Annotated in this window: 55 protein-coding genes and 3 pseudogenes (2 of these 58 running past the window's edge); 34 read left to right on the top strand and 24 right to left on the bottom strand. The window is 66.5% G+C overall.

Annotated elements, in window-relative coordinates; translation table 11 throughout:
• The 3 genes from JOF43_RS12335 to JOF43_RS23350 form a co-directional block, all read left to right on the top strand.
• Positions 1–275: the 3' portion of a hypothetical protein gene (locus JOF43_RS12335; RefSeq protein WP_209902411.1), read on the top strand. Its footprint begins 64 nt before the window's first position; 275 of the gene's 339 nt are visible here — the last part of the coding sequence; its start codon lies beyond the left edge, outside the window; the stop codon is at positions 273–275.
• Between the two features lie 531 nt (positions 276–806).
• Entirely contained in the window at positions 807–1,133 is a 327-nt protein-coding gene (locus JOF43_RS12330) for a helix-turn-helix domain-containing protein (RefSeq protein WP_245354100.1), read from the top strand.
• A 14-nt stretch (positions 1,134–1,147) separates the two neighbouring features.
• On the top strand, positions 1,148–1,345 hold the full coding sequence (locus JOF43_RS23350) for a hypothetical protein (RefSeq protein WP_209903345.1): 198 nt from the start codon (positions 1,148–1,150) through the stop codon (positions 1,343–1,345).
• Between the two features lie 195 nt (positions 1,346–1,540).
• On the opposite strand, the gene JOF43_RS12320 is transcribed toward JOF43_RS23350, so the two are convergent.
• A complete protein-coding gene (locus JOF43_RS12320; protein WP_377783859.1) occupies positions 1,541–1,885 on the bottom strand; it encodes an LmrA/YxaF family transcription factor in 345 nt (114 codons plus the stop codon).
• 42 nt (positions 1,886–1,927) lie between these two features.
• Here JOF43_RS12320 and JOF43_RS12315 point away from each other — a divergent pair, with 42 nt between their 5' ends.
• The gene (locus JOF43_RS12315; RefSeq protein ID WP_209902385.1) at positions 1,928–2,218 is read left to right on the top strand and encodes a transposase; all 291 of its coding nucleotides are present in this window, start codon (positions 1,928–1,930) and stop codon (positions 2,216–2,218) included.
• Positions 2,215–2,850: an IS3 family transposase gene (locus JOF43_RS12310; protein ID WP_209902406.1), complete on the top strand. Its 636-nt coding sequence runs from the start codon at positions 2,215–2,217 to the stop codon at positions 2,848–2,850. The genes JOF43_RS12315 and JOF43_RS12310 overlap by 4 nt, the downstream gene beginning before the upstream one ends.
• On the opposite strand, the gene JOF43_RS12305 is transcribed toward JOF43_RS12310, so the two are convergent.
• Entirely contained in the window at positions 2,819–4,216 is a 1,398-nt protein-coding gene (locus tag JOF43_RS12305; protein ID WP_417281628.1) for an IS30 family transposase, read from the bottom strand. The genes JOF43_RS12310 and JOF43_RS12305 overlap by 32 nt on opposite strands.
• Before the next feature lie 43 nt (positions 4,217–4,259).
• On the opposite strand from JOF43_RS12305, the pseudogene JOF43_RS12300 reads away from it, so the two are divergent.
• The 3 genes and pseudogenes from JOF43_RS12300 to JOF43_RS12290 form a co-directional block, all read left to right on the top strand.
• Positions 4,260–4,568, top strand: a pseudogene (locus JOF43_RS12300) (integrase core domain-containing protein); the annotation flags it as partial.
• Between the two features lie 415 nt (positions 4,569–4,983).
• Positions 4,984–6,024 carry a formate/nitrite transporter family protein gene (locus tag JOF43_RS12295; protein WP_209902403.1) on the top strand — a complete coding sequence of 347 codons (1,041 nt, stop codon included), beginning with the start codon at positions 4,984–4,986 and terminating at the stop codon, positions 6,022–6,024.
• Positions 6,025–6,428: 404 nt separating this feature from the next.
• Positions 6,429–7,406 carry a hypothetical protein gene (locus JOF43_RS12290; protein ID WP_209902401.1) on the top strand — a complete coding sequence of 326 codons (978 nt, stop codon included), beginning with the start codon at positions 6,429–6,431 and terminating at the stop codon, positions 7,404–7,406.
• Positions 7,407–8,118: 712 nt separating this feature from the next.
• On the opposite strand, the gene JOF43_RS12285 is transcribed toward JOF43_RS12290, so the two are convergent.
• Complete coding sequence (locus JOF43_RS12285) at positions 8,119–8,730, bottom strand: TetR/AcrR family transcriptional regulator (RefSeq protein ID WP_377782866.1); 612 nt, start codon at positions 8,728–8,730, stop codon at positions 8,119–8,121.
• A 36-nt stretch (positions 8,731–8,766) separates the two neighbouring features.
• Here JOF43_RS12285 and JOF43_RS12280 point away from each other — a divergent pair, with 36 nt between their 5' ends.
• Together JOF43_RS12280 and JOF43_RS12275 are read left to right on the top strand one after the other, a co-directional pair.
• A complete protein-coding gene (locus JOF43_RS12280) occupies positions 8,767–9,237 on the top strand; it encodes a nuclear transport factor 2 family protein (protein WP_209902399.1) in 471 nt (156 codons plus the stop codon).
• Between the two features lie 83 nt (positions 9,238–9,320).
• Positions 9,321–9,802: pseudogene (locus JOF43_RS12275) on the top strand (helix-turn-helix domain-containing protein); the annotation flags it as partial.
• Between the two features lie 315 nt (positions 9,803–10,117).
• Here JOF43_RS12275 and JOF43_RS12270 read toward each other — a convergent pair.
• Positions 10,118–10,615, bottom strand: a complete 498-nt coding sequence (locus JOF43_RS12270) for a MarR family winged helix-turn-helix transcriptional regulator (RefSeq protein WP_209902396.1) — start codon at positions 10,613–10,615, stop codon at positions 10,118–10,120.
• Between the two features lie 78 nt (positions 10,616–10,693).
• On the opposite strand from JOF43_RS12270, the gene JOF43_RS12265 reads away from it, so the two are divergent.
• The 3 genes from JOF43_RS12265 to JOF43_RS12255 all read left to right on the top strand — a co-directional run bounded on the left by JOF43_RS12265 (position 10,694) and on the right by JOF43_RS12255 (position 13,280).
• A complete protein-coding gene (locus JOF43_RS12265; protein WP_209902394.1) occupies positions 10,694–11,155 on the top strand; it encodes a GlcG/HbpS family heme-binding protein in 462 nt (153 codons plus the stop codon).
• Positions 11,155–12,345, top strand: a complete 1,191-nt coding sequence (locus JOF43_RS12260; RefSeq protein ID WP_209902393.1) for a Cmx/CmrA family chloramphenicol efflux MFS transporter — start codon at positions 11,155–11,157, stop codon at positions 12,343–12,345. Before JOF43_RS12265 ends, JOF43_RS12260 begins: the two co-directional genes overlap by 1 nt.
• Before the next feature lie 566 nt (positions 12,346–12,911).
• Positions 12,912–13,280, top strand: coding sequence for a sulfate permease (locus JOF43_RS12255; protein ID WP_209902391.1), 369 nt, complete (start codon positions 12,912–12,914; stop codon positions 13,278–13,280).
• A 485-nt stretch (positions 13,281–13,765) separates the two neighbouring features.
• On the opposite strand, the gene JOF43_RS12250 is transcribed toward JOF43_RS12255, so the two are convergent.
• The 3 genes from JOF43_RS12250 to JOF43_RS12240 all read right to left on the bottom strand — a co-directional run bounded on the left by JOF43_RS12250 (position 13,766) and on the right by JOF43_RS12240 (position 16,790).
• On the bottom strand, positions 13,766–14,326 hold the full coding sequence (locus JOF43_RS12250; RefSeq protein ID WP_209902389.1) for an AAA family ATPase: 561 nt from the start codon (positions 14,324–14,326) through the stop codon (positions 13,766–13,768).
• A gap of 221 nt (positions 14,327–14,547) precedes the next feature.
• Complete coding sequence (locus tag JOF43_RS12245; RefSeq protein ID WP_209903292.1) at positions 14,548–15,417, bottom strand: helix-turn-helix transcriptional regulator; 870 nt, start codon at positions 15,415–15,417, stop codon at positions 14,548–14,550.
• 86 nt (positions 15,418–15,503) lie between these two features.
• Complete coding sequence (locus JOF43_RS12240; protein WP_209902375.1) at positions 15,504–16,790, bottom strand: MFS transporter; 1,287 nt, start codon at positions 16,788–16,790, stop codon at positions 15,504–15,506.
• Between the two features lie 102 nt (positions 16,791–16,892).
• Between JOF43_RS12240 and JOF43_RS12235 the strand changes: the two genes are divergently transcribed.
• A complete protein-coding gene (locus JOF43_RS12235; RefSeq protein ID WP_209902387.1) occupies positions 16,893–17,465 on the top strand; it encodes a TetR/AcrR family transcriptional regulator in 573 nt (190 codons plus the stop codon).
• 407 nt (positions 17,466–17,872) lie between these two features.
• On the opposite strand, the gene JOF43_RS22635 is transcribed toward JOF43_RS12235, so the two are convergent.
• Positions 17,873–19,129: a recombinase zinc beta ribbon domain-containing protein gene (locus JOF43_RS22635; protein ID WP_342592167.1), complete on the bottom strand. Its 1,257-nt coding sequence runs from the start codon at positions 19,127–19,129 to the stop codon at positions 17,873–17,875.
• A gap of 135 nt (positions 19,130–19,264) precedes the next feature.
• Here JOF43_RS22635 and JOF43_RS12220 point away from each other — a divergent pair, with 135 nt between their 5' ends.
• The 4 genes and pseudogenes from JOF43_RS12220 to JOF43_RS23275 all read left to right on the top strand — a co-directional run bounded on the left by JOF43_RS12220 (position 19,265) and on the right by JOF43_RS23275 (position 21,890).
• Positions 19,265–19,555, top strand: coding sequence for a transposase (locus JOF43_RS12220; RefSeq protein ID WP_209902385.1), 291 nt, complete (start codon positions 19,265–19,267; stop codon positions 19,553–19,555).
• Positions 19,552–20,142, top strand: a pseudogene (locus JOF43_RS22630) (IS3 family transposase); the annotation flags it as partial. The gene JOF43_RS12220 and the pseudogene JOF43_RS22630, both read left to right, overlap by 4 nt.
• A gap of 52 nt (positions 20,143–20,194) precedes the next feature.
• Positions 20,195–21,592: an IS30 family transposase gene (locus JOF43_RS12210; protein WP_417281629.1), complete on the top strand. Its 1,398-nt coding sequence runs from the start codon at positions 20,195–20,197 to the stop codon at positions 21,590–21,592.
• A complete protein-coding gene (locus JOF43_RS23275) occupies positions 21,573–21,890 on the top strand; it encodes an integrase core domain-containing protein (RefSeq protein ID WP_209902379.1) in 318 nt (105 codons plus the stop codon). The genes JOF43_RS12210 and JOF43_RS23275 overlap by 20 nt, the downstream gene beginning before the upstream one ends.
• Here the strand turns inward: JOF43_RS23275 and JOF43_RS12200 are convergent.
• Positions 21,855–22,172 (bottom strand): TetR/AcrR family transcriptional regulator, encoded by a 318-nt coding sequence (locus JOF43_RS12200; RefSeq protein WP_209902377.1) that lies wholly within the window; start codon positions 22,170–22,172, stop codon positions 21,855–21,857. The two genes, JOF43_RS23275 and JOF43_RS12200, sit on opposite strands and share 36 nt — an antisense overlap.
• Positions 22,173–22,274: 102 nt before the next feature.
• On the opposite strand from JOF43_RS12200, the gene JOF43_RS12195 reads away from it, so the two are divergent.
• Entirely contained in the window at positions 22,275–23,561 is a 1,287-nt protein-coding gene (locus JOF43_RS12195; RefSeq protein WP_209902375.1) for an MFS transporter, read from the top strand.
• Between the two features lie 86 nt (positions 23,562–23,647).
• Positions 23,648–24,517 carry a helix-turn-helix transcriptional regulator gene (locus JOF43_RS12190; RefSeq protein ID WP_209903292.1) on the top strand — a complete coding sequence of 290 codons (870 nt, stop codon included), beginning with the start codon at positions 23,648–23,650 and terminating at the stop codon, positions 24,515–24,517.
• 251 nt (positions 24,518–24,768) lie between these two features.
• Here JOF43_RS12190 and JOF43_RS12185 read toward each other — a convergent pair whose 3' ends face one another.
• The 13 genes from JOF43_RS12185 to JOF43_RS12125 all read right to left on the bottom strand — a co-directional run bounded on the left by JOF43_RS12185 (position 24,769) and on the right by JOF43_RS12125 (position 40,916).
• The gene (locus JOF43_RS12185; protein ID WP_209902374.1) at positions 24,769–25,155 is read right to left on the bottom strand and encodes a sulfate permease; all 387 of its coding nucleotides are present in this window, start codon (positions 25,153–25,155) and stop codon (positions 24,769–24,771) included.
• A 154-nt stretch (positions 25,156–25,309) separates the two neighbouring features.
• A complete protein-coding gene (locus tag JOF43_RS12180) occupies positions 25,310–27,064 on the bottom strand; it encodes a ThiF family adenylyltransferase (RefSeq protein WP_209902372.1) in 1,755 nt (584 codons plus the stop codon).
• The gene (locus JOF43_RS12175) at positions 27,061–28,074 is read right to left on the bottom strand and encodes an SMODS domain-containing nucleotidyltransferase (RefSeq protein ID WP_209902370.1); all 1,014 of its coding nucleotides are present in this window, start codon (positions 28,072–28,074) and stop codon (positions 27,061–27,063) included. Before JOF43_RS12175 ends, JOF43_RS12180 begins: the two co-directional genes overlap by 4 nt.
• Complete coding sequence (locus tag JOF43_RS12170; RefSeq protein ID WP_209902369.1) at positions 28,061–29,176, bottom strand: CBASS cGAMP-activated phospholipase; 1,116 nt, start codon at positions 29,174–29,176, stop codon at positions 28,061–28,063. Before JOF43_RS12170 ends, JOF43_RS12175 begins: the two co-directional genes overlap by 14 nt.
• A gap of 44 nt (positions 29,177–29,220) precedes the next feature.
• The gene (gene mobF / locus JOF43_RS12165) at positions 29,221–32,772 is read right to left on the bottom strand and encodes a MobF family relaxase (RefSeq protein ID WP_209902367.1); all 3,552 of its coding nucleotides are present in this window, start codon (positions 32,770–32,772) and stop codon (positions 29,221–29,223) included.
• Positions 32,773–32,808: 36 nt separating this feature from the next.
• Positions 32,809–33,642, bottom strand: coding sequence for a helix-turn-helix transcriptional regulator (locus tag JOF43_RS12160; protein WP_342592166.1), 834 nt, complete (start codon positions 33,640–33,642; stop codon positions 32,809–32,811).
• A 257-nt stretch (positions 33,643–33,899) separates the two neighbouring features.
• Complete coding sequence (locus JOF43_RS12155; RefSeq protein ID WP_209902362.1) at positions 33,900–35,315, bottom strand: MFS transporter; 1,416 nt, start codon at positions 35,313–35,315, stop codon at positions 33,900–33,902.
• Between the two features lie 91 nt (positions 35,316–35,406).
• Entirely contained in the window at positions 35,407–35,853 is a 447-nt protein-coding gene (locus JOF43_RS12150) for an Rrf2 family transcriptional regulator (protein ID WP_209902360.1), read from the bottom strand.
• Complete coding sequence (locus JOF43_RS12145; RefSeq protein WP_209902358.1) at positions 35,853–36,740, bottom strand: SDR family NAD(P)-dependent oxidoreductase; 888 nt, start codon at positions 36,738–36,740, stop codon at positions 35,853–35,855. The genes JOF43_RS12150 and JOF43_RS12145 overlap by 1 nt, the downstream gene beginning before the upstream one ends.
• Positions 36,741–37,046: 306 nt before the next feature.
• Positions 37,047–37,952: a helix-turn-helix domain-containing protein gene (locus tag JOF43_RS12140; RefSeq protein ID WP_342592165.1), complete on the bottom strand. Its 906-nt coding sequence runs from the start codon at positions 37,950–37,952 to the stop codon at positions 37,047–37,049.
• A gap of 96 nt (positions 37,953–38,048) precedes the next feature.
• The gene (locus JOF43_RS12135; protein ID WP_209902354.1) at positions 38,049–39,248 is read right to left on the bottom strand and encodes an MFS transporter; all 1,200 of its coding nucleotides are present in this window, start codon (positions 39,246–39,248) and stop codon (positions 38,049–38,051) included.
• Between the two features lie 162 nt (positions 39,249–39,410).
• Entirely contained in the window at positions 39,411–39,809 is a 399-nt protein-coding gene (locus tag JOF43_RS12130; protein ID WP_209902352.1) for a MerR family transcriptional regulator, read from the bottom strand.
• Between the two features lie 510 nt (positions 39,810–40,319).
• Positions 40,320–40,916: a TetR/AcrR family transcriptional regulator gene (locus JOF43_RS12125; RefSeq protein ID WP_209902350.1), complete on the bottom strand. Its 597-nt coding sequence runs from the start codon at positions 40,914–40,916 to the stop codon at positions 40,320–40,322.
• A 111-nt stretch (positions 40,917–41,027) separates the two neighbouring features.
• Between JOF43_RS12125 and JOF43_RS12120 the strand changes: the two genes are divergently transcribed.
• Both JOF43_RS12120 and JOF43_RS12115 read left to right on the top strand, forming a co-directional pair.
• Positions 41,028–41,981, top strand: a complete 954-nt coding sequence (locus JOF43_RS12120) for an SDR family NAD(P)-dependent oxidoreductase (RefSeq protein WP_209902348.1) — start codon at positions 41,028–41,030, stop codon at positions 41,979–41,981.
• Positions 41,982–42,137: 156 nt separating this feature from the next.
• A complete protein-coding gene (locus JOF43_RS12115; protein WP_209903291.1) occupies positions 42,138–43,073 on the top strand; it encodes a helix-turn-helix domain-containing protein in 936 nt (311 codons plus the stop codon).
• Positions 43,074–43,242: 169 nt separating this feature from the next.
• Here JOF43_RS12115 and JOF43_RS12110 read toward each other — a convergent pair whose 3' ends face one another.
• Together JOF43_RS12110 and JOF43_RS12105 are read right to left on the bottom strand one after the other, a co-directional pair.
• Positions 43,243–43,812, bottom strand: a complete 570-nt coding sequence (locus JOF43_RS12110; RefSeq protein WP_209902346.1) for a TetR/AcrR family transcriptional regulator — start codon at positions 43,810–43,812, stop codon at positions 43,243–43,245.
• Between the two features lie 35 nt (positions 43,813–43,847).
• On the bottom strand, positions 43,848–45,320 hold the full coding sequence (locus JOF43_RS12105; protein WP_245354095.1) for an MFS transporter: 1,473 nt from the start codon (positions 45,318–45,320) through the stop codon (positions 43,848–43,850).
• 254 nt (positions 45,321–45,574) lie between these two features.
• Here JOF43_RS12105 and JOF43_RS12100 point away from each other — a divergent pair, with 254 nt between their 5' ends.
• The 12 genes from JOF43_RS12100 to JOF43_RS12045 all read left to right on the top strand — a co-directional run.
• Entirely contained in the window at positions 45,575–46,438 is an 864-nt protein-coding gene (locus JOF43_RS12100) for a helix-turn-helix domain-containing protein (RefSeq protein WP_377783865.1), read from the top strand.
• Positions 46,439–46,674: 236 nt separating this feature from the next.
• Complete coding sequence (locus JOF43_RS12095; RefSeq protein ID WP_209902342.1) at positions 46,675–47,799, top strand: ArdC-like ssDNA-binding domain-containing protein; 1,125 nt, start codon at positions 46,675–46,677, stop codon at positions 47,797–47,799.
• Between the two features lie 38 nt (positions 47,800–47,837).
• On the top strand, positions 47,838–48,758 hold the full coding sequence (locus tag JOF43_RS12090) for a bifunctional DNA primase/polymerase (protein ID WP_245354094.1): 921 nt from the start codon (positions 47,838–47,840) through the stop codon (positions 48,756–48,758).
• A complete protein-coding gene (locus JOF43_RS12085) occupies positions 48,758–49,522 on the top strand; it encodes a DUF2637 domain-containing protein (RefSeq protein ID WP_209902339.1) in 765 nt (254 codons plus the stop codon). Before JOF43_RS12090 ends, JOF43_RS12085 begins: the two co-directional genes overlap by 1 nt.
• Positions 49,519–49,926 (top strand): hypothetical protein, encoded by a 408-nt coding sequence (locus tag JOF43_RS12080; RefSeq protein ID WP_209902337.1) that lies wholly within the window; start codon positions 49,519–49,521, stop codon positions 49,924–49,926. The genes JOF43_RS12085 and JOF43_RS12080 overlap by 4 nt, the downstream gene beginning before the upstream one ends.
• Positions 49,927–50,021: 95 nt before the next feature.
• Positions 50,022–50,909: a hypothetical protein gene (locus JOF43_RS12075; protein WP_209902336.1), complete on the top strand. Its 888-nt coding sequence runs from the start codon at positions 50,022–50,024 to the stop codon at positions 50,907–50,909.
• Positions 50,906–51,919 (top strand): ParB N-terminal domain-containing protein, encoded by a 1,014-nt coding sequence (locus tag JOF43_RS12070; protein WP_209902334.1) that lies wholly within the window; start codon positions 50,906–50,908, stop codon positions 51,917–51,919. Before JOF43_RS12075 ends, JOF43_RS12070 begins: the two co-directional genes overlap by 4 nt.
• Before the next feature lie 47 nt (positions 51,920–51,966).
• Entirely contained in the window at positions 51,967–52,659 is a 693-nt protein-coding gene (locus JOF43_RS12065; protein WP_209902332.1) for a hypothetical protein, read from the top strand.
• A 20-nt stretch (positions 52,660–52,679) separates the two neighbouring features.
• Positions 52,680–54,317 (top strand): M23 family metallopeptidase, encoded by a 1,638-nt coding sequence (locus JOF43_RS12060; protein ID WP_209903289.1) that lies wholly within the window; start codon positions 52,680–52,682, stop codon positions 54,315–54,317.
• A gap of 5 nt (positions 54,318–54,322) precedes the next feature.
• Positions 54,323–54,589 (top strand): DUF6112 family protein, encoded by a 267-nt coding sequence (locus JOF43_RS12055; RefSeq protein WP_209902330.1) that lies wholly within the window; start codon positions 54,323–54,325, stop codon positions 54,587–54,589.
• A 118-nt stretch (positions 54,590–54,707) separates the two neighbouring features.
• Positions 54,708–55,019, top strand: a complete 312-nt coding sequence (locus JOF43_RS12050) for a DUF6112 family protein (protein ID WP_209902329.1) — start codon at positions 54,708–54,710, stop codon at positions 55,017–55,019.
• Positions 55,020–55,059: 40 nt separating this feature from the next.
• Positions 55,060–56,511, top strand: partial view of a conjugal transfer protein TrbL gene (locus JOF43_RS12045; RefSeq protein ID WP_209903288.1) — the 5' portion only. It continues 54 nt past the right edge of the window; the window shows 1,452 of its 1,506 coding nt (coding positions 1–1,452); it begins with the start codon at positions 55,060–55,062; its stop codon lies off the right edge, out of view.

The following is a 56,511-nucleotide window of genomic DNA, read 5'->3' as shown; positions in this document are numbered from 1 at the left end:
TCGAGGAGCAGGCGGTGCTCGCGCTGGGCAGTCGCCACCACGTCGAGCGCACCGACCTCGAGGCGCCGGTGCTCGGCGCCCGTCGCGTCGGTCGCCTGGTGCTTCGCTTCCAGGTCGAGGAGACCTCGCGCAGCGCCGAGGACGAGCAGGCACGGGCGGCGCTCGCCGCGGTGATCGAGCACGTCGAGTCCTCGTGGGCGAGCATCGCCCCGGACGAGTCGCTGCTGCTGACTTGCGGCACCGGCGGGAGGTTCCGGCCGATCCCGCTGGGATGAGGTCGTTCGCCGGGCCGCGGCTGCGGCGGTCAGGGGCCGGCTCGCCTCCATCCCGGTCCGGGCCCGCCTCCTGACCGTTCGACACCTGTCTGTCACACCAGGTCAGCAACGTTATGCACCCGTGACTGACTCTCTGACCGCAATGTCCGACTCGCCGGATAAGATCTCTTTCATCGGAGAGGAGCCCCCCATGCTTGAGACACTTGTTGAGGATGACCCCCTGGCGGGAGAGGACTTGGACTGCGACTGCGGAGTCTGCGTCATGGACGAGGCCGCGGCACGGAATTGATCAGCCTGCAAGCCTGCAGATGACCCACTCACGGGGCATCAGAAAACCCCCTCCCGACCGAGTTCTCGACTGGCGGGAGGGGGTTTCTCTCTGTGGTGGACCTCCGTAGAGAGTTTGAGAACCCTTCCTCGGCCCTGGTAACCGTGGCGTCACGCAGGTCGCGTAGCGTCTACAAGGCGGATCGGCGGCCGTTGGAGCCGACTGTGGTGGACTCGCGAGGTCGGATGGTCCGTGCAGTTGGGATGACTCAAACTTTTCTGATCCCGGCTCAAGTAGACGAGCTGGTGGCCCGGTACCAGGCGGGTGCGACGCTTGTTGAGCTGGGTGAGCGGTTCAGTGTTCACCGCCGCACGGTGGCGGCGCATCTTGTCCGCCGGTCTGTCCCTATCCGCGGGCGCGGCCTCGATGAGTCCCATCTCGCCAAGGCGGTCGAACTCTACGCGGATGGTTTGACGCTCATGGAGGTCGGCTCGCGGTTCGGGGTCAGCCAACAGACGGTCAGGCGCGCACTCGCCGCGGAAGGTGTCGTGATCCGACCGGGCGGGCGCCGCGCGCGGGTCAGCGCTTGATGTGTCTGTCGCAAATGGACGAGCGGATCGCGGCGGTCAGAATGTCCGGCAGCATTGCCGTGTCGGCGAGGAGCGCGCTCGCGGTCGGCGGCGTAGACGGTCACGCCTGCGTCGTCGAGGTCTGCAACGACTTGCGAGGAGGCGGGGACGGTGCGGACGAGCCGGTCCAGGCTGGCGACGACCAGCACGCAGACCTCCCTGCCGAGACGTAGGAGAGCGGCCATACCAGCTCCGACCAGGCACCCGTATGGAAACAAGAGAAGCGGCGTGGGGAGGCCGGTCATGTCCTGTGCTGCGCGGCCTCGTTCTGGTGGTCGAGGTGGGCTTGGAGGTGTGGCCTGGCCTCGAAAGCGCCTGGACAGCTGAGCTTGCGCGTCCAAGCGGCTCATCGCAGGTGCAGCGTGGCGTCACCGGAGTGATGTGACGGGCTTCGGTGGCTGCGTGACGAGATCGGGACTGGCGATTGACTTGGCTTCGGCGAAGGCTTGGACATCCTGCCGATAACTGGCGGTCACGACGGCACCATCGAGAAGCAGCATCCACCGGCGTGCGAGGCGGTCGGCAGGTTCGACGCCTGCCGCGGTCAATAGCTCTGCGAGGTAGCCGGTGACGGCCGCTTTGTGCGCGGCGGCGCGGGCGTGGATCGGGTCAGCGGGGTCGGCGATCTCGGCCATGGTGTTGACGAAGGCGCACCCCCTGAAACGGGTGAGTTCCGCACGCTCGGCGACCGCATTGGACCGTCCCCGCTTCAGTGGACACGGGTGTGACTTTCATCTGATCTGGGAGGCATTCTCGTGGGATCGACACGCCGGCGTTTTACCGACGAGTACAAGCAGGAAGCAGTTAGTTTCGTCATCGATGGCGATCGGAGTATCGCCGAGGTTGCACGCAATATCGGCGTGCACGAGATGACGTTAGGGAAATGGGTGAAGAAGGCAAGGGAGCAGGGAGTCGACCGGCAGCAGCCGCTGACTGTGGATGAGCGTGAGGAGTTGGAACGGCTTCGGGAGGAGAATGCCCAGCTGCGGATGCAGGCCGAGTTCGCAAAAAAAGTAGCGACCTGGTTCGCGAACGACCAGCGGTGAAGTTTGCCGCGATCGCGGACTGGGCGGAGCAGAAGCAGTTCAAGATCGAGTTCATGTGTGAGCAGCTCGGGGTGTCCACGTCGGGCTACTACGCCTGGCGGGGCCGGGGCGAGTCCGACCGGGACCGCGCCGACCGGCGGCTGACCCGGCTGATCACCGGGCTGTATGAGGGGCTGCGGGGCAATCCCGGGGTGCGTCGGATCCATGCCGAGCTGGTGGCTGTGGGGCACCGGATCTCGCGGAAGCGGGTGTGGCGGCTGATGCGGGCCGCCGGCCTGCAGGGCAGGCACCCGAAGCCGTGGAAGCGCACCACGGTGCCCGGTGAGCAGCCGGTGCCGGCGCCGGACCTGATCGGCCGGGACTTCAGCGCCACCGGGCCGGACCGCAAGTGGTGCGGCGACATCAGTTACGTCAAGACCTGGGACGGCTGGGCCTACCTGGCCACGGTGATCGATCTGTACTCGCGGCGGGTGGTCGGCTGGGCCGTGGCCGACCATATGCGCACCGAGCTGGTCACCGACGCGCTCACGATGGCGCTGACCCACCGCCGGCCCACCGGTGGAGTGATCTTCCATTCCGACCGGGGCAGCCAAGGCGAATTCAACCGGTGGACGCAACACCATCGTGTTTGAGTAACTGTAGCTGCTCGGTGAACACTTCCGCGGGAGTCTTCCAATCGAGTGCTTTCCGGGGCCGGCTGTTGAGCGCGAGAGCGACGGCGTCGAGGTCTTCGGCGCTCCATCGGGATAGGTCGGTGCCCTTCGGGAAATACCGGCGCAGCAGGCCGTTGGTGTTCTCGTTCGTCGGTCGCTGCCAGGGCGAGTGCGGATCCGCGAAGAACACCTTCGTGCCCGTGTCGAGTGTGAACTGTGCGTGCGCGGACAGTTCCTTCCCGCGGTCCCAGGTGAGCGTCTTGCGGAGCTGTTCTGGCAGGCGAGTCATCGACGCTGTCAGTGCGGCATTCATCGCGACGGCTCCGTAACCGGCCAGCGCGGGACCGTTCTTAACTCGCGGGGCCTCTCCATAACCCTCGAGGCGGGGCAAGTGCACCAGCAGAGTTGAACGGCTCTTCCGCTCGATGACGGTACCGATCGCCGACCTATTCGTGCCGATGATCAAATCGCCCTCCCAGTGCCCCGGGACGGCCCGGTCATCGGCTTCGGCGGGGCGCTCGCTGATGACGACGTCCTCGGTGACATGACCTTGCGGCTTGTTGCGCGAACGAGCGCGAGGCACGCGCAACGCACGCCCCGTGCGCAGACACGCCACGAGTTCTCGTTTCAACGCGCCACGGCCCTCGATGAACAGGGACTGGTAGATCGCCTCGTGGCTAATACGCATGGACTCATCATCCGGGAAATCCACCTTCAATCGACGTGAGATCTGCTCCGGGCTCCACGCCGTCGACCACCGCCGATCCTGTCGATGCGGCTTGTTCCGTCCTTTCCAATCCGGCACCTCCGGTCCGGCCACGATCGTCCCGTCCGGACGGTGAACACGACCGTCAAGTCGCTCTTGCACATAATCGTGCAGGAGCAGGTTCACGACGAGCTTCGCCGGTTTCGGACGCCTCGCCATCAGCTCCGCTTTCCACTGCGCGACCGACGCCCGATACTCGAGCCTCCCGCCGCGAGTCGCAGCATTGCGGCGCAACTCACGAGAGATCGTTGCCGGATCGCGGTCGAGCCTGCGGGCGATCTCCCGAACCCCCACATCCTGCGCGCGCAGGATCGCGATCTCCTCCCGCTCAGGAAATGACACGTATCGTCCGACGGGGTCGGCCAGCTCGATCGTGGGCATACCGCCACCCTGTCGGAACCACCGAGCTCCGACCGCAGATGACACACCCACCGCCACCGCAGCGCCCTCCGACGACCGCCCGAGCGCCACGCCTTTCCAGAACTCGCGCTCGACGCTGCGCCGCGTCTTCGGTGCACCGGGCGAGATCATCGGGGTTCGTCCCGTCAACTCCTTCAACCAACCTGCTGGCCGTCCCATCAACACCTCCAGAATCAGAGTGTTGCGTCCACCGGTTGAATTCGCCCAGTATCGGGCCATCCGATACACCGAGCGCCTCGCCGACGCCGACGCCGTCGCGTCCGTGGGATCCAAGGGCGACAGTTACGACAACGCCCTCGCCGAAGCGTGCAACTCACTCTACAAGGGCGAACTCGTCCGCAACCGCGGCCCCTGGACTGGCATCAACGACCTCGAAATCGCCACCGCCGAGTATGTCGATTGGTTCAACCAGCGGCGCCTTCACGGCGAACTCGGCCAGATCCCACCCGCCGAATACGAGGCCCTACACGCCCCCGCACAAGCCCAACTGACCCTCATCGAAACCAACTAAATCACCCTCTATGAAACTCGCCGCTTGACAGACCTGCGTGGCACATTCCGCAAGTTCCTCAACCAGTTCGCAACGCCCTTCCAACCGAGCTGGGTGTTGCGCCTCCACCCCAGACAGTTGTGAACACGATCGGGTGCCGTCCTGGGCTGTGATAAGAGCCGTGCAGCAATTGCCTGGAGCCGTGCACGTCGGCTGGCGGGGTCTGGCTGTCGTTCAGCGCGTCCTGACGTGGGCCCGCGAGTGTCCCCTCGGACCGCCAAGGGAAGGTCACGACCACCTTCTGCTGTCTGAGGGGCCGGCAGTCGGTTCGCTGGACCGGTTCTTGAGTGTCTCGACAATATGCTGATCCAGCTCCCGATCTCTGTAGGCGGGCATTGCTCGACCCACGTTCCAAGACCGTAACCGAGGGACACCCATGGCATCTGAATCCGGGCGGTTGAGCGCGCGCGAAATCTACGCGCGCGTTCTCGTTGAAGCTCGCTCCGAACTGAATCGCACGGCGAGTGCGCTCGCCTTCTCCGGCGTGGCGGCCGGCTTTTTCATGGGGCTCACCGGTTTGGGCGTATCCAGCGCACTCGCGGCGTTGCCCGGCCACGAGGACAAGCTCGTCGCAGGGGTTCTCTACCCCTTGGGATTCATCGCGGTGGTCATCGGGCGCGCTCAGTTGTTCACCGAGAACACCCTGTTCCCAGTCGTGTTGATCCTCGAGGAACGTCGCCATGTGCTGGCGACGTTGCGACTATGGACGGTGGTGCTGTGTGCCAACGTGCTGGGCGCACTTATTTTCGCGACGCTGACCGTGGCCACCGGTGCGTTGAAACCGGATGTGCTTACCGAGCTGGTGCAACTGGGTGCCACGACGGCACATGCGCCGATGATGCGTGTGTTTACCAGCGGCATCCTCGGAGGCGCGATGATCGCGTTGATGTCGTGGCTGGTCACCAGCGCCCGAGGCACGATCGGGCAGATCGCGCTGATCTGGTTGATCACCTTTCCCGTGGGTCTACTGGGCCTCGCCCACTGCATCGCCTCCAGTGGCTACATCCTGGCGTCCGTGCTTGTCGGAGCCACTTCGGTGGGGACGTTCGTGGCGTGGTTGGGCGGGGCCACCGCAGGCAACGCCATCGGCGGTGTCCTGCTCGTCTCGCTGCTCAACTACGGCCAGATCCGGGCCGGTGCGCAGATGAGCCGTTTCCGTGAGCGCCGCATCTTGGAGAACGAGGCGGACTACCACCGCACCAGCGCACGACTCTGGCAGCGCATGTCGGACAACGATGCGACCGAGGACACGGCACGGTTCCCGTGCGAATGCGCTAACGCACGCTGCTCGACGGAAATCTCGATGACTGCCAGTGCCTACCGACACTTGCGTACCCACCCCCGGTGGTTCGTCGTGGCCAACGGGCACCAGGCCCCCAGACCGAACCCGTCGTGGGGGAGCACCACGACTACCTGATCGTTGAACGCGGCTCCACGGGGAGGAACCAGATCTTTCGGCCCCTACTCCGCTGGGGCGATGCCCGGGTGTCCCGACCCGGCGCGGAGTGAAGGACTCGCCCCCACCATTGCCGTTGAGCTGTCAACAACCGCAACCTCGATCGCCCAGAAGACGACGAGGTCGACTGCCGGTGCCCCGTACCGTGGCCACTCGGCTATCAGAAGACTGTTTCTTATGTTGAAGCTAGCTGATAGTCTCACGGTATGCGGGACACCGAGGCGGACGAGATCCCTGACAGGCCGCTCCCTGGCGTTTTCAGTCTCGCCGAGCTCGATCAGTTGGTGACGTGGACGCTGGTGCGCGCCTGCCGCTTCGTGTTTATTAGGAATAATCATGCAATTCTGAGTTAAAGGAGAAAAATAATGCCGTTGCTGCTGACCCGGTCCGATCTCCGTCCCCTCGCAGCCGACGACAACGCGCTTGATGGTGCGATCAATGCGGTCGAGGCGTCGCTGCTGCGCAGTCATGCTGGCGACAGCGGTGAGACCATCTTCGCCGGCCTGGGGCTGCCGAACGGCGATGAGTTGGCCAGCCAGTTCGCTGCTTGTTCGACGGACGGGGCCAGTCTTCGGATCTTTCCGAGAAAGTATGAGGGAACTCGTCGCAACGCCCGGATCGGCATTCAGATCAGCGGGGTGACCGGGGAGATCGAGAGTGTGATCTCGCTCGACGACCTCAACGACTTGCGGACCTCCGTCCCTGCGGCGGTGGGGGTTCGCCACCTCGCGCCGGAGGGGGCCGACACCCTGGCGGTGCTCGGGAGCGGAGCCCAGGCTCGCAGTCACGCGAGCACGCTCGCACGGGTGATGCCCCACCTGAAAACTGTCAAGGTCTGGAGCCCGACCAAGAAGAATCGAGAGGCGTTTGCCGACGAGATCACGCAGCGTCTGGGGGTGACCGCGACCGCGACCGATACCGGCGACGCAGCGGTCGCCGACGCCGACGTGATCACCGCTGCTGGCCGCTACACCCCCGGGGAGCCGGCCCTCCCCGATCCGACAGTGGTTCGCCACGGCGCGGTATTCGTCAGCATGACCGCGGCGGGCATGAACCTCATGCCGCTCGGCGCGCGTCTCGCTGTCCCGACAGCCCAGCGACCGGAACTCGTTGCGCACGGCTTCTCCAGCGGATTCCTCCGGCAAGGTCCGCCACAGACACCGCCGGACGCAGTGGAGCTTGCCGAGGTCATCCTCGGAAATGTACCGGCACGCCGATCGCAGTCGGACACCGTTGTGTTCGAACTGGCCGCACCCTATCTCTGGGATCTGCCGATCTTGGCGTGGATCAGCGATTGGGCCACCAGGAACGGAATCGGTTCAATCACCGACTTCTCAGATTGAGGAACAACAGCGAAATCATGTAGTTTGCAGTCGCGTGGTGTGACCTGCCGTCGCACGGCGAGTCGCGTCGTCCTCGGCGGCAGGTCCTCGTAACGAAGGAGTAGCCACACCCGGAAGCACGGCAACTCACGACGAACGCCGCCGATCGGTACCTGGGTTGCCGCGCAGCAGGCATGGTCCACACCGAATGATCCCTCAACGAGCCTGATGGCCACCGACAGCATGAGTGCCGTCGGTGACATCGTCGAGCGGTTAAGACGTCGCACGCGCCAAGCAGGCTTTGCTCGGTCCGTGTGACCTCCGATTGCGGCACTGGTATCAGCGTGCGGTGTGGCCGAGAAACGGTGGCCGAATCGTGAGTGCCGACCTGTTCACGCGCCAAAACCGGCGCCTGTGCAGTGAACGACATGAGGGCCTGGTGTTTCTCGATCCAGGCCGCGACCGGACTGTGCGCCCGTGCGGGCAGGAACTGATGTACTGTCAAGTGTCAAGCTCCTCGACGAACACCGCCAACGCATCGAGGCCCAGATCCACGCGCTCGAAGAATGCCGCTCGCTGATCGAATGGAAGGTCGGCGTCTACAGCGAGCACCTTCAAGCCGGCACCGCGACTGGGCTATGTGCTCCCGGGCACGGAGCCTGGTCGCCGCGGGCCAGGCGTCAACAACCTCCTGCCCCGCAACAAATGTTGTGGGACGAGACCTTGTTGACACTCAGTTGATGAGGGCTTCGGTGGCGGCCCGGGCGGGTCGGGCGGCCTTCGGGTCTCCAGTGATCGCGGCGGTGACGATCGCGCCTTCAGCAAGCAGGCTCACGGGTTCTGCTGGCACGTTCGTGGCAGCCTCGACCCATTTTGTGATCTGTTCGTGGAAGGCCTGCTTGTGTGCACGCACTTCGGCGAGGATCGCAGGTGAGGTGGAGCCCAGTTCGCCGTATGCGTTGATCCACGCGCAGCCGCGATAGTCAGGATCGGCGAACCATCGCTCAAGCCAGTCGAAGATCGACAGCACCCGTTCGCGGGGATCCTCGTGCTGCTCCACATATGCGGTCAGGCTGGCTCGCCAGCGGCGATCTCGTTGCTGCAGCACCGCAACGACCAGGTCTTCTTTCGTTGAGAACATTCCATAGATCCGCTTCAGGGGTATCCCTGCGGCGGTGCGGATGGCATCCATACCGACCGCCTGGATGCCACGTTCATAGAAGAGCGCTTCGGCGGCGTCCAGGAGCGCGGCGCGGCTGTGGGTCTTCTGTTCTTCGCTGATCGGCGCTGGCGCGGGAGTCCTTCTTGACGTTGAGAACGGGCGTTCCCTACGATAGCCGAACAAGTGTAGAGAACGCCCGTTCTTTACAAGGAAGGGATCATGAACGAACCACGCCCGCCGTTTCCTCCGTTTCCTCCGTTCACTGCAGAAGCCGCACTGCAGAAGGTGCAGGCAGCCGAGGACGCCTGGAACACGCGCGACCCGCAGCGCGTCGCCATGGCCTACACGCCCGACTCGGCGTGGCGTAACCGCGACGTGTTCGTCACCGGTCGTGAGGAGATCATCCAATTCCTGACCAGCAAGTGGGAGCGCGAGCTCGACTACGCCCTGCGCAAGAGCCTGTGGGGATACCGCGAGAACCGCATCGCCGTGCGTTTCCAGTACGAGTGGCACGACGCGACGGGGCAGTGGTGGCGCAGCTACGGCAACGAATTGTGGCAGTTCAGCACCGAAGGCCTGATGAAACGACGCGAGGCCAGCATCAACGACGTGCAGATCGATGAGGTAGACCGGCGAGTCTTCGGCCCGCGACCAGAGAGCGAGCGCGGCGTCGAGATCCCGCTCCGGTAGTCAGCCCACCAGCCTTGTCCCTTGAGGGGGTGCGCCTGGCCGCACCTGGCCGGGTGGCCTCGTCGTTTACAGAGAGCAAGTCAATGCCACATTCCAATTCACCGCTATCCATCGAAGGGGTGTCGACGTCTCATCGAGCGCTGTCGGAGCCGCCCAATCGCCACCGAGATGGGCATCTCCCGGGCATGTGCCAGTAACTGGGTCAACCGATATCGTCGCTGCGGCGAGCTCGGGCTGCGCGACCGCCCTTCCACGCCCAGGCATCAGCCTCACGCCACACCAGGCAACGTCGTGGTGCGGATAGAGCAGATGCGACGTGACCACAAGTGGTCGGCGGGCCGGATCACCTTTGAACCCCGCGCAGAGGGTGTACCGATCGGCCGCCGTACAGTGAGCCGCCACCTCGCAGCGCTCGGACTCAGCTGTCGGCGGCTCGTTGATCCCAGCGTGGACCTGAACCGCGAGCCCGCAAGATCATTGCTCGATGGGAGGGCACATGGTCCACGTCGACGTGAAGAAGGTCGGCCGTGTCCCCGACGGCGGAGGCTGGCGCATCCACGGCCGCTGCCAGCCAGCGTGCACCGATGGCCAGACAGGGGACGGCCTGGTTCAACGACAGCACTACCGAGGCCTTATCCGGGTCGTGGGAGATGAGACGGTGCCGTTGTGGGGTGGTGATGGCGAATGCTGCGAGACCATAGAACCCTATTGCGGCCAGCGACCAGGCGTAAACGGTGTGGGTGAAGGCGATGAAGGCGAAGCTGAGGATCAGCCACAGCTCCCACGGCCCACCTCGTTGCGGTCCGGCACGAACCTCGGCCACTCCCACCGGTCACGGTGGCGATGTGCTGCATGTGACCTCTGGCAGACCCAACTCGCCTCACCCATCCACGACGTCGGGGTCCACACACGTCCAGGCGGCGGCGAGAGTATCGAGTTGGTCGGTGGTCAGGTGCTCGAGGAAGCGGCTGCGGATGCCTGCAATGTGGGTGCGGTGGGCGCGTCCGAACTGCCGGACGCCTTCGGGGGTGAGTGTGGCGGACGATCCACGGGCGTCGCCTTCGACGTGTGAGCGCTCGACGAGTCGGCGGGCTTCGAGGGAGCCGACGATCCGGGTGAGGCTGCTGCGCGGCTGTAGGACGGTCTCGGCGAGTTCAGCCATCCGCATCGACCGGCGTGGCGCGGCGGCCAGGGCGACGAGCACGTCGTAGTCGGCCATCGACAGGTCATGTCGGGCGGTGAGTTCCTCGCCAAGTTCCCGGCGGAGCCGATGCGTCAACCGCAGCATCCCCCGCCAGGCGGCCAGCTCGCTCGCGCTCAGTTCCTCGCCTGCCTGGCTGCGCGGTTCTTCGAGTGGGGTTGTTCCATGTGGAATCATGTGCCTAGTCTAGTCGTTTCACATGGAACTACCAAGTCGTGGCGGGCGGGTCCCGCCGGATGGAGAGGAGCCAGGAACGTGAGCGACGTGGAGAGGATCTCAACGGTCAGCGCCGGGTTGGCGCAGCGGATCATCGCTGCCGCCGATGATGCCGCGGTGGCCGACGGTCAGCTGCGGTTCGCGATCGCAGTGGTCGACCAGGCGGGCGTGCTGAAGGGGTTCGTGCGTCAGGACGGCGCGAAACTCAACGCGGTGCAGGTGGCCCAGGACAAGGCCTACACTGCCGCCGCGTCGCAGATGTCGACCGAGCAGTGGTCGAAGGCACTGGCCTCCGACGCCGTGCTGGCCGCTGGCGCGCCGACGGGCATCGACCGGCTGGTGCCCATGGGCGGCGGGCTGCCCATCGTGATCGACGACGAGGTGGTCGGCGCGATCGGCGTCTCCGGGGGTCACTGGAGCGACGACGTCCACGTCGCTGCGGCCGGGCTGACCGCACTCGATCGTCCACAGATCGGTCTGGATGAAGGGAGGGATCTGTGATGCCGTTGGCGGTGTTCGTTCTCGGGCTGACCGTGTTCAGCCTGGGCACCACGGAGTTCATGGTGGCTGGGCTGCTGCCCGAGCTGTCCGCCGAGTTCGGCGTGCCGGCTTCCCAGGCGGGTTGGCTGATCTCGGTGTTCGCCCTCGGCGTGGTCATCGGTGCGCCCTTGATCACCGCCGCCACCACCCGCATCCCCCGCAAGTCCGCCCTGATCGGCTTGCTGGTGATCTTCATCGCCGGCGAGGTGGTCGCCACGCTCGCCGGCTCGTTCGAGATGCTGATGGCCGCCCGGGTGGTGACCGCGGTCGCGCACGGTGCGTTCTTCGGCATCGGGGCAGTCCTCGCATCCGATCTCGTCGAATCCGAACGGCGGGCGCGGGCCATCTCGATCATGTTCGGCGGACTGACGATCGCCACGATCGCCGGGGTGCCGCTGGGCACCTTCCTCGGCCAACAGATGGGGTGGCGGGCTGCTTTCGGCGCGGTCGCGATCCTCGGCGTCCTCGATCTGATCGGCGTGGCCGCACTCGTGCCGAGACTGCCAGACCGAACCGGTGGCCTGGACCTGCACCGGGAGCTGTCCGCGGTCGCCAACACCCGCGTGTGGCTGGCCCTGGCCACCACGATGCTGTCCCAGGCCGGCCTGTACACCGCCTACACCTACATCGCGCCATTGCTCACCGACGTCACCGGCTTCGCCCCCGGCTGGGTGGCTCCACTGCTCGGCCTGTTCGGCGTCGGCACCTTCATCGGCAGTCTCGTCGGCGGCCGACTCGCCGACCGGTCCCTGATGGCCACCCTGTGCGTCGGCCTGACCGGACTCGCGGCAATCCTGGCCGCCTTCACGCTCACCGCCGGCCACCGACCAGCGATGGTGGCAACCCTCGCCCTCTTCGGCGTCGGAGCGTTCGTGATCAACCCTGCCCTGCAGACCCGCGTGATGAACCTAACAGAACACGCACCGACGCTGGCCAGCACCAGCAACATCTCCCCGTTCAACCTGGGCAACGCGCTCGGGCCGTGGCTCGGCGGGCTCGGCATCTCCGCCGGAGCCGGCCTCCTCGCCCCGAGCTGGATCGGAGCCCTGTTGGCGCTGGCCGCCCTCGCCGTAGCTATGGTCTCCCTCGCTGCCGACCGTCGCGTCCGAAATCGCACGAGCGAACATACTCCGATGACGAAGCCCGGTTGAACAGGCCGGCGGAAGCTGCGAGGGGTGCATACTTTAAGAGCAATTTCGAGGAACACGGGTGGGTTGAACCCGCCAAGCAGCCTCGGGCCCTCACCCTCACCCTCACTAGGACAGGTCAGCGTCAGCTCGAAGAAGCGTTCCAGGTCGACCTCGACGAGACGCCAACCGCGTAACTCGCGGTGACACCGACATTCAGCAACACGCTCTTACCGAGCATCTGAACGACGTCACCACCTTCCACGGCTCGGCCGCAGACCTCGCAGCCGTCGCCGCGACACTCGTCAACATGATCGGCCTCCACCTCCAACAGGCAGAGGCCCCTGTTTCAGGAACCCACCTCATCGCCCTGCCTGCACGCACCAGCCGGCCCACGACATCACTTCCTTCCCGCGGCGTCGGACACTCGCGCATGAGATAGCACGGGGTTACGTCTGTCGGCGCACCGGCGTACAGTGGAACTCGAGGCAGGTCCTCCTCGATTGCGGGTCCTTCGGGACAGCCCAGCTTGGGCGCTCATACACGTACTGCCTCCTCGACGGAGAGACACGTGTGACGAGAGGCCCGCCATGATCCGCCTGATCTGGACGCTCAGCGCCCACACCCGCTACTACCTGCGCCGCTACATGTCCACCAACCGGCTGCTCGACGCGATCCGACGCCGACCCAACCTGAGATGGGGCATCCCCACGATGCTCCTCGCAGTTCCCTACCTGCTGATCGCGAGCATCTGTACGAATGCCCTCGACCAAGGCGCCCCAGGCTGGCTGCATCTGGTCGTGCTCTGGTCGGTGTGGAACGCGATGAAGTTCATCATCATGGGTCCGGTCAGCCTCGTCCTCCTGGTCCGCGCCCGTGTCCAGGAAGCCGTCGCATGGCGTCGCGCACGCAACCGACACGGCACCCCCCCGACCACTCGCCTCGCCGACGCAAGCTGAACGCCACTGGCCGGTTGCCGCGTGTCAGTGCGAGTTCAACTCCACGTCGTCCAGTACGGCTCTGGCCGAGAAGCTAGAGACCCGGGGCGCAGGCTGAACACTGCACCCGCGTTCACGGTAGATTGAGAACAGCAGAACCAAGCGATCGAGACGGAGCTACCTTTGCTTCCCTACGGTGTTCCTTGCTCCGCGTAGTAGCGCGTCAGAGGGGTCGACAGCGAGCGGTCGCCATCGGCTGCGGCGACGCTACGGAGCAGATACTTGTAGCCATCACCGGCCGACATCACCCGCATGGAGACCGTCATGCAAGTCAGGTGCACTCTTCCGTGGTCACCCCGTCGGCATGGGTCCGCTTCCACAGCCAGTTCGCGCCGAGACCGCGGAACTCGCCGCGCCGGGTCAGCCGGTGGATTTCGACCGACGTGCTTGTACTCTCTCCGACACTGTTATCCGGCACGAAATTGGCAGTGGTAGCCCCCGATGCTTCAATTTAGAGAGGCCGCACTCAAGATGAAGCGCTTGTCTGCGATCGCACTCCGTACTGCCACCAGCGTCTCGGGTAATTCCTGCTTCGTCGTGTCGATTACATGGTCTTCCAGCTCGCCCAGGTCGGAGAACTGGGCCCACAGTGAGACGATCGGCTTCTCGTCGACGAGCGCGTCTGGCGTCGTCCTGCTTTGAGCACGCCGGAGCGTCTCGTCACGGGAAGGACGTAGCACCACGTAGTGCACACGCGACGGGTCCAGGGTTTGCTCCGTGTCGCGGAAGTGGCCAAGCATCCACGGGCCGATGATCCCGTCGATGATGGTCAGGAACCCGCCCGCGGCATAGATCGACGCTGCGCCGCGAATGACCTGCATGACTGTCTGGTTCTGACTGTCGGACTCGGGCAGGTACGGCGGGATCGCGCCAGAGGCGATGAAGTGCCAGAAGTCATCCGTGTGCAGATGCACCGACCAAGGATACGAGGCAGCGAGCGCGCGAGCCGTCGTCGACTTCCCAGCCCCAGGAGGACCGGTGAGGATGATGACGTCCGAAACACTCATGGTCTCAAGGCTATCCGAGCCCGCGCGCACCAGCGACAGAGGTGATCCGCGCAAAAGAGCCAGCAGCAGACGCAGCTACTTTCGCTCCCCTACGGCGTACCTTCCTCCGCGTTGTAGCGGCTGCGGAGCAGGTACTTGTAGTCGTCACACCCGTGCTCATCACCCGCATCGAGACGGTCATGGAAACCAGGTGTGGTTTCGTGTCAGGCAAGACCGTTCTGCTACCGGCTGAGTTGTCGATAGAGGATGGGCGTGACGCCGACCGCCTGACAGAACATTCGGGCCGCGTGACCTCGGCTGTGCCAGCCGACCTCACGCATCGCTTGCTCGATAGGAATGTCGGTCTCGCGCAGCAGTCGTGCCAGGTGCTCGGCTCGGAGCGTCATCAAGTACGTGATGGGGGTCTTGCCGTAGGCATCGACGAACACGCGGCCGAGCTGGGATGACGACAGGTGCACGGCGGCAGCAAGCTCCTGGAGCGTCCACCGCCGATCGGGTGCACCGCGGAGCAGCTCGACGGCTTGCCGTGCCTCGGCACGCAACGGTGCGAACTTGCGAAGTGATGGAGTACCGGGGTGAGTGGCCCTCCGTTGGGTGGGAGACCTCCGCTTCGGAGTCGTCCTCACGTACGGCCTCACCACGTCGAGCACGGCGAAGAGTAGTGCTTGGAGCCGGCAGAAGCGCTCCGGTGATGGCCCATCGAGGCTGAGCGCGACAAGCTCGTCGAGCCAGGGCATCAGCATCCCAGCCCGATCTTGGCCGAGGTGGAGTATCTGGGCGGGTTCGGAATACAGGTCGCCTGCGAAGTCCTGCGCATCGAGCCGATCGGAGAGCAGCGCCGCGTGCTGCCAGAACACCTGGTCGATCACATAATCGCGGTCCAGGTAGAGCGTGGTGACCGTGATCGAGCCTTCCGGCTCGCTGCCGCACAGCGTATTTGCGCCCCGCACCACGACATCGCCGATATTGACGGGCCTCTCCCCGAACTCGCTGAGCAGGATTGCCGAGCCTGCGCGGATGAAGATGAGTTTCACGCAGTCGCAGGCAACCGGTCCAGTTGCGCTGTGGATCGTGTGCGTTCGCGCGAGGATGGGAGCGAACCGGCGGCCATTCCGACGGCGTCCCACCTCGCCTCCCTATGCCGCCAGCTCTACCGAAGGCGCACAGGAACCATGCCCTATGGGTTTTTCCGGCTGTCGGAGTCAGAAGTTAAGTGCGGTGATGCTGATGCAGGAGTACCGGTGTCGTGGTCGGCGAGAGGTGCGTGATGACCTGGATCTGGGGTCCGCGGTCGTCCCAGTGTCGAGAGGGCGATGGCGAGGATGGCGAGCGCCGCCGCGATCCAGGCCACATGGTCGGTCCCCACCATCTCGATGCCGGCTGCGCCGACGATTCCCGAGACACCGATGGCGAGGTAGAGGACGGCCTGATTCAACGACAGCACCACCGAGGCCTTATCGGGGTCGTGAGAAATGAGACGGTGCTGTTGTGGGGTGGTGATGGCGAATGCTGCGATGCCGTAGAACCCGATTGCGGCGAGTGACCAGGCGTAGACGGTGTGGGTGAGTGCGATGATGGCGAAGCTGAGGATCAACCACAGCAACGCGAAGAACACGACCAATGAGCCGCCTTGCCGGTCGACCAGACGCCCCGCCGCGAGGTTGCCGATGGCGCCGGTGACGCCCAATGTGGTCATCAGGAGCCCGAGCCGTACCCCGTCACCGTTGGTCGCCGGGGCGAAGATCGCACCGATGTAGGTGTAGGGGATGTAGACGGCAGTGAAGGCCACCAGAGTGGTGGCCAGCAGCGCCAGCACGCGGCGGTCGCGCAGCGGTGCCAGTCGCTGTCGAAGCCCACCGCCCGTGTCGGCGACGCCGACGGAACGGGGGATGAGTGCTGCCACGCCGATCACGCCGAGCACGGCGACACCGGCAGCCAGCCACATCGTGATCCGCCAGCCGTACAGCGCGCCGATCGCGGTGCCAGCGGGTGCCCCGAAGGCGACTGCGAGAGTGAACCCGGTGACCACCGCTGCGATCGCTCGCCCACCGGCATCCTTGGCGACCAGCCCCGCGGCGGTGACCGACGCGTTGGGGATGAACAGGCCGGTGCCCACTGCCGCGACGATCTGCCCAGCCAGCAAGAACCCGAAGGTCGGTGCCAGGGCGGTGGCGACGGCACCGACCAGGTACACCACACCAGCGGTCAGCAGCACGTGCTTGCGAGGCCACTTTGCGGTCACCGTGGTCATGATCGGAGCGGCGAGCGCACACGTGAGAGCGAAGACGGTCACCACCTGTCCCGCCGCACCATAGCTCAGGGCGAAGTCAGCGGCGAGCAGCGGGATCAGGCCGGCCAGGACAAACTCGCCGGTGCCGATGACGAATACACCCAGGGCGAGCACGAGGACCCCGGCAGGAAGCCGGTGTGCTCCGCGGGCGGTCTTCTGTCCGTTCTCTTCCACGGTTGATGCTGCCTTCCCTCGTCAAACAGAACCAGTCGGTGCCGTCTTTGCAACGGTACCGACTGGTTCCATCTGGGGTCAAGTGGCACTACTCTGGTGGGCATGGCGGTCAAAGCGCGGCAGCGGCTCCTGGCGGCGGCCGGGGAGCTCTTCTACTCCGAGGGCGTGCGAGCGGTCGGTCTTGAGCGACTCCTTGAGGAGTCCGGGGTCGGCCGGGCATCGTTCTACCGACACTTCGCAGGCAAGGACGAACTTGTCGCGGCGATGCTCGACGACTATGACGCCGAATACCGCACCTGGCTGCGGACGCGGGTCGCTGAACTGGGGAATGAGCCGTTAGCGGTGTTCGATGCGGTCGCCGAGCGTGCGGAACTCACCCGTTTCAGGGGGTGCGCCTTCGTCAACACCATGGCCGAGATCGCCAACCCCGCTGACCCGATCCACGCCCGCGCCGCCGCACACAAAGCGGCCGTCACCGGCTACCTCGCAGAGCTATTGACCGCGGCAGGCGTCGAACCTGCCGACCGCCTCGCACGCCGGTGGATGCTGCTTCTCGATGGTGCCGTCGTGGCCGCCAGTTATCGGCAGGATGTCCAAGCCTTCGCCGAAGCCAAGTCAATCGCCAGTCCAGATCTCGTCACCCAGCCACCGAAGCCCGTCACATCACTCCGGTGACGGCACGCTGCACCTGCGATGAGCCGCTTGGACGCGCAAGCTCAGCTGTCCAGGCGGTTTCGAGGCTAGGTCGCACCTCCAAGCCCACCTCGACCACCAAAACGAGGCCGCGCAGCACAGGACATGACCGGCCTCCCCACGCCGCTTCTCTTGTTTCCATACGGGTGCCTGGTCGGAGCTGGTATGGCCGCTCTCCGACGTCTCGGCAGGGAGGTCTGCGTGCTGGTCGTCGCCAGCCTGGACCGGCTCGTCCGCACCGTCCCCGCCTCCTCGCAAGTCGTTGCAGACCTCGACGACGCAGGCGTGACCGTCTACGCCGCCGACCGCGAGCGCGCTCCTCGCCGACACGGCAATGCTGCCGGACATTCTGACCGCCGCGATCCGCTCGTCCATTTGCGACAGGCACATCAAGCGCTGACCCGCGCGCGGCGCCCGCCCGGTCGGATCACGACACCTTCCGCGGCGAGTGCGCGCCTGACCGTCTGTTGGCTGACCCCGAACCGCGAGCCGACCTCCATGAGCGTCAAACCATCCGCGTAGAGTTCGACCGCCTTGGCGAGATGGGACTCATCGAGGCCGCGCCCGCGGATAGGGACAGACCGGCGGACAAGATGCGCCGCCACCGTGCGGCGGTGAACACTGAACCGCTCACCCAGCTCAACAAGCGTCGCACCCGCCTGGTACCGGGCCACCAGCTCGTCTACTTGAGCGGGGATCAGAAAAGTTTGAGTCATCCCAACTGCACGGACCATCCGACCTCGCGAGTCCACCACAGTCGGCTCCAACGGCCGCCGATCCGCCTTGTAGACGCTACGCGACCTGCGTGACGCCACGGTTACCAGGGCCGAGGAAGGGTTCTCAAACTCTCTACGGAGGTCCACCCCACGCACAAGGCTCGAACCCTTGCCAACAGAATCGTTGGCGGTGGTTCGGGCCTTGTCTTCGTTCTCTGCCCAGGTCAGGGCGTTGGCGTTGATTTCGGGGTCCAGCAACATCTCGAAGGGCCGGTTGTTCTCGACGCGGAGTTCGTCGTCTTCGTCGATGTAGACCTTGGTGAAGAACGCCTGGTTGCATAGGCGCCGGTTGGCGTCGTCGCACCGGCTGTAGATGTCGGCACAGTTGGCCAGCAGGTTCAGCGCGTCGTCGAGGTGGGCTCGGGCGTCGGCGTACTCGCCGTGATGGGCGTCGATGCGCCGGTTGACTTGGTCGAGTTCACCCAGAATGCGGTCCTGCTCTCTCTTCAGGAGGGCGAGCGGGATCGCGTCGGCGTAGTGGGCTTGCAGGAGCCGTTCCTGCTCGTGTTGGAGCCGGTCGCGGTTGGCGGTGAGCTGGGCCAGTTCCTCGACTTCGGCGGACATGAGTTGGTCGAACTCGTGGTGCAGCATCCCGGCGAGTCCTTCGTGCTGAGCTGGGGTGATCTGGATGCGCTGGTAGTAGTCCTCGATCAGCTTTTCGATATCGGCGATGAGGATGGCACTGCGGTCGCAGGTGGTGCGTTGGGAGTGTCGGCCGGAGCAGACGAAGTAGCAGTAGACGTTGCCGTGCCGGTTCTTCGCGTTGGACACGATCAGCCGGGAGCCGCACTGTCCGCAGTGGATGGTGCCTTTGAGGTAGTGGTCGTGAATCTGGGTCGCCTCGACCGCGGACTTGTGCGCGGTGAGCACGGATTGGACCTGGTACCAGACTTCGGCGGGCACGAGTGGCTGATGGGCTCCCCTGTAGGTGACGCCCCGGTAGGTGGACCGTCCCCGCTTCAGTGGACACGGGTGTGACTTTCATCTGATCTGGGAGGCATTCTCGTGGGATCGACACGCCGGCGTTTTACCGACGAGTACAAGCAGGAAGCAGTTAGTTTCGTCATCGATGGCGATCGGAGTATCGCCGAGGTTGCACGCAATATCGGCGTGCACGAGATGACGTTAGGGAAATGGGTGAAGAAGGCAAGGGAGCAGGGAGTCGACCGGCAGCAGCCGCTGACTGTGGATGAGCGTGAGGAGTTGGAACGGCTTCGGGAGGAGAATGCCCAGCTGCGGATGCAGGCCGAGTTCGCAAAAAAAGTAGCGACCTGGTTCGCGAACGACCAGCGGTGAAGTTTGCCGCGATCGCGGACTGGGCGGAGCAGAAGCAGTTCAAGATCGAGTTCATGTGTGAGCAGCTCGGGGTGTCCACGTCGGGCTACTACGCCTGGCGGGGCCGGGGCGAGTCCGACCGGGACCGCGCCGACCGGCGGCTGACCCGGCTGATCACCGGGCTGTATGAGGGGCTGCGGGGCAATCCCGGGGTGCGTCGGATCCATGCCGAGCTGGTGGCTGTGGGGCACCGGATCTCGCGGAAGCGGGTGTGGCGGCTGATGCGGGCCGCCGGCCTGCAGGGCAGGCACCCGAAGCCGTGGAAGCGCACCACGGTGCCCGGTGAGCAGCCGGTGCCGGCGCCGGACCTGATCGGCCGGGACTTCAGCGCCACCGGGCCGGACCGCAAGTGGTGCGGCGACATCAGTTACGTCAAGACCTGGGACGGCTGGGCCTACCTGGCCACGGTGATCGATCTGTACTCGCGGCGGGTGGTCGGCTGGGCCGTGGCCGACCATATGCGCACCGAGCTGGTCACCGACGCGCTCACGATGGCGCTGACCCACCGCCGGCCCACCGGTGGAGTGATCTTCCATTCCGACCGGGGCAGCCAAGGCGGATTCAACTGGTCGTTGCAACACCTTGAGAGAAAGGACGACCATGGGACGACCAGCAGGGTGGCTGAAGGGGCTGACAGGCAGGAACCCGATGATCTCACCAGGAGCCCCGAAGAGCAGGCGCAGTGTCGAGCGCCAGTTCTGGAAAGAGGTCGCAATCGGTGCCTCCTCAGAGGATGCTGGTGCCGCGGTTGGAGTGTCGCAGGCTGTCGGGGCGCGGTGGTTCCGCCAAGGTGGTGGTATGGCAACGATCACACTCGTCGAGCCCGGTGGCCGGTATCTGTCCTTCGTTGAGCGCGAGGAAATCGCGTTGCTACGTACTCAGAACGTAGGTGTTCGCGAGATCGCGAGGAGACTCGGCCGTGACGCCTCGACAGTCTTGCGCGAACTGCGCCGCAATGCAGCAACTCGGGCCGGGAAGCTACACTATCGGGCATCCGTCGCGCAGTGGAAGTCTGAGCTGATGGCGCGTCGACCGAAGACCGCAAAGCTGGTGAAGAACCCCCGATTGCGCGCCTATGTTCAGGAGCATCTCGATGGTCGTGTGTGTCTACCAGACGGTACCGTGGTTGCCGGGCCGGCGGTCGCGGCGTGGAAGGGCCGGAACAAGCCCCATCGTGGAGACCGGGCTTGGTCGATCGCGTGGAGTCCGGAACAGATCTCGCAACGGTTGAAGCTCGAGTTCCCCGATGATGGTGCTATGCGAATCAGTCACGAAGCGATCTACCAGGCGCTCTACATCGAGGGCCGCGGCGCACTCAAGCGAGAGCTCGTCGCTGCGTTGAGGACCGGGAGGTCTCTGCGTAAACCCAGAGCCAGGGCCCAGAGCAAACCTCAGGGGCATGTCACCGCTGATGTGGTCATTTCCCAGCGGCCGGCCGAGGCCGCTGACAGGGCTGTGCCTGGGCATTGGGAGGGTGACCTCATCATCGGCACGAACCGTTCGGCCATCGGCACGCTCGTCGAGCGCAAGTCGCGCTCGACGCTGCTGGTGCACCTACCCAGGCTCGACGGGTACGGACAACAACCACGGATCAAGAACGGGCCGGCACTAGCCGGGTATGGGGCCCAGGCGATGGCGACAGCGTTGACGAAGTCGATGACGTGCCTGCCGCAGCAGTTGCGGAAGACGATCACGTGGGACCGGGGCAAGGAGCTATCAGACCATGCTCGGTTCGCGGTCGATACCGGCACGAAAGTGTTCTTCGCGGATCCGCATTCGCCGTGGCAGAGACCGACGAATGAAAACACAAACGGAGTGCTGCGGCAATACTTCCCGAAAGGCACAGACCTGTCGAGGTGGGAAGCCCAAGAGCTCGAGGCTGTCGCTTACTCGCTGAACAATCGGCCACGGAAAGTCCTCGGTTGGAAAACCCCAGCCGAAGTCTTTGCCGAGCAGCTAGAATCGATTGAAAGTACCGGTGTTGCAACCACCGATTGAATCCGCCCAATACACCTCGGCTGAATTCGACGCCTTCTGCCGGAAGAACAATGTCAAACGGTCACTCGGACGGACCGGAATCTGTTATGACAATGCGGTCGCTGAATCATTCTTTGCGACCTACAAGAAAGAACTCATCCACACTCGGCCGTGGCCATCGGTCGACCAACTCAAACGAGCCACCTTCGACTGGATCGAATCCTACTACAATCGCCAACGACGCCATTCGACAAACGGCTACTTGACACCGAAGGAATATGAACTAGGCTACCGACACATCAAACAACTCGCAGCATAATTCTTCGTGTCCAAAAAAGCGGGAACACTCCACATCGAACACCGCTAACGGCTCATTCCCCAGTTCAGCGACCCGCGTCCGCAGCCAGGTGCGGTACTCGGCGTCATAGTCGTCGAGCATCGCCGCGACAAGTTCGTCCTTGCCTGCAAAGTGTCGGTAGAACGATGCCCGGCCGACCCCGGACTCCTCAAGGAGTCGCTCAAGACCGACCGCTCGCACGCCCTCGGAGTAGAAGAGCTCCCCGGCCGCCGCCAGGAGCCGCTGCCGCGCTTTGACCGCCATGCCCACCAGAGTAGTGCCACTTGACCCCAGATGGAACCAGTCGGTACCGTTGCAAAGACGGCACCGACTGGTTCTGTTTGACGAGGGAAGGCAGCATCAACCGTGGAAGAGAACGGACAGAAGACCGCCCGCGGAGCACACCGGCTTCCTGCCGGGGTCCTCGTGCTCGCCCTGGGTGTATTCGTCATCGGCACCGGCGAGTTTGTCCTGGCCGGCCTGATCCCGCTGCTCGCCGCTGACTTCGCCCTGAGCTATGGTGCGGCGGGACAGGTGGTGACCGTCTTCGCTCTCACGTGTGCGCTCGCCGCTCCGATCATGACCACGGTGACCGCAAAGTGGCCTCGCAAGCACGTGCTGCTGACCGCTGGTGTGGTGTACCTGGTCGGTGCCGTCGCCACCGCCCTGGCACCGACCTTCGGGTTCTTGCTGGCTGGGCAGATCGTCGCGGCAGTGGGCACCGGCCTGTTCATCCCCAACGCGTCGGTCACCGCCGCGGGGCTGGTCGCCAAGGATGCCGGTGGGCGAGCGATCGCAGCGGTGGTCACCGGGTTCACTCTCGCAGTCGCCTTCGGGGCACCCGCTGGCACCGCGATCGGCGCGCTGTACGGCTGGCGGATCACGATGTGGCTGGCTGCCGGTGTCGCCGTGCTCGGCGTGATCGGCGTGGCAGCACTCATCCCCCGTTCCGTCGGCGTCGCCGACACGGGCGGTGGGCTTCGACAGCGACTGGCACCGCTGCGCGACCGCCGCGTGCTGGCGCTGCTGGCCACCACTCTGGTGGCCTTCACTGCCGTCTACATCCCCTACACCTACATCGGTGCGATCTTCGCCCCGGCGACCAACGGTGACGGGGTACGGCTCGGGCTCCTGATGACCACATTGGGCGTCACCGGCGCCATCGGCAACCTCGCGGCGGGGCGTCTGGTCGACCGGCAAGGCGGCTCATTGGTCGTGTTCTTCGCGTTGCTGTGGTTGATCCTCAGCTTCGCCATCATCGCACTCACCCACACCGTCTACGCCTGGTCACTCGCCGCAATCGGGTTCTACGGCATCGCAGCATTCGCCATCACCACCCCACAACAGCACCGTCTCATTTCTCACGACCCCGATAAGGCCTCGGTGGTGCTGTCGTTGAATCAGGCCGTCCTCTACCTCGCCATCGGTGTCTCGGGAATCGTCGGCGCAGCCGGCATCGAGATGGTGGGGACCGACCATGTGGCCTGGATCGCGGCGGCGCTCGCCATCCTCGCCATCGCCCTCTCGACACTGGGACGACCGCGGACCCCAGATCCAGGTCATCACGCACCTCTCGCCGACCACGACACCGGTACTCCTGCATCAGCATCACCGCACTTAACTTCTGACTCCGACAGCCGGAAAAACCCATAGGGCATGGTTCCTGTGCGCCTTCGGTAGAGCTGGCGGCATAGGGAGGCGAGGTGGGACGCCGTCGGAATGGCCGCCGGTTCGCTCCCATCCTCGCGCGAACGCACACGATCCACAGCGCAACTGGACCGGTTGCCTGCGACTGCGTGAAACTCATCTTCATCCGCGCAGGCTCGGCAATCCTGCTCAGCGAGTTCGGGGAGAGGCCCGTCAATATCGGCGATGTCGTGGTGCGGGGCGCAAATACGCTGTGCGGCAGCGAGCCGGAAGGCTCGATCACGGTCACCACGCTCTACCTGGACCGCGATTATGTGATCGACCAGGTGTTCTGGCAGCACGCGGCGCTGCTCTCCGATCGGCTCGATGCGCAGGACTTCGCAGGCGACCTGTATTCCGAACCCGCCCAGATACTCCACCTCGGCCAAGATCGGGCTGGGATGCTGATGCCCTGGCTCGACGAGCTTGTCGCGCTCAGCCTCGATGGGCCATCACCGGAGCGCTTCTGCCGGCTCCAAGCACTACTCTTCGCCGTGCTCGACGTGGTGAGGCCGTACGTGAGGACGACTCCGAAGCGGAGGTCTCCCACCCAACGGAGGGCCACTCACCCCGGTACTCCATCACTTCGCAAGTTCGCACCGTTGCGTGCCGAGGCACGGCAAGCCGTCGAGCTGCTCCGCGGTGCACCCGATCGGCGGTGGACGCTCCAGGAGCTTGCTGCCGCCGTGCACCTGTCGTCATCCCAGCTCGGCCGCGTGTTCGTCGATGCCTACGGCAAGACCCCCATCACGTACTTGATGACGCTCCGAGCCGAGCACCTGGCACGACTGCTGCGCGAGACCGACATTCCTATCGAGCAAGCGATGCGTGAGGTCGGCTGGCACAGCCGAGGTCACGCGGCCCGAATGTTCTGTCAGGCGGTCGGCGTCACGCCCATCCTCTATCGACAACTCAGCCGGTAGCAGAACGGTCTTGCCTGACACGAAACCACACTTGGTTTCCATGACCGTCTCGATGCGGGTGATGAGCACGGGTGTGACGACTACAAGTACCTGCTCCGCAGCCGCTACAACGCGGAGGCGGGTACGGCTTCGTCGCTGTAGCTGTGGGCGACCTCAAGCCCGGTTGCGCACGAGGGCGAGGCACGGGGCCTGCTGGCGCTTCTTGTGCGACTCGGGAGTCGGGCGGGCGGCGTAGGTAAAGGTGGCGGCGTTCACAGGAGCGCTCCCGTCGTCATGGGTGGCTGGGGCACCGAGTGGTCGGGGGTGCCGTGTCGGTTACGTGCGCGACGCCGTGCGACGGCTTCCTGGACACGGGCGCGGACCAGGAGGACGAGGCTGACCGGACCCATGATGATGAACTTCATCGCGTTCCACACCGACCAGAGCACGACCAGATGCAGCCAGCCTGGGGCGCCCTGGTCGAGGGCATTCGTACAGATGCTCGCGATCAGCAGGTAGGGAACTGCGAGGAGCATCGTGGGGATGCCCCATCTCAGGTTGCGTCGGCGTCGGATCGCGTCGAGCAGCCGGTTGGTGGGCATGTAGCGGCGCAGGTAGTAGCGGGTGTGAGCGCTGAGCGTCCAGATGAGGCGGATCATGGCGGGCCTCTCGTCACACGTGTCTCTCCGTCGAGGAGGCAGTACGTGTATGAGCGCCCAAGCTGGGCCGTCCCGAAGGACCCGCAATCGAGGAGAACCTGCCTCGGCTTCCACTGTACGCCGGAGCCCGGACAGACGGAACCCTCGTGCTATCTCATGCGCAAGTGTTCGACGCCGCGGGAAGGAAGTGATGTCGCGGGCCGGCTGGCGCGTGTGGCAGAGCGATGAGGTGGGTTCCAGAAACGGCTGCCTCTGTCTGTTGGAGGTGCAGGCCGATTGTGTTGACGAGTGACGCGGCGACGGCTGCGAGGTCTGCGGCCGAGCCGTGGAAGGTGGGCACGGAGCATCCTCTGGTGGGGATCAGTTCGTCGCCTTCGGCTGCGTCCTCCCAGAGCGGGTGGTACAGCTCCAGCCCACCATCGACCGCTGCCGAGCGTCCTGCCTGGTCGTCAATCTCGGACGGCGCACAGGTGGCGCCGGGCGCGCAGATGTTGGCGATACCGAGCGTTCCCGTTCTGGCGTCGGTGGCAACCTGCGCAATGAGTGCCTTGCGGTCTTCGCCGGCGAGGGTGTCGAGATAGGTGGTGATGCTGCGACTGACGGTGGCGTCGATGATGAGGTCCGCGGAGAGGGAGACGACTGAGTCGGGGACGTTTCCTTCTGTGACGGTGACGGTCAGGTTGTCCCGGATCGCGCGGAGGCGCGTGGCGAGGGCGTCGGCCTTCGTTTGGCCGATGTCGGCTTCGGTGTAGTTCTGTCGGACGAGGAGTCCGCCGGTGATGGTGCCGGGGTCGCAGACGGTGATGGCGCTGGCTCCGGCACGTGCGATGAACTCGGCGAGCCATGATCCCAGGCCGCCGCAACCCCAGATGTGAATGGTCTTTCCTTGGAAGCCGTTGACGGGGCGCTCGTCGTCGCGTCGGGTTGTGACCTCTTGCCGTTCGTCGGACATGTTGCACCATTCGATGGGGATGTCGGGGTTGATGATCGCGGGATCGAGGTTGACCGCGGTGCCGTGCGTCTTGGCGAGACGCCGCAGGGCGTCGGCGGTAGTTGCGGGGAGGCGTCCACCGAGAAGATGATGCGGTCCCCCTGCGGGGTGCGGCACGGCAAGCACGAAGTACTGCTCGGTGCCGTCAGCGTTTCGTAGAGCGCTGGCGAGGAGAGATGTGAGGAACGCCGGCGACTGCGGTGAGACCTGTGGTGATCGCCCTCCCGCGCGCTCAAGGTGCGGGTCGTCCAGGAGCGTCAGGAACAGCGCGAAGGTGGATGCCGCGCCGAAGGGAAGGTTGCTCGCGAGCATGAAGACGGGTGTGTGGTGTCCGTCGCAGTCGGTCGAGTAGGTGAGGTCGTAGCGGTGGGGTGAGCGAGGGATGAGCCGGGCGATCTGATGCCGCTTCGGTGGGCCGGGCTCGCGGACGACGATGGTTGGCGTGCCGTCGGCGCGGTGGAGAACTCCTCCGACAGCGTGGTACATCGCAATCGAGGGATCGAATGCTCCGCCCGCGGCATCAGTGAGCCAGTCCCACAGTCGACTGAGGAACCCAGCGATCCCGTCAGACGGGCGCCACTCGCGGGAGGGGTCGAGGTAGATACAGAGCCGCTGTCCTTGGAGGACGTGTGGGAAGCCGAGGAAGCGAGTGTGGTCGACCTCGGCACTCGGGGGCAGGAACATCGAAGGGCGAATCCTGACGATGAACTCTTCGTCGTCTCCGAGTTCCAGCCCGCCGGGGCGATGCGAGATGCCGGCGGTATGGAGCCGGAGTCGGAGGGTGGCGTCGCCGTCAGTGTCGAGCTGGGGTTGCTGGACGATCCGCACGTCTTGGGGTCGCTCCCTGGCGAGCGATCTCAGCTCGCCAGCGAGATGCTTCTGCCAGGCCGATAGCGTGGCCCGGTTGCGGCGGCTCATCCCGCGCGGCCAGACCGCCCCACGGTGGAAGCGGCCGCGGGAGCTGCTGCCGGGAACTTCGCGCTGCTGGACGAGGTGGCCGGGGCCTTGAAGCCGTCGCCGAAGATGCCCTGCCATAGCTCGATGCTGCGTTCCTTGTTCTCCTCCTTGTACGCTTCCTCGATTTCGGAGGCGTGGACATGGATGCGGTCCCGGAAGTAGGTGTAGGTTGCCTGCGCTTTTTCGGGATCGGAACCCCATCGGTGGCCGAAGTACACACCGGAACCGGATGGGTCGGCGACAGGAGCGGTGCCCGGGTTCGCCTGGAGCCAAGCGTCGAGGTCCTTGACGATGTGCAGGAGGGCGGTCGGGACGTCACTGTAGTAGCTGGGGTCAAGCAGCGTGCGCAGTTCGGTGACCTGCTCACCCAGCATTGTCGTCAAGAGGATGGACCGAGTGCCGGTGAAGGAGTTCTTATGGTCCCGCCGGTACTTCATCAGGCGGATGACCTTGCGGAGGTTGCCCTTCGCGAGCGCGTCCTTGTTCTTCATCCAGTCCGTGAAGCCCTCGGGGTCGGTCAGCTCCCAGTCGTTGTCGTCGCGGTTCACGATGACTTCACGCCCATCAGCAAGGTTGAGGTGCGGCACGATGTCCAGGTGCATGGAGTTCGCGTAGACGAGTCGGACGCATCGGCACTTGCGTGAGTGCGGCATGGTCCCGTAGGTGCTGTGGCGGTGCAGAGCCGCGTAGACCTGCTCGATGTACTTCTTGGGATCGTCGGCCCAGTCCGGGTTCTCACTCATGTCGAGCATGAAGTCCGCATCGAACTCGTTATCGCCGACCGGGTTGATGATGGTCTTGTGCGCCCACGAGCCCTGGGGCGTCTTGCCGACGATCAGGTGTCCGATCTGTTCGTCGGCCTTCAACGCCTTGTAGACCGTCTCTACGCGAGAGCCGAGGAGGTCCAGCCTTACCTGGCCGAGGTTGACGGTGTCCTTGAGCAGGACGTTGAAGTAGTCAGTGAGCTTCATCGGAGACCTCCGCGGTCGACATGCTGGTCGGGTCGCCCCGGTGTGGGTCTCCGATCAATGGCGTGTATTCGGCTGCGCGATGAGCCGCGAACCGCTCTGTGTAGACGGGGCTGAGTTCGCGGCTGACGGATGCGGCGAGCCCAGCGATGTCGTCCGGGTCTACCGAGTCGAGTGCGTACAGATCGCCGGGAACCCGTGCGTCAAATCTGGTGTAGGCATCCTTGCCGATCAGATGTTCAGCGATGCCCTGCCCGCCACGGCTTCCGGCGTTGAGAATGAGAGGGGCGATCGGCTTCGCCCAGTTGAACAGCCCGCCACGATCGAGGCGCTTGGGGTGGTTCGTGAGCTGATCAATAGTCCCGACGTTGAGCACCCTGATCGAGGCCAGTGGTACGTCGAGCATGCTCACGGCCTCGGCGATTGCGACGACGGAGGGGTTGTTCGCCCAAACGCCGCCGTCGATGAGGCGGTGTCCATCGACGCGCGCGGCCGCGAAGTAGAGCGGCGCCGCCGAGGTCGCCATCGCGATGTCCACCATCGGGATGCGCCAGTCACGGGCGAGCCGCGTGTGGTGTGGCGTCTTGAAGATGTGCACGGCGCCCCGTTGCACGTCCCACGCAGGGATGAGCAGCCGCTTTGCGCTGTCCCCGAGCAGCCGCTCGCCGAGCACCGTCGTCAAGGCAGTGCGCAGCGCATCGCCGTCGTAGATGGGCGCACTGAGTTGGCGTGGCCGCCGCCAGAGTCGCCGGCGCGTGGCCGGAAAGACTGCCTTGACCAGTTCTTCGTAGCGCTCGACGATCTCGCCCGGGGTGAGACCGGCACCCAGCGCGAGCGCGACGATCCCGCCCGCCGATGTGCCAGCGATCAGGTCGAAGGAGTCCTTGATGCTGACGTCGAGGTCCTGTTCCAGGCGCGCGAGCACGTGAGCGGTGAACAGTGCCTTGGCTCCGCCACCATCGAGGGCGAGGATCTGGAAGCGATCGAAGGATGGGGGTGCTGGCTCACTTGTCGTGGGGGGATGGTCCTGCCGTCCGGGCGCGTAGACCGGTCCGGAAGGCATCTCGCCTCCGGGATCGGTCGAACTTGCAGGAACTACAGCCATGTAACTATTCTACGCCGCCGCACCGACACTCCCGCGGGCTCAGATCACAGGCTCCGCTCGGGGGAGGTCCGCTCGATCGGGCGGAGCTCGGTGGCGCCCGCGGGCTGGCGAGCGGCTTCCTCTGCCCGCGCAAGTGCGCTTCTTGCGCGAGCCGCGTCGATCTTCTGCGCCGCGTTCTCCGGTGCCGGGCCGAGTGGCGTGTCGTCGGCGATGCCGTATCTGTCACGGTAGGCGGCGATCGTGCGGGCGTGCCGTTGCCACGTCACCGTCTTGCGAGGGTCTTGCGGTGGTTCACCGAGTGGCTGCGTCCAGGCTTCCCCGGCGTCGCGTGCGGTGTCGAGGACCGCCTCGGCGCGGGCCTCGATCAGTTCGCGCCGCTCATCGAGGGCTTGCCGCAGGTCGCGGGTCATCGGGCCGTCCGCAGAGGGGATCAGTCCGGCGATCAACCGTGGCGTCTTGCGGGTGCGGCCCGAGCCTGCCGGGCGCACGGTGGCACGAGCGACGCGGTAGTGCAGTACAGAGGCGATGTCGTCGGCATCGGCGAACCCGCGCGCGGCGACCAGCCGCGGGAACAAGGTATCGAGGTCGTGGTGATTGGCCTCCGCGCGGCGCAACTCGGCGGTGAGCGCCCCGAACGCTTCCGACTCCACCGCGGCGTCGGCCTGTTCGACAGTCAGGCCGGAGCCGCGGATGAGGGTGGCCCAGCGGTCGCGCTGGGCGGATGCGGCGATGGTCTCGTACTCGGCGGCGAGCTGGGCGATCGAGCCCCAGCGCTCGTGTTCGGCGGTGATGGTCTCGTGCGCGGACAGCTCGGCACCCACGTGCTGGAGCACCCCGAACAGCACGGAGCGACCAGTGGCCTCGGGGTTGTCACCTGGATGCGGATTCGCGTGCTCGTCGGCCCGGTCGAGGATCACATACGCCCGGTTGGCGTGCTTGCCGCGGGTCATCGCGACGTAGAAGTTCTCCCGCGCCGTGGCCGGCTCCACCAGAACGTGGGCGGTGTCGACCGTGACGCCCTGGGCGCGGTGGGCGGTGACCGCGTACCCGAGATCAACGTGCGTAGCCACATAGGACGCCGGGAGGAGGATGGAGCCGCCGAACCTGCGACCGGTCTTGCGCATGGTGACCGAGCCGTCGTCGCGGACGTTGGTAATGATCCAGGTGTCGCCGTTGCGCACCCACTCCTTGCTGTTGCGGAGGCGGCGGTCGTTGCGGCGGGTGATGATCGTGTCGCCGACCCCGGCGGCGGTGCCGCCGTTCAGCTCCACCTCCCGGCCCGGTGTCAAGGTGCCGTCGAGGATCAGGTCCGCGCGGGCGCGCTGGTTGAGGGTGGTGACGTCGTCGCGGGTCTCGGCGATCAGCACCGACACCAACCCCGCATTCCGGTCGGCGCGCCAAGCGGCATAGGCAGCGTCGGTCATCGCCTCGGCGTCACCGTCGCGGATGCGGCCGTGGTCGAGGTAGGTGTCGATCACCTGCGTGCGCCCGTGCCGCAACGACAGTGAGGCCGTCTTCTCCCAGGTGTTCACGAAGCGGTGAATGTCGACCAGTTCGGGCGCGTCATCTCGGTCGTTCACGAGCAGTCCGAATGCGCCGCCAGCGTCCACGGACTGGAGCTGGGCGAAGTCGCCAACAAGCAGCACTTTCGCTCCCGCCCGCTCGGCCAGGTGCGTGAGGCGATCCAGTGAAAGGGTGCCGGCCAGAGATGCCTCATCGATGATGACGAGCTGACCCGACTCGAACGTCTCGCCACGGGTGAGATGGTTCTGCCACCACTTTGCCGTGTTCTCCGTCGCGATTCCCAAGTCCTCGGCAAGCACCTGCGCCGCGACCGCGGACGGCGCCAGCCCGACCACGGACCCGGCGCCGTGTTCCTTCTCCCATGCCCGCCGCAGCGCGGACATGGCCGTGGTCTTGCCCGCGCCGGCGGGGCCGACCAGCACGTCGAGCATCCGGCCCGAGACGGCGACCTTCATCAGCGCGTCGGCCTGGTCCTCGCCAAGCATCCGCCCCTCGGCGTCCGGGCGGGACGTGATCTTCTCCACCGTCGCCAGCGGGACGGTGGGCGCGGTGAGGGTGCGCGCGCGGTCGAGCAGCCGGTCCTCGGCCGCGAGGAGTTCTTCGGAGGAGAACACCGTGGAATGCCGAGGCCGGAACACACTGGTGCCGTCCACCCGGCGGAACGTCACAGGGCTGGTGGCGAGGTCGGGCGGCGTCAGCTGCAACGAGACGCCTTCGGCGGCATCGGCGACCATCCCGACGATCGCCTCCCGATCCCGCATCGAGGCGAACCGCCAGCCCATCGTCTGGCGCGACGCCTCCGCCATCAGATTCCACCGCCGCCACGTCGACCGCTTCTCACCCACGACACTGACGACGCTCTCGCCGAGTTCGGCGATCACATCCAACGGCACATCATCGGCCCGCAGCAGCAAGGGTGCCGCGTTGTCGGCGACGGCGCGTGCCCATGCGGTGGCGTCCTGACCGAGAACGGTCGTGGCGCGACTGCGCCACTCGCTGGTGAGGTCGGCCAGCGACCGCACCTCCTTCTCCGGCCGAGTGGCAAGGGTGGCCTGTGCCCGGAGCTTGATGATCGTCGCTGTGGACGGTTGGTGTCCGTGCTTGGCGACGTACGCGGCGATGAGCCGGTTCTTCTCGACGTCGATGTGCCGGGCGCGGGTGGAGAATTCGACAACCAGCTTCTCCGGCACGCTCGCGATTGCCCACGCCGGGTTCCGGTCACGGCCCATGTCCCGGGCCTCCCACTCGACGCCGAACGTGCGGGTCATTTGATCGGCGAACACAGCCGCGTGCAGCTCCGAGAGCGCGACCACGGCGGCGTGCATCGGCCGCCCATCCAGAGACCGCCACTTTCCATCCAAGGTCGTCTTGACCTTGTTGGAGATGACGACGTGGGTATGCAGGTGAGGGTCGCCGGCGCGGGAGTCGAAGTGATCGAACGCCGTGGCCACCAGCCCGGTGACATCGACCTGTGCAACGGCCCCGTCCCCGGCGGTTGCGCCGGTACGGGTGGCTGCAACCTCTCGCTCCATGAACGCAACCATCTCCGCAACCGCCCGATGATGCGCCTCCCCGATCAACGCCTGTGTCCCGGCGTCGGCAACGGCCCACAACGCTGAGGCGGACTTCGGGATCGAGAACGTGAAGTCGAACCCCGCCACAGCCTGCCGCGTCCCACGCGCGCTCTCCTCGGTCTCGATCTGCGCGACCGCCTCACCCTTCGCGCCCGGACTCAGGCCCGCGTTCAGGTCGGCGATCCGCGCCTCGATCCGCTCGGACACCGACTTGTAGGCAGGGAACGCCAGACCGAGCGGGTCGCCAGTAATCGGGTCGCGACCCATCCCCATCAAGAGCTGGAGTTGGGCCTCCGACACCCGATCACCGACCGAGAGCTGCCCCTTGCCGAGCGAGGCGACACCGGAGCCCAGCCACTGACCGGGCGGCGTACCTTCCTCCGCGTAATAGCGCGTCAGGGGTGTCGACAGTGAGCGATCGCCGTCCGCGGCGGCGACGGAGCGCAGAAGGTACTTATAGCCATCGCCAGCGCTCATCACCCGCATTGAGACCGTCATGTAGGTCAGGTGCGCCCCGGCGCGGAGCGAGCAACGTTAGGCGGCGGCGTGGTGGTGCTTTCGGACGAGCTGGCGGTACCGGACCGGGGTGACGCCGACCGTCTGGCGGAACATGCGGGCGGCGTGGCCGCGGCTGTGCCAGCCGACCTTGCGCATCGCGGTCTCGATCGGCATATCGGTCTCTCGCAATAGTCGGGCGAGATGCTCGGCTCGGATGGCGGCCAGGTAGGCAATCGGGGGCTTGCCGTAGGCGTCGACGAACATCCGGCCGAGCTGTGAGGGTGATAGATGCACCGCATCCGCGAGGGTCTGGAGCGTCCACCGTCTGTCAGTCGCCCCGCGCAGCAGCTCGACGGCCCACCGTGCCTCGCTCCGTAGCGGTGCGAACTTGCGGTAGTGCAGAACACTCGGATACTCCGTCCTGCGCTGGGTCGCGGATCGGCGCACGGGAGTCGTTCTCACGTATGGCGTGATGACATCAAGCACCGCGAACAGCAGCGCTTGCATCCGGTAGAAGCGTTCCGGCGACGGCCCGCCGAGGCTGAGGGAGACCAGTTCGTCGAGCCAGGGCATGAGCATCCCGGCGCGGTGCTCACCGAGGTGGAGTATCTGTGCGGGTTCGGTGTACAACTCGTCTGCGAAGTCCTGCGCGTCGAGGCGGTCGGCCAGCAAGGCGGCGTGCTGCCAGAAGACCTGATCGATCACGTAGTCGCGGTCCAGGTAGAGGGTCGTGGCGGTGATCGAGCCCTCGGGCTCACTGCCGCACAGAGTGTTCGCCCCGAGCGTGATGACGTCGCCGACGCTGACGGGTTTCTCGCCGAACTCGCTGAGCAGGATCGCTGAGCCGCGGCGGACGAAGATCAACTTCACACAGTCGTAGGCCACTGGATCGATGGGGCGATGGATGGTGTGTGTCCGCGCGATGATCGGGTGGAACTCTGTGGACTCGGCGAGTCGGGCCGGGCCGGCACGTCCGGACGGCCGGCTGACGGGAGAGGTGGCCGTGGTGTGTGCGGCTCCGGTCCTCACCGACATGCCTCACGAGTGGTCGCGGCCGCGCTGACCGGAACGAACGGTCGGGCGGCACCGCGATGACGTCACCGATCGGTGGCCACGGTGGCGGAGCGTCATGCCGCTCGCGCGTTCCGCAGGCGTAGTGCGGCGGCCACGGCCAGCACGGTGACCAGGGTCAGGATGAGGAAGGTGTCGGAGTAGGCGGACGCGTTGCCGGTGTAGAGGGGGTTGATCGGGTCGGTGTCGCTGGCCTGGCGGACTGAGAGCAGGACACCGAACACCGCGGGGCCGGTGCCTGCGCCGAGGAACTGCGCGCCTTGGAAGATGCCGACTCCGGCGCCGACCTGGCCCAGTGGGAGGAGGTGGCTGAGCGCGCTGGTGGTGAGGGTGACGACGAGTGCGAATCCGGCGCCGAGTGCGAAGACGGCCACACCGGCCCACATGGCGGCGGCTCCGGCGCCGACGGTGGACAGGAACAGCATCGAGGCCGCGATGATGCCCAGTCCGGCCAGTGCGACGGTGCCCTCGTTGGCGCCCTTGGCGCCGATGCGTCCGGCCAGTGGTGCCAGGGCTGCGAGCGCCAGTCCGCCGGGGATCATCACCAGCGCGCCTTGGCCGGGGGTGAGTCCGTTGACGTCGATGAGGAGGAGGGGGACCAGCACGAGGGTGGTGAGGTTGACCATCATCGTCAGGAAGATCACCGAGACCGCGGCGAGGTAGCCGCGGTGGGCGAACAGCGACGGTGGCACGAACGGGTCCGTGGCCGAACGAGTGCGCCACGCGAAGAGCGCCGCCGTGGCTGCTCCGGCCAGCAGTGCGCCCCATGACGAGGGCGCGGTGAACCCGTGGGTGCCTTCGGCTTGGGTGATGCCGAACAGCAGCAGGCCGGCGCTGGCGCCGAGCAGGATGCCGCCGAGAATGTCGATGCGGCGGGCATCGGCTGGCTGTGTTTCGGTGATGACGCGGCCGACGGCGGGGATGAGGGCCACCGCCCAGACGGCGAGCAGCCAGAACAATGCCCGCCAGCCCAGCGCCTGTCCGAGGCCGCCGCCGATGGCCGGGCCGAGCGCGGTGCCCAGACCCCCGGCGGCGGCGATGAACCCGACCCCGATCGCAGCCTGACCTCGGGGCAGCAGCCGGGTGGCAGCCACGATGGCCAGCACCGGGATCGCAGCACCCCCGGCCCCGGCCACGATGCGCCCGGCCACCAGGAACAGCAGATCCGGTGCGAGAGCACTGACCAGGTTCCCGATTCCGAACACGGCCAGCGCGATGACGAAGAGCCAACGGAGGCTGTACCGGTCGGCCATCCGCCCGTAGATCGGAATGCCGATCGCACAGGTGAGCAGGAACCCGGTCACCACCCAGGCCACCTGAGGCGTCGAGGCATCGAACTGGCCCGCGATGCGGGGAAGGACAAGGGAGACCATGTCGCTGGCGACTGGGACCAGCAGCATCGCCGGGATGAGCACGAGCAGCAGGCGTGCCAGCGGCACGACATCGTCGTGCCGGGTCGAGGGTGAGTTCATCCAAGGCTCCGATCATGCAGAAATCTGTAAGCGTTTTGGTTGCAGTTATGGTCGCGAGACACACGCGACCGGTGGCCGTGGTGGTGAGGCGCTACGAGCCGGTGGAGGTGTGGTCGCGGCCCAGGATGGTGCGGAGCAGGTCGGCGACGCTGGTCTGGGAGAGGCGCTCGGTCATCGCGCGTTGCGCGGCGGTGAACTCGTCTTCCAGGAGTGCTTGCATGTGACGTCCGATCACACAGCTCTGGTTGGGTGGGTGGGCGTGGGTCGGCAGGACGATGGTGCCGTCCTCGACGGCGGCGTAGGCGTCCAAGAGCGTGATCTGCTCAGCGGGACGAGCCAGTTGCCAGCCGCCCCCGCTGCCCTCGGCGGAGGTGACCAGGCCCCTGGTCTGAAGCATCCCCAGGACGCGGCGGACCAGGACCGGGTTGCTTTCCAGGCTTTCGGCGATCTTCGCCGAGGACTGCCATCCGTCATCGCGCCAGCGAGCTAGGAAGGTCAACGCGTGGGCGGCGACCGCGGTGCGGGTGCTGACTGCCATCAGTGATCTGCCTTCTTCGACCCGGCTGAGTCGATCATCGTCGTCAAGGAGCCGTGTGCGGCCGTCTGAGGGTGGGCGTCGTGGAGCATCTGACGGGTGAGCCGGTCCAGGCGTCGGGCTGCCTCGGCATCGAAGCTGCCGGTGTCGTCGATGGGCAGCGGCTCGCCGCCGGCAAAGGCGCTCAGTGCCCGGGCCGGCGAGTCGTCAAGGATCGCCATGAGCGGCTCGATCGCTTGCGATACCGGGGCGCCCATGCGCTTCATCGCCTCGATCTGCGCTCGGGTGGCAGGGTCATAGTCGCCGGAGAAGCTGGTGGCGACCGTGCCGGGATTGACCAGCACGTACCGAATCCCCGTCGAAGCGTGGCGGCGTGCGAACTCCACCCCAAGCAAGTCGTTGGCGACCCCGCACTGGGCCAGCGCGAGTTGACCGTCATAGCCCTCGCTCAGCCCCAGATCGTCCCAGCGCATCCACTCCACCGAACCGCCAGGCCCGGCGACGTTCACGATCACCGGCGCCTGGGCGCGGCCGAGCGATTCGCTCAGACCGTGGCAGAACAGGAACCGGCTCAGGTAGAACAGCGCGAACGTCGCCTCGAAGCCATCCGGGGTCACCTGGCGCCGCCAGGAGTAGTGACGCGCGCACAGCACCAACGCGTCAACCCGGTCGAACCGGCTCGTGATCTCCTCAACCACCCGCATGCTCGCCTCGACCGTGCTCAAATCGGCCGCGAGGAACTCCGCCCGGTCACTGGCCCCGAAGGCTCGCGCGGCATCGAGGAACTCCTCGCCTTTGCGCTCGCTGCGACCGATCACCAGAACCCGATCACCTCGCCGCAGGCACGCCGAAGCTAGGCCCTTCCCGATCCCGTCGGTCCCACCCTGCACGACTACAGTCCTCACGCCTGCCACCTCCAGCCTCGATCCGTTGAACTAAAACTATCACAGTTGCAGTTGCAGTTTCAGTTGCCGAGCGGGCACGGCTCTCGCCATGAAGCCTGCTTTCGCATAGGCTGAGCCCGGCAAGATCACCCCCAGCAATGACGGAGTTGCCTTTGCCGCCCCACGGGGTTCCCGCCTCCGCGTAGTACCTCGTCAACGGCGTGCTGAGCGTTCTGTCCCCGTCAGCGGCGGCGACAGAACGCAACAGGTACTTGTAGCCGTCGCCCGCGCTCATTACCCGCATTGAGACCGTCACGCTGACAAGGTGCGCTTGGTCGTATGCGGGCAGTTTCCGGCTGCGGTATGGGGTTCTCGACTGAGCTGGCGATAACGAGTGGGCGTGACCCCGGCGGCCTGGCGAAACAACCTCGCGGCGTGACCGCGGGTGTGCCAGCCAACTTCACGCATCGCGGCCTCGACCGGCATGTCGGTCTCGCGCAGCAGACGCGCCAACCGCTCAGCACGCAGCGTCGATAGGTAGGTCATCGGTGTCTTCCCGTAGGCGTCCACGAACACGCGACCGAGTTGAGACGGGGAGAGGTGCACGGCGGCGGCAAGTTCCTGGAGCGTCCACCGCTGTTCGGGCCTCTCGCGGAGCAGCTGGACGGCTTGCCGGGCCTCGCCTCGCAACGGCGCGAACTGGTGAAGAGATGGAGAACCTGAGCGTGTTGCCTTCCGCTGGGTCGGGGACCGGCGCACCGCGGTGGTCTTCACGTACGGCGTCACGACATCGAGAACGGCGAACAGCAGTGCTTGCAGCCGGTAGAACCGGTCCGGCAAGGGTCCGGCGAGGCTGAGCGCGACCAGCTCGTCCAGCCACGGCATCAACATCCCCGCCCGGTGCTCGCCGAGGTGAAGTATCTGCGCTGGTTCGGAGTACAGCTCGTCGGCGAAGTCCTGCGCTTCCCAGCGATCCGCCAGTATCGCGGCGTGTTGCCAGAACACCTGGTCGATCACGTAGTCACGATCCAGGTACAGCGTGGTTACCGTGATCGAGCCTTCGGGCTCGCCGCCGCACAAAATGTTCGCGCCAAGAACCACCACATCGCCAACGGTGACGGGTTGCTCCCCGAACTCGCTGAGCAGGATCGCCGAGCCGTCACGGACGAAGATGAGCTCCACGCAGTCATAGGCGACGGGCGCGATCGTGCGGTGCACGGTCCGTGATCTCGTCACGATCGGCCGGTATGCGAGCGGCCCTGGCGGCTCAGCCGAACTGGCCTGGCCGTACGTGGCGGCGTGCATCACAGCCGGTCATCGCGAGTCGGTGTGCGTAGGGGCCGGTTGGGTCAGCGGTTTGGAGGGGTAACGGCGCACGGCGACGGTCATGAAGACGAGGTTGATTAGCCCAATGCCGCTGGCCGCAGCGAGAACGGCTATGCCGCCGGCGAGGTTCAGCGCGCCGCCGCCGATCGCGCCTGCCAGAGCGATGCCGATGTAGAGGCCGCTGGTGTTGAGTGCGATCGCCTCGGTACCAGCAGGGCCGGCGAGTTGAAGGGCTCGGGCGTTCATCGGCGGGTTGTACGCCCACCCGGCGACACCCCACACGACGATCAAGGCCGCCAGCAGCCAGAATGGCACCAAACCACCGAACACCAGCCCGGTCACGGTGATGGCGATGGTCGATGCCAGCACGACGACCAGGAGCGCGAGGACAGCCCGGTCGGTGCCCCACCGGTCGTTGAGCCGGCCACCGATGACCGTACCTGCCGCACCCGCCAGGCCGTAGAGACCGATAACCACCGGCACCAAGCCGCGGTCGCCCCCGCTGACGTCACCGATCACCGGCGCGATGAAGATGTAGGGCATCAGGCCGCTCGTTGCCCCGATGATCGTGCCGATCACACACGTCAGCACCGCGGGGCGTCGCAGCAGGACTAGACGCTCACGCACACTGACCACAGGCGTCTCGGGCATCCGGGGCAGGGTCAGCGCTGTGACCGCGACAGCGATCGTAGTTAGGGCCGCGACCAGAACGAAGGTCGCGTGCCACCCGAACCCGCCGCCGATCCACGAGCCCAGGGGCACACCGATCACGAGGGAGACCGTCAACCCTGCCGCGACGGTGCCGATCGCCCGGCCGGTGCGACCGGGGGGAGCGAGTGTCCCTGCGATGGCGAACGCCGCCGGACTGATAGTCGCCGCGACCAGGGCGGCAGCGACGCGCAGTGCCATCAGGGCGGCATAGCTCGGGGCGAACACGGTCGCGAGGTTGATCACAGCGAACAACCCGAGCCCGCCGACGATGAGTCGCTTGCGTGGCAGGCGGGCTGTGGTGACGGCCATGACTGGTGCCGCGGCGGCGTAGACGAGGGAGAACACGGTGACGAGCTGAGCTGCTGCGGCTTCGCTGACGCCGAAGTCTGCGGCGATATCGGGCAGGATTCCGGCGATCATGAAGTCATCGGTGCCGATGACGAACGTGGTCAGCAGTAGGCCTGCCAGCCAAGTCATCGACGATGTGGAGCGCTGTGGGGTGTGTAGTGACGGCATGGACGAATCGGCTTCTTTCGGTCGGGAACCTCTGGCTCCTGTGACCGTATGAACCTGTCGCTAGCGTCAAGGTCAAGCCCGCGCTGACGCTCAACTCACCTGAGCCTCCGCGATCGGGATGTGTCAGTCCCGATCTGTGTGGTTCAGCGAAGCCTCCACGGACCGCGCATGCTCACTCAACCGCTCCCGGACCGCTTCCAGCCGCGCGATCAACTCATTAAGCGTGTGGAGCCGGGCCTCGATCGGCGCCAGTTCACCGTTACAATGCGGAACCTCGTCCAGCGGTTCGTCCAGACAACCGCTCTCGGCATGCTGGCGGACATCCTCGGCGGTAAGGCCGACATCGAGCAGCGTCTTGACATTCGTGGCCCGGGTGACCGCGTCGCGGTCATAGAAGCGGTAGCCATTTTGCCCACGCGTGGAAGCCAGCAAGCCCTGATCCTCGTAATGACGCAGCACTCTTGGGCTGGCATCAATATGCGCCGCCAGCTCCCCGATCCGCATCATCTGACCCTCAGGCATGATCCAATTCTACCCTCCGCGTCTCGCCCCACGGTGAGACCGCCACGTCACGCGCAAGTCGCGACTACGCTGGAACGATCACAACCAGACGCGGCTACGTTCGCTTTCCCACGGCGTTCCCGCCTCCACGTAGTACCTCTTCAGTGGCGTCGACAGCGACCTGTCGCCATCGGCCGCGGCGACCGTGCGGAGCAGGTACTTGTACCCATCGCCTGCACTCATCACCCGCATCGAAACCGTCACCAGAGCACCGCCTCTCGACAGCCAGGTGAGCCGATGCTGACCGAGCGGAACACCGTCAACTTTGGTTGACGACCTCGACCTGCAAGACGCGTGGAGCTTCGAAGGCGGCCGGCACGAGAGACGGATTGTGCGCCGTCGCCCAACGCTAGGTGCTCTGTCCCCGGTCCGCTCGCTTTCCGTGAGTTCGGACCGCTACGGGTTGAGGCTCGGCAAGCCGTCAGCCTGCTCCGCGATGCACCCGAGCAGCGGTGGACAGGCGGTCGATGGCTACTGCGGTGCGGTGGCGGTAAGCACCCATTCGCGGAGCATCGCCCGCCGCTGTTCGTGGACGGCGTCCGGCTCCTCGGGGTGTGCGGCGTAGACGTTGCTGACCGGGGACCAGGCCATGGACATCGCGATGACCATGGCCATGATGTCGGCCGGATCTCCTTCGCGAATCTGGCCGGCCTCCTGGGCGGCACCGATGGCGTGCACCTTCGGGTCGTCGACGCGCTGCCCGTCCGGCTCGGGGTCAACAAGTGAGCCGTGCGGGCGACGCTCCAGGCGTGCCCAGGTGATCAGCCGCACCAGGTCCGGGCGGCGCAGGTACTCGTCGTAAAGCCGCACGGCCCAATCGGCCAGATCGTGGCCCTCAATCTGGACGGACTCGGTGAACTCGCGTTGCGCGCGGGCGAACACCGCGTCGAACAGTCCGTCCTTGCTGCCGAAGTAGCTGTACATCTGGGTCTTGTTGGAGTCGGCGGCGGTGATGACCCGGTCGATCCGTGCTCCTGCGATGCCGGAGGCCGCGAACTCGTGGGTGGCGGCGTCCAGGAGGCGGCGGTAGCTCGCGGCTCCGCGGGCGGTGGTGGGCTCATCACTCATCCCATCAGTCTAAGACTGACCAGTCAGTTTGACGAACCTCCAGGTCCAGCGTAGCGTCGATAAAGACTTACCAGTCAGTCTGACTGGTGACTGAGCTTCTTGGAGGAACACATGTCACGAATCACCACCCGGTTCAACGCCACGAGCACCGCCGACGACGTGACCGAGGGCCTCGACCTGAGCGGACGGCGCGCCGTGGTCACCGGCGCCGCCTCCGGCATCGGCCTGGAAACGGCACGATCGCTGGCCCGCGCGGGCGCCGAGGTCACCCTGGCAGTGCGCCGCCCCGACAACGCACAGGAGGCCGCTCGTGACATTCGCGCCACAACCGGCAACGACGCTGTCCACCTCCAGCCTCTCGATCTCGCCGACCAGAAGTCCGTCGCCGCCTTCACCACAGGATGGGCAGGCCCGCTGGACCTGCTGATCAACAACGCCGGAGTCATGGCGCTGCCCGAACTGACCCGCACACCCGAAGGATGGGAGGCGCAGTTCGCGGTCAACCACCTCGGGCACTTCGCCCTCGCACTGGGCCTGCACGAAGCACTGGCATCGGCGCCCGGGGCGCGGATCGTGTCCGTCAGCTCCAGCGGCCACCACGGCAGCCCCGTCATCTTCGAAGACATCCACTACAGCGAGCGCCCCTACGACCCCTGGAGCGCCTACGGCCAGTCCAAGACCGCCAACTCCCTCTTCACCGTCGAGGCGACTCGGCGCTGGGCGGACGACGGGATCATCGCCAATGCCGTGATGCCGGGCGGGATCATGACCGGCCTGCAGCGACACCTGCCCGCGGAACTGCGCGCGCAGTGGGAACAGATCCCCACGAACAAGACACCGCAGCAGGGGGCAGCCACATCGCTGGTGGCCGCTGTCGCGCCCGAGTTCGCCAGCGTCGGTGGTCGCTACCTTGAAGACGGCGGTGAGGCCGCGGTCCTTGAGAACGACGCCGAGACCGACGGCGTCCACGGCGTGCGGCGCTGGGCGCTCGACCCCGAGGCAGCCGAACGCCTGTGGGAGACCTCCGCGCAATCACTGCGAGCAGGTCGCGGCGCCAGCATCTAGAACGGCTGGAGCGGTCGGCCGTCCCTCCCGCCCGTGTGCGGCGCTCCTAGGGTGAGCGCCGCCTTCCTTGACGCCGCGACGACGACGAATGTGCATGGGGCCGCCGCCGCATCACGTCCGAGCCAGGCGGCTGTGGCCTCGACCGGGGCCGACACCATGCCATCAGACGCACGACCACAAGCTCGAACGGATCGGGCACAGGGGAACAACTTCCGACCAGTCCTCGCTCGTACGCGTGCGATCCACGCACCGATCACCCCGGTGGCCTACGACTGCGTGAAACTGATCGTCGTCCGCGCAGGCTCGGCGATACTGCTCAGCGAGTTCGGCGAGGAACCCGTCACGGTTGGCGACGTCGTGGCGCTCGGCGCGAACATCCTGTGCGGGAGCGAACCCGAAGGCTCGATCACCGTCACCACGCTCTACCTCGATCGCGACTATGTGATCGATCAAGTCTTCTGGCAACACGCCACGTTGCTGTCCGACCGGTGGGATGCCCGTGACTTCGCCGACGAACTGTACTCCGAACCGGCCCAAATACTCCACCTCGGCGAGGACCGTGCCGGGATGCTCATGCCGTGGCTGGACGAGATGGTCGCGCTCAGCCTCGACGGACCGTCGCCGAAGAAGTTCTACCGAATGCAGGCGCTGTTGTTCGCGGTGCTGGATGTGATCACCCCCTACGTTAGGACGACTCCGGTTCGACGAACACAGTCCCAGCGGTTGGCGACTTGGCCCGGCTTGCACCACCACCGTCGGTTCGCTCCGTTACGGGCCGAAGTCCGCGAAGCTGCCGCCCTCCTCCACGACACCCCGGCGCAACGGTGGACGCTGCACGAGCTTGCGGCCGCCGTGCACCTCTCGCCATCCCAACTCGGCCGTATCTTCGTCGACGCCTACGGGAAAACACCGATGACGTACCTGTCAACGCTGCGCGCCGAACGGTTGGCGCGTCTGCTGCGGGAAACCGAACTGCCGATCGAGCTCGCAATGCGTGAGGTCGGCTGGCACAGCCGGGGCCACGCCGCCCGGATGTTCCGCCAGGCGATTGGCGTGACGCCGACCCGTTACCGCCAGCTCAGCCGGCATTAAGCCACAGCCTGAAGCCCGCGACACACATGTCCGCATTGGCAATACGCACATCCGCATCTTCACCCACTACCTACGCGCCTGCCATCCCTGCATCACCGCCCAGATGCTCACCCTTGAGCCGTGGCATCACGTCTCACCAGTCCCCCCCGCCAGGGGAGACATCTCTGAGTTACAACAGCGTTCCGATAGCTTGGGAAAGAACCCGGTGGACGTAGTCGATGTCAGCGGGGACGTTGTCGATGAGAATAGCGGTGCACAGGCCGTCGGAGGCGGCGACGAGCGTGGCGATGGCCTGCGGGTCGTCGGTGAGAGTGGAGGCGAGTTCCGCGACGTTCTCGCGCCAGTGCCGGGCCACCGGTGCCAGGGCAGGTCTGCGGGCGGCCAGCGTCGACAGTTCGCGTTCGGCTAAGGCTCGTTCGCGCCCTGGCCCGCCAGAGTTGACGATCAGCTTGGCCAGGCCGTGCAGCTTGTCACCGGGGGCGTCGATGATCTGGCGGATGTGGGCTGTGTAGGCGTCGGCCACGCTGGAAAGGGCAGCGACGAGGAGGTCGTCGAGGGTGGCGAAGTAGTACGTGCTCAGACTGGTGGTGATGCCGGCTTGTTTGGCGACGGTCCGGTGGGTGACGCCTGCCGCGCCGTCACGGGTGACGACAGCGAGGGTGGCATCGATGATCTCGGCGCGGCGCTTGTTGCCTCGGGCACGCCGTCCATCGATGGGGTGTTCATCGCTGTCGCTCATGCTCCCTCCTATGGGTTCCAGGGTAATCGAGTCCGTCACCGAGGGTCGGCTTCGACATCCTGTTCCTCACCGAGCGGACGGACATGCCGCAGGGCCACCAGACACAGGACAGTCGCCACGACGATGGCGCCGCCGGCCACGGCCGAGGCGATGTTCACGCCGGTGGTGAACGCTTCCTGCGCTGCATGCACGACCCCGGCGGGGACCTGGTCGGCGACCGAGAGCGCGCCGGAGAGGCTGCCGGTAAGGCGCTCGGCGATCTCGGGTGAGATGTGCGCGGGAGCTGTCATGCGGGCGGTGTAGAGAGCGGTGCTGAGGCTGCCGAGCAGCGCCACGCCGACGGCGATGCCAAGCTCTTGGACAGTCTCGGACATCGCAGCAGCCGATCCAGACTTCGAGGCCGGTGCGGCGCCGACCACGATGTCGGTGCCCAGCGCGGCGATCGCGCCGAGGCCGAGGTAGACGAACGCGAATCCGACCACCACGGCCACGGTGTCGCCGGTACCGGCCGTTGCCAGCAGCGCATAGCCGATCACCGATAGACCCAGGGTGGCGGACATCATTAGGCCCGGTCGCACACGCCGGGCGACCAAGGGTGCACCGATAGCGGCGGCGAACATTGCCAAGGCCGGTGGTCCCATCCACAGGCCCGCGGTGAACGGGGTGAGGCCCTCGACGAGCTGGAGATACTGGGTGACCAGATACATGGTGCCGCCGACCCCGACGAGCCCGATCAGCAGCACGGCCAGTGCCGCGGAGAAGGCCCGGTTGGTGAACAACGTGACGTCCAACAACGGCGAGGCCAGACGGCGTTGCCGGCGCACAAATAGCACACCCGCGGCCGCACCGACGACGAGGAGGATCGCCGTGCTCGCGTCCACGCCGTAGGAGGCGGCGTGCTTGACGGCGTAGATGCCCGGCAGGATCGCCGCCAGGGACAGGGCGACGCTGGCCAGGTCCAGTCGCCCGGCTTGGGGGCCGGCATATTCGGGCCGGACGGCCTTCGCGCCGACCAGGACGACGATCGCGATGGGGACTGCGAGCAGGAACGCCGCACCCCACCAGAACGCATCGACCAGGGCTCCACCGACCACGGGTCCGGCCGCCATACCCAGGGCGAACATCGTGGCCCATACCCCGATCGCGACCGCGCGTTGACGCACGTCGGCGAACATGTTGGAGATCAACGACAGGGTCGAGGGCATCAGCGTGGCCCCCGCGATCCCGAGCAGGGCGCGTGCCAGGATCAACAGCTCGGCGCTGGGGGCAAAGGCCGCGAAAACCGACGCGATCGCGAACGCCGTCATGCCGATCAGGAGCAGGCGTCGCCGGCCGATGCGGTCGCCCAAGGTCCCCATGGTGATGAGAAACCCGGCGATGAAGAACCCGTAAGCGTCCATGATCCACAGCGTCTGCGTCGCCGATGGGTCGAGCGCTGCGGACATGCTCGGCAGCACCAAATACAGCGCGGTGACGTCCAGGCCCAGTAGCACGGTCGGCAGCGCCAACAGGGCCAGGCCCGCCCACTCGCGCGCTCCCGCCCGTCGGGTTGCAACCTCTGACATGACAGCCTCCTCGAAGTAGGTACTTGAACTATAGTACAAGTAGAACTATCGTTCAAACATGTGGGGAGAGCGGACCCGAGAGCGCTTGCGGACACCTGTGGCCGTGCAGGAGTGAGTCGGTGGGCGGCCGGCGCGTAGTGCGATCGTGTGAGCGGCCGGCTGAGATTTTCTCGCCGATCCTCGCCCGCTCACGCACGATTTCTCGCCCGATCGGTCCGGTCGCGTATGACTGTGTGAAGTCGATCTTCATCCGGCACGGCTCGGCGATCCTGCTCAGCGAGTTCGGCGAGAAGCCCGTCACGGTTGGTGACGTCGTCGCGCTCGGGGCGAACACGCTGTGCGGGAGCGAACCCGAGGGCTCGATCACGGTCACCACGTTGTACCTGGACCGGGACTACGTCGTGGACCAGGTGTTCTGGCAGCATGCCGCATTGCTGGCCGACCGGCTCGATGCCCAGGACTTCGCCGCCGAGTTGTACTCCGAACCGGCCCAGATTCTGCACCTCGGTGAGGACCGTGCCGGGATGCTGATGCCGTGGCTGGACGAGATGGTTGCGCTGAGCATCGACGGACCGTCGCCGAAGAAGTTCTATCGCCTCCAGGCGCTGCTGTTCGTTGTCCTCGATGTGATCACGCCGTACGTCAGGACTACCGAGGCGAGGCGGACGCCGACGCAGCAGCGGGCCACGCTGCCCGGTCTGCCCCTCTGCCGTCATTTCTCACCGCTGCGGGCCGAGGTTCGCGAGGCGGCCGGGATTCTGCGCAGAGCACCCGAACAGCGGTGGACGTTGCACGAGCTTGCCGCCGCGGTGCACTTGTCGCCGTCCCAGCTCGGTCGCGTCTTCGTGGATGCCTATGGGAAGACACCGATGACGTACCTGTCGACGTTGCGTGCCGAACGGTTGGCGCGTCTGCTGCGCGAGACCGACCTGCCCGTGGAGGCAGCGATGCGTCAGGTCGGGTGGCGCAGCCGTGGCCACGCCGCGCGGTTGTTTCGCGAGTGCGTTGGTGTGACTCCGACCCGTTATCGGCAGCTCAGCCGACGGAAGTCAACGGCCTGATGGTCCGATACGCATCTGCGCATCCGAGATACGCACATCCGCATCTTCGCCCGATGCCTCGCCTGGGCGGCTTGTGGGCTGGTAATCCGGTGGGGACACGTTGGGTTCACCACCGCGCCTGACGGTCACATCCGCCCATCCGTTGTCCGTCTCTCGCTCGCTGGTATTCCCGGCGCACCTGATGGTCACCGAGCCCGATCGGCTCGGTGCTCAGGGTAGCGGGAGGAGCCGGCACGATGGTCAGGACACGGGAGCAAGCCCGGGCCGCACGAGAGGCCAAGCTCGATGAGCTGCACGAGCGCCTGACCGGTGCTGTCGAACAGCTCGTCTCCGGTGACGACTGGCGCCGCGCGCTCACCTTCGCTGCACAGTTTAGAGCGAGATCGTTTTCGAACACGCTGCTGATCTGGGCGCAGCATGGGGCAGCCTACGAGGCCGGCCGCGTGTCGGAGCCGATGCCGTCGTATGTGGCCGGCTATCGCCAGTGGCAGGGCCTGGGCCGGCAGGTGCAGAAAGGTCAGCCGGGGTACATGATCTTCGCCCCGGTCACCGGCCGCTTCGCGTCATCGAATCTGACGGATGCCGAATCGTGGCGGCGGCTCGGGAAGGGCGAGAAGCCGCGGCCCGGTGAGGTGGTGCGGTCGAAGATGATCGCCGTTCGCCCCGCCTACGTCTGGGACTCCTCCCAGACCTCAGGTGATCCGATCCCGGAGCCGCCGGCACCGAAACTGCTGGAAGGCGAAGCACCGGCAGGACTCTGGGATGGCCTGTCCGAGCTGGTTGAGGAGCGTGGGTTCGAGGTGCTGCGGGTGCCGCACGAGGGCATGATCCAGGGCGCCAACGGGATGACCGACTACACCGCGAAAACGGTGACAGTGCGTCAGAACATGGACCCCGCCGCCCAGGTCAAGACCCTTGCCCACGAACTCGGCCACGTACTCATGCACGGACCCGACCAGGAGGACGCGCGTCAGCACCGTGGGATCGGGGAGGTTGAGGCCGAATCGGTCGCGCTGATGATTGGCGCCGCCCATCACATGGACACCTCGGGTTACACGATCCCGTATGTCTCGACGTGGGCGGCCAGGGTGGATGGCAAGGAACCGGTCGAGATCGTCAAGGCCACCGGCGAGCGGGTCCGCAAGACCGCCTCGACGATCCTGGACCAGCTCGACACCGCCCAGGTCACTGACGGGACGCCGCCGGGTCTTGACCGTGAGGCACGGCAGCACGACCAGCCGGCCCGCACACAGGTCACCCACGAGCAGAGAACATCCGCACGGCCAGCGGCGGGGCGGGTGGAGCCGCTGCCGGAACCAGAGCCCGCGGCGCTGTCTCCGGGTTTGGTGCGGGGGCTGTGATGTCTGAGCATGGTGCGTTTGCTGCGGCTCTGGTGCGGATGAACGAGTCCTGGCCACTGTCGGTTGCCGCGCGGGAGTTCGCGGCCGCCGGGATTCCGGTGTTCCCGTGCCTGCCGGGCGGGAAGCGCCCGATCGCGGAGCACGGATTGCTCGATGCGACAACTGATCCCGGCCAGGTGGAGGCGTGGTGGAGGCAGACGCCAACGGCGAACATCGGCCTGCCCACCGGTGCCGCCTCGGGTGTCGTGGTCGTCGACGTCGACGTGCACGGCCCGGTCGACGGTTACGAGGCATTTGCTCGCGCGGACAGCGCCGGGATTGTCGACGGGTGGGAGTTCTTGGTGCGGTCGCCGTCGGGCGGGATGCACGCCTACTTCCCGGCCATCCCGGAGGCGGAGCAGCGGTCCTGGCAGGCCGCGCGTGCCGGGATCGACTTCCGCGGCGACGGCGGCTACATCATCGCCCCGCCGTCGCGCCAATTCATCAACGGCAGCACGAGCCGGTACCTGGTGCACAGGATCAACACCGGCCCCGCCGCCAGCCTGGATGCGGACCGGCTGCGGGACTTCCTCGACCCCCGCCCAGCACCTCGTCGCCCGGCGAGCCAGGGTGTGGCGCGGGAGGCGGACGTGGCGCGGCTGGCGGGGTGGGTCGCCGCCCGTGGTGAGGGCGAACGCAACCGCGGCCTGTTCTGGGCCGCATGCCGCCTCGCCGAGAACGGCATCCCCGCCTCCGACGCCCTCGACGCGCTGTCGGCTGCTGCCTCGGGCGCGGGACTGGGTGAGCGGGAGATCACCGCGACCGTGCGCTCCGCCTACCGCACCGCCCAACCCCAAGCCCGCGTGCGGGACTCGTCCTCGTCACCGGTGCAGCACTCCTCGCCACTGGCAGCCGACGGCGGATGGTTCAGCAGGGACACCAGTGGTACGCGGCCGTCGTCGCGGGTGCGGGAGATGTGATGACCACGCACGCCCTCGACCGGCAGACGGGCCAGACCGGCCGGCGCTGGGCCGTGGTCACCGCCGTTGCCGGGACGGTGTTCATCGCCGCCGGAGCCTTCTGGCTGTCTTTCACCGCATTGGCCGATCTGGCCGCGAGGAGCGGCGTGGGTGCGGGGCAGGCGTGGGCGTGGCCGCTGATCGTCGACGGGATCATCGTCGTCGCCACCGTCTCCGTCGTCGCGCTGGCCGGGCACCGGTCGACCTGGTATCCGTGGGGGTTGCTGATCGGTGGCGCCGCGGTCTCGGTGACCGCGAACGCCATCCACGCCGTGGTCGCCGCCGATGCCGACGTCCCCGGTGTGCTGGCCGCCAGTGTGGCGGCGGTGCCGCCGGTGGTGCTGCTGGCGATCACCCACCTGACCGTCGTCCTCACCCGTCCGCTGCCCGCCACCGACGAACCTTCACCAGCAGCAACCGAGCGGCCGGGAGAACCCTCCGCTGGTTCTGCCGAACCGAGACTCATTCCGCTGACGACGCCGCCGTCTGCCGGCGCGCCAGGAGAAGCCTCGCCAGCCATCGAGGCGGCTCCACGCCGTCGGACCGGGACCGCGGGCACGCGTCGGCGAGAACGCGCACGCGAACTGCGGGGCCAGGGCTGGTCGAACAAGAAGATCGCCCGCGAACTCGACGTCCATGCCTCCACGATCGGCCGCTGGTTCGCCAGCGCGCACCTTCGCGACAACACCGAACACACCGATACCGAGGAGGCGAAAGACCCATGAACAGCGACGAGCAGCAGCACGAACTGCGTGAGCGGTCGCGCGAGCCGGACACGAGCCGCACCGCCGCCGAGGCTGCGGAGAAGGGTACAGAGACACCGGAGGCAGTACAGGCCGCAAAGACGGCCCGCCGTCGCAAGAACAGCGAGACGCCTGCTCCGGGCGTAGGGCGGGCGCGGGGTGTGGAGTGGGTGCGGCCCACGGACCTGCTCACCCGCCATGGCGCGGCACTGGCGGGGCGGGGTATCGACTTCGAGGTCGAGCTGGCCCGTCGCACGCGCGCCACCACGGCCACCGGTTTACGCGGTCTCGGGGGTCGGGCGCGCCGGTTGCCGCCGCTGTCGGCCTTCGGACGCAGCCAGACGACTCAGGACGGTCCGTCGCGGCCTGGGGTCGGGATGAACTGAGCGGGTGAAAGGTCATGAGCACCACCAAGGCACGGAGCGCGAACGTCGTTGTTGGGGACGGCGTGTGCACCTGCTTGTCAGGAGGTGCCCTGACCATGACCGAGCACACGCTCACCACCACCACGACCGAGACCGGCGAGGACTTCACGACTAGCGAGGGCCTACGCACGCTCCTGCACCGACTCCACGCCGCAGGGCCGGCCGCGTGGGAGCACGACCCCACCGCGGCAGAACTGATGGCCTTCACCGCGGAGAAGTACGCACCGCTCGCACGCAAGCACGGCCTAGACCCCTGGGAGGCCGCCAGCGCGGCGTTCGACGTGATGCGCACCAAAGCGGCACGGGAAGCTACCGATTCCTGGGCGGTCATCACGCATGCGGTGCGGATCACCTGCATCTTCGAAGAACGCGCCCAGGGGCTGCTGTGCTCCGTTCACCAGGCCAGGCGCCCGCATGTCTCGGCGTTCCATGACCCCGAACGCTTCTCGGATCGCGAGAACCCGCTGACGGATTATCACCCGGCGTTCCAGATCGCCGATAACCCTCCGACCACCCACGACGAGGACGTGGATTCATTGGCATCGGCGCGGGCGTGCACGTCGGCGTCCTCTGCGGTCGAGGACGCGATCGCGTTGTTCATGCTGCTGGGCTGGCCGCCGGCCACGGCACGCGCCGGGGTGGAGCATGTGTGCGGGGCGCTGACGAGGATCGGCACCCGCCAGGCCACCTACGAGGCGTTGCGGCGGGACAAGCACGCCCGCGCGCTCCTCGACATCCCCGGCCGCTCCTGGACCGCGCTGTTGAAGGCGCTGCTCGGGAACCCCCATCCTGCCTACGCTGCCACCACTGCCGGGCGGGGCGTGCTGCTGCGGCTGCTGATCGGCGAGACGCTGCCGGTGCTGCTGCGCGACGACGACCTCATCCTCGCCGTCTCCCTTGCCGCCCCCGGTTGTCGTGACCGGCACGGGGGTGACGGGTCGTGAGCGCGCCAGCGGGATACATCGAGCTGGAGCGCACCGTCGCCTCGATCATGGTGGGCCGGCGGCACCGCACCGAGCTGGGTGACATCGATGAGCTGGCCGCCTCCATCGACCGCGGCGGTCTCCTGCAACCGGTCACTATCACCCCAGATGGTGTGCTCGTCTGTGGTGCGCGCCGGTTGGCGGCAATCAAGCAGCTCGGCTGGAAGACGGTCAACGTCTGGGTCCGCTCGGGCATCTCCGACCGACTCGGACACCTCCTGGCTGAGCAGGACGACAACGTCCTGCACAAGCCGCTGACCCAGACCGAGGCGGCTGCGCTGTACCGGGAACTGAAAGCGCTCATGGCCGAAGACGCCGCCCGCCGGCAGGCTGCGGCCCGGTTCAGCACCGAAAATCAACCGGGAAGTGACGGCGGTGCAAAGTTTGCACCACCGTCAAGCGGTGCACCCGGGAAGAGCCGCGAGCAGGCGGCGGCGATGATTCCCGGCGGCGCGTCCCACACCACGCTGGAGAAGATCGGCTACCTCCAGAAGATCGCCGACGACCCCGCCCAGCCCGCCGACCTACGCGAGCAGGTGAGTGCTGAGCTGGAGCGCATCGATGGCGGCGCCCCGGTGCACCCGATCTACGAGGCTGTCCGCACCGCCGTCGAGACCGCTCAAGAGGATCGCGAGGCCGACCTGCACCAGCTCGCCACCGATGCTCTCGCTCGCGCCAAGAACGCGAAAGCAAAGAAGCACACACCCCGGCCTGTCCCAGCAGTGGCTGACGATGGCGAGCCTGTGCGGTATCCCGTGCGCGCGTTCGTGCTGACCTGGACCGAACTGGCCGACTGGTGGACCCACTACGACATCGACCAGCTCACCGCCGAACTCACCGACGAACAGATCGAATCCTTCCTCGTAGCCGCTGAGGGCACGAGCCGGTTCGCCGAGGAGCTGCGCGCCGCCCGCGACCGACGCAACGACATGGAATCGGTCCCAGCGCGGGGACACCTACGCGCACTCTGAGCCGAGCGTCTGAACGATCGCGGGTGCTGGTGGTGCACCTACCGGCCATGAAGACTCCCGACCTCTCCGACCCCCGTTCCCGACACCGTGTGGTCGCCGTGCTCGCCGCAGGCGTGACGGTCCTCCTGCTGACCGGGATCGGCGTCTACGGCCTGATCACCGGACCACCCACCCGCGACCCAGGCAGCGACGGCGGGACCGAGCCCGGGCCAGTAGTCACCATGCCCAGTGACCCGGTGCCCACCGCGACGCCTCGGCTGCCGACCGTGGCCGCGGCGGATGATCCGGAGACCTTCGCCCGCAATGTCGCCGAGGCGCTGTTCGCTTGGGACACCGCCTCCGGGTTCATGCCTCTGGACTACACCTCAGTCATCCTCGCCGTCGGTGACCCCACGGGCGCCGAGCAGGCTGGGCTCGCCTCCGACATCGCCAGCTACCTCCCGAACCGGGAGGCCTGGATCGAGCTGCGCCAGTACGCCACCGCCCAGCACCTGACCATCGACAACCTGTTCGTTCCCGACGACTGGGACACGGCCGTCGCGCAGGCCCAGCCGAGCCAACTCGCGCCGGGCACGATCGCGTACACGATCGAGGGCACCCGCCACCGCGAAGGTCTCTGGAACGACGAAGAGGTCACCTCCGAGCATTCGGTGGCGTTCACCGTGTTCCTCATCTGCGGCCTGACCTACGACACGTGCCACCTGCTGCGCTTGTCCCAACCCGACAACCCCCTCCAGTAAGCGCGGGGTGATCGCTCGTGATGAAGAAGCTCGTCGTCGTCGCCCTCGCTCTGGTGTTCCTGGCCCCGTCGCTCGTGCTGGTCGGGGTCGGGGTGGTGATGAACCCCGCCGTGACTGCCACCGCATCCTGCACCGCGGCAGGCACGAACGTCACGGTCGGCGACGTGCCCGAAGAACTCACCGTCACAACAGCGAACGGTGAGACCTACACCTTGAACCAGGCGCAGTTGACGCATGCGGCGACGATCATCGAGACCGCCTCTAGCATCGACGGGATCACCCGTGACGGGCTGGTGATCGCGCTGATGGCCGCGCTGACCGAATCCACCCTCAGACAGCTCGCCAACACGAGCGCCTACCCGGAGTCGGCGAACTACCCCAACGACGGCGACGGCTCCGACCACGACTCGTTGGGCTTGTTTCAGATGCGCCCGCAATCCGGGTGGGGCACCGTCGCCGAGCTGATGGACCCGACCTATCAGGCGCGGGCATTCTTCGGCGGACCCGACGGCCCGAACCACCCGAGCCCCAGAGGGCTGCTGGATTTCGCCGGCTGGGAGCAGATGGACAAGGGCGAGGCCGCCCAAGCCGTCGAAGTCTCCGCCTACCCCGACCGGTACCGCAACTACCAGCCGGTCGCCGAGACCATCCTGACCACCCTCACCACCGGTGCACCCGCCAACAGCGCAAACACCGCTGAGACGGCCCCGGTTGCAGCCCCGGTCACGGAGTCCGCCCGGGTGGTGTTTCCCCTACCCGAGGGCAGCTGGGTGATGACCAGCCCCTACGGCATGCGCACCCACCCCATCACCGGAGAACGCACGCTCCACGCCGGCACCGACTTCTCCGCCCCCGACGGTACCCCGATCCTGGCCGCCGCAGACGGCACCGTCACCGTCGCCGACTACTCCGAAGGCAGTGGCGGCATTATCGTCATCGAGCACACCATCGACGGCCAGAGCGTCGCGACCGCCTACATGCACATGTGGCAGCACGGCATCTACGTCTCGGTCGGTGACCGGGTCAGCGCCGGGCAGCACATCGGCGATGTCGGCTCCTCCGGCAACAGCACCGGCCCGCACCTGCACTTCGAAGTCCGCCCAGGCGGCACCAACGCCGACGCCGTGGACGCGGCTGCATGGCTCAACGACCACGACGCCGCCGACCTACCCGAAGCCGAAACCGGCGACCCCGCGAACGATTGCCAGCCCGGCGGCAGCGCCCCTGGCGGACAGCCGGACCCGTTCGAGGGAGACCCGGACCGCATGGTCGACGACCCCACCACAGACGGGCAGATCACCGCCCAGATGCTGCACCTCTACCAGCAGGCCACAGCCGCGTTCCCCGACACCTCCTGGGCCTGCTACTCACCCCGACCCGGCACCGTCTCCGAACACCCCTTGGGCAGGGCATGCGATCTCACGTTCGGCAACGCGATCGGCCAACGCCCCACACCACCGCAGCTCGAAGCCGGGTGGCAGGTCACCAACTGGATGAAAGACCACGCCGAAGTCCTCGGCGTCGACTACCTGATCTGGCAGGACAAGATCTGGTCCCTCGCACGCGACGACGAGGGATGGCGCGATTACACCCGCGGGACGGATATCACGACCAAGCACATCGACCACCTCCACGTCACCGTCCGGCCCGGGAGCTGAGCGGCATGGATGTGTTCCCCGACTTCGACGGCCTGGGCGGGATCGGCGACCTACGCGAGGTGATCGGCGCGCTGCTCACCTTCGTCCTGGTGATCGCCGTGTTGATGCTGATCATCTGCGCGATCGTCTGGGCCATCGCCACCGCCAACGGCAACCACACTGCCGCCACCAAGGCGCGCGTCGGGGCGTGGACGGCCCTCGGCGCTGCGGTCCTGGCCGGCGGCGGGGTCGCCTGGCTGAACTGGCTCATCCGGCTCGGCCAGCAGCTCTGAGGCCCTGCCCGTCCTCGACCTCGTCGCGGCGACGTTGGGTGAAACAGTGCACCTGACCGACGAACCCCTTCCGTGTTCCCCGCCCCTCGGGTGGGTCCGTTCGTCAGGAGACACCATCGTGTTCGATCTCATCACCGTCCTGCCGGCGCTCGTGCCGATGGACATCAACATCGACCCCAACGATTCCGGCCTGCCCGGCATCGCCCAATTGCGCACGATCGTCGGCGCCGTCATGACCATCGGCCTCATCCTGTCCGTGCTGGCGCTGATCATCTCAGCGATCGTGTGGGGCTTCGGCGCCAACTCCTCCAACCCGCACCTGGCGGGCCGGGGCAAGGTCGGCGTCCTCGTCTCCTGTGGTGCCGCGGTGATCTGCGGCGCGAGCGTGACGCTGATCAACTTCTTCTGGAACGTCGGCCAGCAGGTCTGACCCCACCCCCGCCCGACTCGACCTTTGAGGAGTGATTCCGGTGGGTGTGTGCGACGTCCCCATCATCTCGTCCGTGTGCGACACCGCCGGCGAAGCCGCCGCGTCGCTGGTGGCCGCGCCGTTCGACTGGCTCGCCCAAGCCATGGGAGCAGCAGCGGGCTGGTTGTTCGAGGCCGTCTGGGCGGTGTTCGACACCACAACGCTGGTGGATGTCACGTCGCCGGAGTATGTGGCGGTCTACAACATCCTGTTCGGCATCGCGGTGTTCGTGATGCTGATCTTCTTCTGCCTCCAACTCATCACCGGACTCATCCGCCGCGATCCCACCGCACTGTCCCGCGCTGCACTCGGGCTCGCCAAGTCCGTGCTCGGCAGCTTCGTCGTCATCACCCTGACGGCGTTGTTGTTGGAGATCGTCGATCAGCTCTGCATCGGGATCATCCAGGCCGCCGGCGAGACCACCGAATCGATGGGCGACAAGATCACCCGGCTGGCCGCCGGCCTGGTCGGCATCAACATCGCCGCGCCCGGTGTCGGGGCAATCATCACGATCTTCCTCGCCGGCCTCGCCATCAGTGCGGCCGCCATCGTGTGGCTGTCCCTCCTCGTGCGCAAGGCACTGCTGCTGGTCGCGATCGTGCTCGCACCGCTGGCGTTCTCCGGCGCCTCGTGGGATGCCACGCGGGGGTGGATCGGGAAGTGGGCGATGTTCGTCATCGCCCTGATCTGCTCCAAGCTCGTCCTCGTCGTCATGTTCCTGGTCGCCATCACCCAAGTGTCCGCGCCGATCGATGGCGACCTGTCCTCGGTGTCCGACCCGATCGCCGGGATCGTGCTGATGGCGATGGCCGCGTTCGCCCCGTACCTGACTTACAAGTTCCTGTCGTTCGTGGGCTTCGACATGTACCACGCGATCGGTTCAGAGCAGGACGCTAAACAGGCACTCAACCGGCCCATCCCGACACCCACCAAGCCCCAGGGCGGCGGTGAGCCGAAGAAGGTCCTCGACGGTGGTGAGGGCAGCAAGTCCGGTGGCGGGGGTAGCGGTGAAGGCGGTGGTGGGGGTGGGAAGAACCCGCCGCAACCGAAGAACCCCGCATCCCAGGCCTCTGGCGGCACCGCCGGAGCCAGCGGAGGCAAGGCCGCTGCGGGAGCTGGCGGAGGCAAGGCTGCTGCGAGCGGGTCTGCGGGAGCTGGTGCTAGCGGCGGAGCAGGAGCAGGCGCGGGTGCTGGAGCGGGGGCTGCGGCGGCTGGTCCGGCCGCGGCGGCCGTGATCGGCGCCAAGGTCGCCAAGGACGCCGCCACCGCCGGACCCAAGGCCGGCAAAGCCCTCGGCGGTCAGGGCGAGACCGCCGCAGACGCCGCCGGCCAGACCGGAAGCACGCCACCGCCGCCGGCGCAGGCAGGGCCGCCGCCGTCCTCGTCGGCACCCAAGGCTCCACCCGCTGAGGAGCGAAAGACGCCCTCGCCGGGTCCCTCACAACCGCAGCCG

The sequence above is a fragment of the Brachybacterium sacelli genome, from assembly GCF_017876545.1.
GTDB lineage: Bacteria > Actinomycetota > Actinomycetes > Actinomycetales > Dermabacteraceae > Brachybacterium > Brachybacterium sacelli.
This window is presented reverse-complemented; position numbering and strand designations above follow the sequence as displayed.

What these genes read in the sequence shown, in the direction of transcription:
- JOF43_RS12330 (WP_245354100.1), top strand. Translation starts at nt 807, where the DNA reads ATGACTCAAACTTTTCTGATCCCGGCTCAAGTAGACGAGCTGGTGGCC.
- JOF43_RS23350 (WP_209903345.1), top strand. Translation starts at nt 1,148, where the DNA reads ATGGACGAGCGGATCGCGGCGGTCAGAATGTCCGGCAGCATTGCCGTG.
- JOF43_RS12305 (WP_417281628.1), bottom strand. Translation starts at nt 4,216, where the DNA reads ATGGGACGGCCAGCAGGTTGGTTGAAGGAGTTGACGGGACGAACCCCG.
- JOF43_RS12295 (WP_209902403.1), top strand. Translation starts at nt 4,984, where the DNA reads ATGGCATCTGAATCCGGGCGGTTGAGCGCGCGCGAAATCTACGCGCGC.
- JOF43_RS12290 (WP_209902401.1), top strand. Translation starts at nt 6,429, where the DNA reads ATGCCGTTGCTGCTGACCCGGTCCGATCTCCGTCCCCTCGCAGCCGAC.
- JOF43_RS12280 (WP_209902399.1), top strand. Translation starts at nt 8,767, where the DNA reads ATGAACGAACCACGCCCGCCGTTTCCTCCGTTTCCTCCGTTCACTGCA.
- JOF43_RS12270 (WP_209902396.1), bottom strand. Translation starts at nt 10,615, where the DNA reads ATGATTCCACATGGAACAACCCCACTCGAAGAACCGCGCAGCCAGGCA.
- JOF43_RS12260 (WP_209902393.1), top strand. Translation starts at nt 11,155, where the DNA reads ATGCCGTTGGCGGTGTTCGTTCTCGGGCTGACCGTGTTCAGCCTGGGC.
- JOF43_RS12255 (WP_209902391.1), top strand. Translation starts at nt 12,912, where the DNA reads ATGATCCGCCTGATCTGGACGCTCAGCGCCCACACCCGCTACTACCTG.
- JOF43_RS12250 (WP_209902389.1), bottom strand. Translation starts at nt 14,326, where the DNA reads ATGAGTGTTTCGGACGTCATCATCCTCACCGGTCCTCCTGGGGCTGGG.
- JOF43_RS12235 (WP_209902387.1), top strand. Translation starts at nt 16,893, where the DNA reads ATGGCGGTCAAAGCGCGGCAGCGGCTCCTGGCGGCGGCCGGGGAGCTC.
- JOF43_RS12210 (WP_417281629.1), top strand. Translation starts at nt 20,195, where the DNA reads ATGGGACGACCAGCAGGGTGGCTGAAGGGGCTGACAGGCAGGAACCCG.
- JOF43_RS12200 (WP_209902377.1), bottom strand. Translation starts at nt 22,172, where the DNA reads ATGGCGGTCAAAGCGCGGCAGCGGCTCCTGGCGGCGGCCGGGGAGCTC.
- JOF43_RS12185 (WP_209902374.1), bottom strand. Translation starts at nt 25,155, where the DNA reads ATGATCCGCCTCATCTGGACGCTCAGCGCTCACACCCGCTACTACCTG.
- JOF43_RS12180 (WP_209902372.1), bottom strand. Translation starts at nt 27,064, where the DNA reads ATGAGCCGCCGCAACCGGGCCACGCTATCGGCCTGGCAGAAGCATCTC.
- JOF43_RS12175 (WP_209902370.1), bottom strand. Translation starts at nt 28,074, where the DNA reads ATGAAGCTCACTGACTACTTCAACGTCCTGCTCAAGGACACCGTCAAC.
- JOF43_RS12170 (WP_209902369.1), bottom strand. Translation starts at nt 29,176, where the DNA reads ATGGCTGTAGTTCCTGCAAGTTCGACCGATCCCGGAGGCGAGATGCCT.
- mobF (WP_209902367.1), bottom strand. Translation starts at nt 32,772, where the DNA reads ATGACGGTCTCAATGCGGGTGATGAGCGCTGGCGATGGCTATAAGTAC.
- JOF43_RS12155 (WP_209902362.1), bottom strand. Translation starts at nt 35,315, where the DNA reads ATGAACTCACCCTCGACCCGGCACGACGATGTCGTGCCGCTGGCACGC.
- JOF43_RS12150 (WP_209902360.1), bottom strand. Translation starts at nt 35,853, where the DNA reads ATGGCAGTCAGCACCCGCACCGCGGTCGCCGCCCACGCGTTGACCTTC.
- JOF43_RS12135 (WP_209902354.1), bottom strand. Translation starts at nt 39,248, where the DNA reads ATGACTTGGCTGGCAGGCCTACTGCTGACCACGTTCGTCATCGGCACC.
- JOF43_RS12130 (WP_209902352.1), bottom strand. Translation starts at nt 39,809, where the DNA reads ATGCCTGAGGGTCAGATGATGCGGATCGGGGAGCTGGCGGCGCATATT.
- JOF43_RS12125 (WP_209902350.1), bottom strand. Translation starts at nt 40,916, where the DNA reads ATGAGTGATGAGCCCACCACCGCCCGCGGAGCCGCGAGCTACCGCCGC.
- JOF43_RS12120 (WP_209902348.1), top strand. Translation starts at nt 41,028, where the DNA reads ATGTCACGAATCACCACCCGGTTCAACGCCACGAGCACCGCCGACGAC.
- JOF43_RS12115 (WP_209903291.1), top strand. Translation starts at nt 42,138, where the DNA reads ATGCCATCAGACGCACGACCACAAGCTCGAACGGATCGGGCACAGGGG.
- JOF43_RS12110 (WP_209902346.1), bottom strand. Translation starts at nt 43,812, where the DNA reads ATGAGCGACAGCGATGAACACCCCATCGATGGACGGCGTGCCCGAGGC.
- JOF43_RS12095 (WP_209902342.1), top strand. Translation starts at nt 46,675, where the DNA reads ATGGTCAGGACACGGGAGCAAGCCCGGGCCGCACGAGAGGCCAAGCTC.
- JOF43_RS12090 (WP_245354094.1), top strand. Translation starts at nt 47,838, where the DNA reads ATGAACGAGTCCTGGCCACTGTCGGTTGCCGCGCGGGAGTTCGCGGCC.
- JOF43_RS12085 (WP_209902339.1), top strand. Translation starts at nt 48,758, where the DNA reads ATGACCACGCACGCCCTCGACCGGCAGACGGGCCAGACCGGCCGGCGC.
- JOF43_RS12080 (WP_209902337.1), top strand. Translation starts at nt 49,519, where the DNA reads ATGAACAGCGACGAGCAGCAGCACGAACTGCGTGAGCGGTCGCGCGAG.
- JOF43_RS12075 (WP_209902336.1), top strand. Translation starts at nt 50,022, where the DNA reads ATGACCGAGCACACGCTCACCACCACCACGACCGAGACCGGCGAGGAC.
- JOF43_RS12065 (WP_209902332.1), top strand. Translation starts at nt 51,967, where the DNA reads ATGAAGACTCCCGACCTCTCCGACCCCCGTTCCCGACACCGTGTGGTC.
- JOF43_RS12060 (WP_209903289.1), top strand. Translation starts at nt 52,680, where the DNA reads ATGAAGAAGCTCGTCGTCGTCGCCCTCGCTCTGGTGTTCCTGGCCCCG.
- JOF43_RS12055 (WP_209902330.1), top strand. Translation starts at nt 54,323, where the DNA reads ATGGATGTGTTCCCCGACTTCGACGGCCTGGGCGGGATCGGCGACCTA.